Below are 57,671 nucleotides of genomic sequence, written 5' to 3'. Positions count from 1 at the left end.
GAACCCCAAAACGCGCAAGCTTATAATGAGCGGGGCTTGAGCCGAGCTTTTTTAAGTAACCTCGACGGTGCGGTACAAGACTTCACCACTGCCATCCGTTTTGCCCCAAGTTTTGTAGAAGCCTACCGACACTTGGCCTCTCTCTACGAAGGTGTTCAAGAAGCACAAAAAGCTGTAGACGTGCTTGAGAAGTTGAAAAAGAGCGTCCCCCAATACGAAGAAGTTTACCCCGAACTGGCCGATTTGCATATGCGCCAAGGCGACACCCTGTCTGCTATCAAACAATATGAGGCCTGGGCCAATCTCAACCCCCAAGAAGCGCTCAGCGCCTTGGCTTGGCTATATATGATTCAACAAAAAACAGCAAAAAGCTACGCAGAGATTGAAAAACTCAAAGCCAAAGACCCGCTTTTTGCCTTTATACAAATGGCCTATCTCAAAGCTTTTCAACAGGATACAGCGGGCTATGAAGCAGCTTTTGCAGAAGCCATCAAACTAGACCCAGCCAACGCCTACCGCGAAAAAGCGTATTTTCACTCCCGCAGACAGGAATCACGCCAAACTTTTGCGGCGCTGGACGCGCTTTTGGCCAATGAGCCCAAAAATGCAGAAAACTATTACCTCCGTGCTACGTATTTTATAAATGTTGAAAACTATGACCGCGCCCTCCAAGATCTGACCCAAGCCATCAAATTAGACCCCAAGAATGAAAACTATTACTACCGCCGTGGGAATGTTTTTAAAGATAAAGGGTCGATGAAAGATGCTTGTGATGACTGGAAAAAGGCGCAGAGTCTAGGCTTCAAAGAAGTCGAATATGTCATCAGCCTTTTTTGCAAATGAAAAGACTAGGGGTACTGATTGTTCAGGGTTTGCTGTTGGGCTATTGGAGCGGCTCGGCGCTGCTTCAGGCGCAACCCGAAGCCCAACTACTAGCCGAAGCACGCGCAGCGCGCCAAAACGGCGAGTTTCAGCAAGCTATCGCGCTATATAGCCAAGTTCTGAACAACAACCCCCGCCTTGGGGATGCTTATGCAGAGCGCGGCTTCAGCCAGGCGCGCCTGAAGCAATACCAAGATGCGCTTTATGACTATGCTGACGCGCTACAATACGGCGGTCTCACTCACGAAGACCTTGTATGGTATAACCAAGGCTGGGCTTTTTTTAATCTTGGCGATAAGCCTCGCGCCTGTGAAAGCTGGCAAAAGGCGCTGACACTCGGTTATCAGCCCGCCCAAGAGGCGCTACAAAAGCATTGCCAACCCTAACCTCCAAATTCAGTTCTGCCGCTTATGCGTTTCTCAGATATTGTCGGGCTCGATACCGTCAAAGAACAACTTTTGCAAGCCTATCACCGTGGGCAAATCGCACATGCACAGCTTTTCTATGGACAAGAAGGGGGTGCCGCCCTACCCATTGCTTGGGCCTATGCCTCGCTGTTGTTGTGCCAACAACCTGATGCTACTGGGGCTTGCGGGGTCTGTCCGTCATGTGTCAAATCTGGCAAGCTGATTCACCCTGACTTGCACTTTGTCTTCCCAACTGCCAACACGGCAAACGTCAGCAAGGCGACCTCCCTCGACTTTTTGGCTGAGTGGCGGAGCGCTCTGCTCGATACCCCTTATCTAGATCTCAGCCAATGGCTACACTTGATAGAAGCTGACAACAAACAGGCCTCTATCGCAGTAGAAGAAAGCAGGAGGCTGGTCAACTCCCTAGCACTCAAACCTTTTGAGGCCAACTACAAAGTACTGCTGATGTGGCTGCCCGAGTGGATGAACCTCAACGCGGCCAATGCCATACTCAAGATTTTAGAAGAGCCCCCTTCTCGTACAATCTTCTTGTTGGTCAGTTACCAACCCGATAAGCTGCTGGCTACCATCCGCTCGCGGGTACAGGCACTGCAAATTCCGGCCTTCAGCGATGAAGAATTACGCCAAAACCTGCTTGCCCATTATCCCATAGACGAAGCCCGTGCGCAAGCCATCGGCTACTTAGCCGACGGCAGTATGAGTGAAGCCCACCGCCTGCTACAATCAGAAGCCATGGAGCACCTGCCTTTTTTTAGAGATTGGATGCGCGCCTGTTATAAGTCAGACGTATTGGAGATGCTTTCTTTTATGGAAGTGTTTGGGAAAATGGGGAAAGAAACACAAAAAAACCTGATTCGTTATGGTATGGGAGCCTGCCGCGACGCACTGCTCTCAGGGCAAGCCCTAGGCAGCTTGGTACGGCTCGAAGGTGAGGCTGTACAGTTTATCCAAGGACTGGGAAAGGTGATGCATCTCGAAAACACCCCCGGTATTTATGAAGCCCTCAATACCGCATACGGCCACCTAGAGCGCAATGCGAATGGCAAAATATTGTTCTTAAACCTATCGATACAGCTGGCGCGATTGCTCAAACAAACCGGCAGCTACGCCCAATAACTTGGCTGCGCTTCGGCAAAGCCTACCGTGCAAAGCCTTAACAATACTTAAAGATTGACAAAAGGCTTGCATTTTTTTGAAAAAATTTTGTTTTTGTAAAAATTCCACCAAAGTACTATTTGTGCCCATGACCATACGTATCGGTACGAGAGGAAGCAAACTTGCCCTTTGGCAAGCCAAACATATTGCAGCATTGCTTAAAAAGGGCGGTATCGCTTCTGAAATCATTACCATTGAAACCAAAGGAGATAAAATTCTCGATAAATCTTTGTCCAAAATCGGCAGCAAAGGGCTGTTTACGGCAGAGCTAGAAGAGCAACTTTTAGAAAAAAAGATTGATATCGCCGTACATAGTGCCAAAGACGTGCAGTCGAGCTTGGGCAAGGGCTTGGCCTTGATTGCCTTTGACGAACGCGAAAAACCACACGATGTGGTCATTAGCTATAATACGGACACCCGTATGGCTGATTTTGACCGTTCGTTTGTGGTAGGTACGTCTTCTACCCGCCGCTCGGCGATGCTCAAACACTACTACCCCAATGTGCGCTCAGCCGAAGCTCGTGGCAACCTCCAAACCCGCATGAAAAAGCTTGAAGAGGGCTACTATGATGCGCTTATCTTGGCCTATGCAGGCGTACACCGAATGAATTATGGAGAGTATATCGTCGAAGAGCTTCCCTTGAATATTTTTACCCCTGCTGTGGGGCAAGGCGCCATTGCGATAGAAGCCTCTACCAAGCTAGATAGCAAAAAATACGAGCAAATCAGACAGTTGGTCAATCACCCTCAAACAGAGGCCTGCCTCAAGGCCGAACGCAGCCTGTTGCGCAAACTAGAAGGCGGCTGTAGTGTGCCGATTTTTGGCTATGCCACGCTCCAAAAAGACCAAGTAACGTTAGAGGCCGGTATCATCAGCCTTGATGGTACGCAAATCTTGCGCCGAAGCCTCAGCGGAGCCGCTGCCGATGCCGAAAAAATAGGCCAAACACTCGCAGAAGAACTCTTGGCTGATGGCGGCAAGAAGATGTTGGAGGAAATCAGGAAAGCGTTATAAAAACTAAAAATGATGCCGCCCTACAATCGTCTGTGAGGACGCAGGCGGAATCAAGAACGCATGATGGGGACTAGCTGCATCAATTTTTCCTCTAAAAGAACACTTTTAGCCGCCTATGAAAGCACAGGCGGCTAAAAGCTGCGCTGACAGTATCCCTTACACTGATGAAATTTCCTGCTCCAACAAACGCTCTTGCAGTGCCACCACTACGCGCAGTTCTCGGAGTTCTTTCTGAACATTTTTCCTGATAAGGAGCGTTGTAACAATACCCTGTACAAAGTAAGCACTTACAAACATCCCCATCCAGAAAGCAGAAATATACTTGGCAAACTCCGGCAACAGTAGCAAAAAGCCCATCGTGTAGGCGCAATTGGAGGTATTTTTTCTCTTTGGCCATCGTTTCCGTGGCTGAGGCAGCCATACTTTTTTGGGCGGCCTTGCTGCAGGCTGTATGCTTCCAATACAACTATCAGTCAAATAATTGTGGCAAATAGGGAGAGGCTATGGTTAGTGGGCACAGCAAGCACTACGGTTGTTGGTTGTTCCTTATTCTATGGCTGTATCGGCTTTGGGCAGACTGCGGAAACGCAATGAGGGAAATATCATCCAACCCAGCAAGAAGACCAACAATACAATCCAGAAGGGGTGGTATGCCTCTACTGTGCCAATCAGTGTGCGGTGAATAAACCAGACTCTGATGACCATTGTCAACAGCCATAGGTTGGCAAATATGCCTAGCGCGGCCAACCATCCTACCCATATTGATCGTGTTTCAATCAGATTTTCTTCGTTGGCGTGCCAAAAGTCGGCCTTTGCTACCGGCAAGGCCTGAATAGGATAACGGCGCAACAATTGGATAGCTGTAGCAATCAGCGCATTAAAGAGTACTACAAAAAGACTCAGGCCATAAAAGAACCAAGAACGGTCTATTTTTGCGCCGGGCAGCCCCTGATTGTCCAAAAACAGAATGATCATAGAGCTGATGCCCTCGCCCATATCATAATAGGCAAAGCTCAGGACAACTAGGAAAATGGCAACAGTGATATTTTTGAGAACAATAAGTACTTTATCCATAGTGGTGGGCTTCGGTGTGGGTTATAGTGTTTGCATGTGTTTGAACTTACGGTAGACCCCATCCTGATTACGCAGGAGCGACTCGTGCGTTCCGCGCTCAATGATTTCGCCTTGGCGCAATACCAAGATTTCGTCTGCGTTTTGGATGGTGCTGAGGCGGTGTGCGATGACCAAGGAGGTGCGGTTTTGCATCAGGTTATCGAGCGCCTCTTGTACGAGTTTTTCGGAGCCTGCATCGAGCGCCGAGGTTGCTTCATCCAGAATCAGTATAGGCGGGTTTTTCAAGATTGCCCGTGCGATGGTGATGCGTTGTCGTTGGCCTCCGGAGAGCTTTACGCCTCGGTCGCCGATGACCGTTTGGTAGCCTTGCTCAGCATGGAGAATAAACTCGTGGGCATTGGCTATTTGTGCGGCGCGTTCTACCTCTTCGCGGGTGGCGTGGGGGCTGCCAAAGGCAATGTTGTTGTAGATGGTATCGTGAAAGAGGATTGCGTCTTGGGTAACAATGCCTAGGTTTTGCATAATTGTTTCCCACTGCAAGTCGCGGATATCGTGCCCATCGATACGAATCGCGCCAGACTGTACGTCGTAGAAGCGCGGGATAAGGTCGGCGATTGTAGACTTGCCGCTGCCTGTTTCGCCTACAAGGGCTACTGTTTTGCCCTTAGGGATACTAAAGCTGATATCTTTGAGCACCCAATTGTCTTCGTAGCGGAAAGAGACGTTTTCAAACGTGATTCCCTCTTCAAAGGCCTTGAGCGGGGTGGCCTCGGGCTTGTCGGTGATGGCCAGAGGCGTATCTAATACAGCAAAGATACGGTCGCCGGCGGCAATACCTTTCTGCACCACACTGAAGGCGCTGGTCAAGCTTTTGGCAGGCTGCATAATCTGCCAGAAGAGAGTGATGTATGCTACAAACTGGCTGGCTTTCAGCTCCGACTGGTCGCTGAGTACCAAGCTGCCACCATAGAGCAAGATACCGGCCACGATAGTAGTGCCGAGCACTTCTGACAAAGGTGAGGCCGCCTCACGTGTGCGGGCAAGGGAGCGCATTGTGCGGGAGTAGGCTTGGTTTTGGGCTTCAAACACCCCTCGGATATAAGGCCCTGCATTAAAGGCTTTGATGACGCGCAGCCCACCAATGGTTTCATCCAAGATACTGCCCATATTGCCCAAAATCTGCTGGGTATAGTCGGCCTTGCGCTTGAGCTTGTTGATGACATAGGCCACCAATAAGCTCGACAAAGGGATAAATACCAAGGTAAATAAGGTCAGCTTTACAGAAATGACAAACAAGCCGATGAAAAACAAGATGATTTTGAGTGGATCTTTGAAAATCATCCGGAGGGTGTTCATCGCCATTGCTTCCACCTCTACGGCATCTGTAGTCATACGAGCCATGATGTCTCCTTTTCGCTGATCGGAAAAGTAGCCCAAGTGTAGTTGGGTAATTTTGGTAAAAAAATCGCGGCGCAAGTTCTCCACCACCTGCACCCGCATATACTCCATCACCCGAATAGAGAAATAGAGGCAAATATTAGACAAAATCATTGCCAGAATGAATATACCACAAACGAACTGTAAGGTGCTGAAAGCACCGTAGGTACGGATGTAATGATAAAAGTAGTAGTAAAATACGTCGATGACATAGCGTGGCGAAAACGAAGCCTCTGGAAAGGGCGCTGCTGTTTGGGCTGCCACGGAGGTATCACTAAACAAGACATCTAGCAAGGGTACCAATAGACCGAAGTTGGCCAAAGAAAATACGGAATATAGGAGCGAAAACAAAAAATACGGGATAATGTATCGATTGAGCGGCTTGCCGTAAGAGAGTATACGAAAGAATGTTTTCATTGGAGGCTTGTCCTAGTATAGTCAAAAACAGGTACAAAGGTAGCTGTTTTTTGGGAATGGCTATATGAGCACAGGGCAAAAATGTTGAGGTATTTCACGCAGCCGTGGCGGCGCAAAAGGTAGCCTGCAATTGTTTGCATAGGGTATAATTGCTACCTTTGTACTTTTTAGGCTGTAAGCCTTCGTATTATAGCTATTTTTGATAACCAAATATACCATCATTTGTTATGGCAGGACATAGTAAATGGGCCAATATCAAACACCGCAAAGGAGCCGCTGATGCCAAACGCGGTAAGTTGTTTACCAAGCTCATCAAAGAAATCAGCGTGGCTGCACGCACCGGCGGCGGCGACCCAGAGTCGAACCCGCGCCTGCGATTGGCCATCCAAAACGCCAAAGGAGCCAACGTACCCAAGGACAACATCGAACGCGCCATCAACAAAGCTACCGGCAACGACTCTACCGACTATACCGAGGTAAGCTACGAAGGATATGGCTCTAACGGAGTGGCTGTTTTTGTAGAAGCCATGACAGACAACCCGACCCGTACTGTACAGAACGTACGCTCTACTTTCCGCAAATACAACGGCAGCCTCGGCACTAACGGCTCCCTCGAATTTATATTTCAACGCAAGGGAGTGTTTACCATTCAGGCTCCTGAAGGTATAGATACCGATGAGTTTACCCTTACACTCATCGATGTGGGAGCTGAAGACGTAGAGTTTCAAGACAATACCTTCTTGGTAACCTGCGCGATGGAAGACTTTGGGCGCGTACAAAAAGGGCTTGAAGAGCAAAAAATAGAAGCCGAAAACGCCGAGTTGCAACGCATTCCGGTCTCTATGGTCAGCCTTGATGATGAAGCCATCAAAGAGGTACTCAAGCTTATCAGCGTACTCGAAGACGACGACGACGTGCAGAAGGTCTATCACAATCTCGACATCCAAGAGCATCAATACGAGTGGTTGTAGCTCCGCCCAACCACCGCACCTTTTTCACTGTCTAGCGCCCTTACACTGTATATGATTCAAATCAAAGCCCAACAATTTGTCGATGAGCACGACCGGAGCTTGTTTTTTCGCGGCATTTCGGTAGGCGGCAACGCCTTGCTTCCTCACACCCCGAGGGTTCGCTCCGAAATACCTGACAACTTCTACGACCGCAAGCGTGTCAGCTACCTCAATACCCCTTTCCCGCTGGAAGAGGCCGACCAACACTTCAAACGACTCTCGCAGTGGGGTTTTAATTTGGTACGCTTGCTGGTGCCTTGGGAGGCCATAGAGCCTATTGCTCCAGAGCAATACGATGAAGCCTACCTCGATCATATCCGCAGCTTGGCCGGTAAAGCCATCCAACACGGACTTTGGGTTTTGATTTGTCCTTATCAAGAGGCTTGGAGCCGCTTTTCGGGTGGCGCAGGCGCACCCGCTTGGACTTTTGAGCTGGCCGGCCTGGACGTACAGCAGTTTGCCAAGGCCGGCGCAGCCACCCTACACCACGAGTCGCCCAACGACTATCAACAAGCCTACACGTTGAGCAACTACCCTAAGTTGGCTGCCGCTACGATGTTTACGCTCTTTTTTGCGGGAAATGATTTTGCGCCCCAGACACTCGTCCACAACCAAATACCTATCCAAGAATACTTACAACAGCGCTATATCGCTGCTTATAGTGCCTTGGCGCAGCGTTTGGTTACTTGTGCCAATGTGATTGGCTATGAAGTCATGCACAACCCCAGCGCAGGATGGATAGGCTGGGAAAACCTCCACAGCAATCAGTTTTTGCTGCGCAAAGGCCCTTCGCCCACCCCCTTTCAGTCGATGATGTTGGGCTTGGGTAACCCTTGCGAGGTCGAAAACTGGGAGTTTGGGCGCTTTGGCCCTGCCCAAAAAGGCAAGGTACAGCTCAACCCTACGGGGGTAAAGGCTTGGCTCAATGGCTTCCGCTGTATTTGGAAAACCCACGATGTATGGGAGTCTGACGGTATCGGTACTTCGCGCCTGCTCAAGCCTCACTACTTTACCGAAATCAACGAGCGCCGCGTGAACTTTGCAGAAGACTACCTGCTGCCATTCATCAACCGCTTTGCCGAGGGCATCCGCCAACAACACTCCGAGGCGCTGATTTTCAGCGCTCCTCCCCTCGACGAAGAACACCCACAGTTCAACTCCGAAGACGCACAGCAGATTGTCAATAGTGTGGTTTGGCGCGAAGCAATGCCTCATTTTGCCGGAATGCATAGCGCCTGGCTCGACTATGACCTGCGCCGCCACCGTACGGTATGGGGCAAACAAAAGATTGAGCGCACAAAGGAAGAACACCTGCAAGCCCTCAAACAACAAAGCATCGACCTACTCGGTGGAGTGCCTACGTTCATCAGCCAAGTGGGTATCCCCTTTAATCTCAACGACGGAAGGGCACTCAAAACACAAAACTACCAAACACATACCAAGGCTACTGACCAGATACTCAGCAGGCTGGAGAAAAACCTATTGCTCCATTACTGCTATTGGAACTACACCCCCACCAATACCCACGAACAGGGCGACGGCCTCAATACCGAAGACTGCTCCATCTTTAGCCGTACCGAATACCAAGACGATGAAGACCCCTACAGCGGCGGACGCTCGCTCAAAGCGATTTTGCGACCCTACCCTATGGCCGTTTCGGGCATTGCCGACAGGCTTTTCTTCGACTACCGAAAGCACATCTTCGAGTTTGAGTTTACACACTACCCCGAAATGGGCAATGGCTGTACGGAGCTGTTTATCCCTCGTTATCAATTCCCCCAAGGCTACAAAGTAGAAGTCTCGGACGGGTATTTTGAGATGGATGAGGCCAATCAATGCCTCCGCTATTATCACAGCCGAGACCGTGAGCAACACCTTATCCGTATTAGTAAGGTCTCATAGATGCTAACACTACTACTTTAATGTTTGATATTTTACTACCCTAGACACTGCCAAAAATAGCCCGAAGCCATCGCTTCGGGGCAACACGAGGTCTTATTTTGGTATAAAATGAATGCTTTGACCTCCGTTTTAGCCCTGCTTTCTGAAGAGGATTTACAGGATTTGATTTTCTTGATTCTCCAGGACTCTCAGCGCGCACATTTCCCCAACCAGTTTGGGTTGAGTATATCTCATAAGCTGTTGATATCTCAAGCGCTACCCGATGGGCTCACCCCCATTGCTAAAGTATTCAAAAACTTATAGGCTTCTATATTGCCCATCTTTTTATTTCCACCCACACAGACGGTCATGAAACTCCCTTTCCAAGTCATTTACGAAGACAATCACCTTCTCATCGTCAGCAAGCCATCTGGTCTTTTGGTTCAGGGCGACCATACCAAAGACCGTACCCTGCTCGACCACGCCAAAGTATACATCAAGGAAAAATATGACAAACCCGGCGAGGTTTTTATGGGCTTGGTACACCGTCTCGACCGGCCTGTCAGTGGACTGGTAGTGTTGGCGCGTACCTCCAAAGGACTAGAACGGATGACAGAGCTTTTCCGCAAACGCGAAATCCAAAAAACTTACTGGGCGATTGTCAAGCGTAAGCCTCCCAAAAAACAAGACAAGCTGACACACTGGCTGCTCAAAGACGAAAGCCGCAACTACGTAACGGCCTATGATTATCCACACCCCGAGGCACAAAAGGCTGAGCTGACCTACCGCACGCTGGGCTACCTAAACGACCACTACCTCTTGGAGATAAGCCCCCTCACAGGCCGCCCACACCAAATTCGGGTGCAGTTGGCCAGTATGGGCTGCCCTATCAAAGGTGATACAAAGTATGGCTTCCCTCGTGCTAACGAAGACCAGAGCATTCACCTACACGCCCGCCGCCTGTATTTTGTACATCCGGTACGCAAAGAGCCCATCATCTGTGTAGGACCATTACCCGAAACAGACTTTTGGGAGCAGTTTCTGACCCTCGATGATTTTGAGGTGAAAGACAAGTTTTTGGATAATTTGTACTAAAGCTTATGCTCCAATCCTATTTATCCTTATATTGAAGTGGGTTTGGATAGGCTGCAATAACAGCTCCGAACCCCTTCATTCAACAACTCCATCAAGGTTAGTAGCTTCTTCTTCCTATGTTTGAAAACCGCCTAGACCTATCTGAGCTGCACCAAGCACTCAACCGCGTCAAAGAAGATATAGGCCAAACCCTCGTTGGCCAACACACTATGGTCGACTTGCTACTTACGGCGCTTTTGGCCAATGGGCACGTCCTGATTGAAGGCCTGCCGGGCGTAGCCAAAACACTGACAGCAAAGCTTCTGTCTTCTGTTATCGCCGCTAAATTCTCGCGTATCCAGTTTACCCCTGACTTGATGCCTTCGGACGTATTGGGTACTTCGGTATTCAACCCCCAAACGACACAGTTTGAGTTTCGACAAGGGGCCATTTTTGCCAATATGGTCTTGATTGATGAAATCAACCGCGCTCCGGCCAAGACCCAATCGGCACTTTTTGAAGTAATGGAAGAGCGCCAAATTACGATGGACGGTAAGACCTACCCCATGGATACACCTTTTATGGTATTGGCCACCCAAAACCCTATCGAGCAAGAAGGGACTTACCGCCTACCAGAAGCCCAACTCGACCGCTTTTTGTTCAAAATCACGGTCGGCTACCCCTCTTTCAGCGAAGAAATCGAAATCCTAAACCGCCTACACCAACGCCCTCAGAACAGCCCTCCGGCGCTAAGCCCTGTGCTTGACCCTACATCCCTGACACGCTACCGGCAGTATATCCAACAAATTCACGTTCAGGAGGATTTTTTGCGCTATATCGCGCAGATTGTTCACCAAACACGCCACCATCCCGCGCTCTATCTGGGGGCATCGCCCCGCGCCTCTCTAGCGATTTTGGCCGGTGCCAAAGCCTATGCGGCTGTCCAAGGACGTGATTTTATCACCCCCGATGATGTCAAATTTATCAGCCCACATGTACTCGTCCACCGCCTAGTGCTTACCCCCGAAAAAGAAATGGAAGGGCTGGCCCTACAGCAGGTCATCAACCAAATTCTACAAAGTGTAGAAGTTCCTAGGTAAATCACTCCAACTCAAAAACTGCGCAAATCCTTATGCAAAACCCTGATACAGACTACATTCAAGACTTTATGGACGGCAACATCTGCTTTGGTTGTGGTAAGGACAACCCCCAAGGGCTGCAAATCAAAAGCCATTGGGAAGGGGATGCCTGTGTCTGCCTGTGGGATGCCCACGACCCTAAGTATCAAGGTTGGAAGGGCTTGATGAATGGGGGGATTTTGGCAACCCTTATCGACTGCCATACCATGGGGACAGCTATGGCACACGCCTACCGCAGCGAAGGCCGCCCCTACGACAGCGCCCCAGTGTATATGTATGCCACAGGAACTATGACGGTGAAGTACTTACAACCCACCCCCATTGATGTTCCCATCAGGTTGGAGGCTCGGGTGTTGGAAGTAAAAGGACGCAAAACGATCATCGCCTGCGAAGCTTGGGCTGAAGGCATTCAAACAGCCAGCGCCGAGGTAGTGGCTATTCGGGTAGTAGACAGCAGTCAAGCACACGGCAGCAAGCCCGGGTTTAGCACCTACCGCTCCTAAAGTTCTGTGGTGCTCGACACTAGGTTATGAAGTTGATTTTATCAATCTCTCTCATCAGTCTGTCGGTTTCGGTTAGTGCTACGATGATTTTTTGATAGTGCAAAATATCCTCAAACTCCAATTGGCGGTCTTTCCGGTCTTTGAGCCATTTTTGAGCCGGTTGGTAGCCCCCGATATAAAACTCCTAGGCTACTTGAGGCACATGGTCGAAGTATTGGGTATCGTTGATATAGACCCCACTTTCCGCACCCTGTTTTTCAAGATTAGGTACTATTAAGTAAATTAGCATTTTTCAGTGCTCAATTATAATAAAACCTGTTTTTTAAAAAACACTCATCTACAGGATTTTATTTGAAAAACACAATTAAAAATCAATTTAATCTATTTTTATCTTAATTCCGTAATCTGAAATTAAGGGGTGCGGAAAGTGGGTTGTAATATCAGTATCGGAATATAAAGCTATCAGAATGCAAGTAAATACACCTTAGATATTTTGGAGAAGTAAGCCTTAGACTGCTTTTCTGCCTACATCTAAAAACCCACAGCCTGTAACTGTGGGTTATGTTTGATAGCGATTATTCCAAGAAATTGATTTTCCTAAAAGTCATTGATAGCCACGGAAATCAGCACGTCTTGGATGTACTGAGAGGCTGCATTAGCCTTTGTAGGTAATGCGGTAAATAACATCAGCATAGTCATCAGACACGAGCATCGAGCCATCGGGCAGAAGCTGAACATCGACCGGTCGGCCCCATACCTCCTGAGAGTCATTGTCGAGCCACCCATCGATAAAAGGTTTGTAGCTCACCACTTTGTCGCCCTCCAGCTCAGCAATGCAGAGACGGTAGCCAATCTTCTTATTGCGGTTCCAAGAGCCGTGCTCGGCAAAAATCAACTGATTTTTGTAAGATTTGGGGAACATATTGCCGGTATAAAACCGGATACCCAGTGGAGCCACGTGAGGGCCTAGCTTTTGGGCGGGTGCGGTAAACTCCTCACACTTACGTTTGCTGCCAAACTCAGGGTCGGGCAGGTCGCCCCCGTGGCAGTAGGGGTAGCCAAAGTGCATTCCAGCCTTGGGGGCGTGGTTGAGTTCACAAGGCGGGATGTCGTCGCCCAGCATATCACGTCCATTATCCGTAAACCACATTTCTTTATTTTCGGGATGCCAAGTGAAGCCCACTGTATTGCGCACCCCCGAAGCAAACACTTCTACATTATTGCCATCAGGATCCATACGGGTAATGGAAGCATAAAAAGGGTTATCGAGGCGCTCGCAGATGTTGCAGGGCGCTCCCACAGGGACATAGAGCTTGCCATCGGGGCCAAAGGCGATAAATTTCCAGCCGTGGTGCTTGTCGGTGGGGTATTGGTCATACACTACTACCGGCGTAGGGGGGTTATCGAGGCGGTTTTCGATATCATCAAAACGCAAAATACGGTTTACTTCAGCCACATAGAGGCTGCCGTCTTTGAAGGCCACCCCATTGGGCATATTGAGGCCGGAGGCGATGACATAGACCTTGTCGGCACGGTAGTCTTGGTTGGTGTCTACAAGGGCATACACCTTGTCTTTGCGTCGGTTGCCGACAAAAAGCGTTCCCTTGGGGCTGAGCGCCATCGAGCGAGCCTCTTCGATGCCTTCGGCATAGATGCTGATTTCAAACCCTTCGGGCAGGCGTAGTTTGGAGAGCGGCAACTTTTCGGTATCAGCCTGAGCCATACCGGCGCTGGTAGTGTCTTGTGTGTTGCTGTTATTGTTGTTAGGCTGTGATCCACAGGCATTAAGCAAAAAAATACCTCCCAGCAACAGCAAGCAGCCGGCTAATTTTTTGTAAAACAATTGTAACATAGACAGAGGGGCTAGGGTAAAGAGAAAGAAGTACAGACCTTAAAACTGCCTAAAGCCTCCGTTTGTTAGAAGCCCGGGAGCCTAAAAAGAAGCGCTTTTGGGTCAATTACATCGAAAGTTAGCAAAAAACCTAGACATTTGTAGCCCCATCCTCCATCCCTTCTACGCTATACTCCCAAACACATTCACCCCTAAACAATCAATGCCGTGGAATACACCGCCGTTTATGTTACTGCTCCGGCAGATTTTGTAGAAATCTTGATGGCCGAATTGGCCGAACTAGGCTTCGAGACCTTTGTAGAAACCGAGCAAGGGCTAGAGGCATACATTGTGAGCGATTTGTTTGATGCTTCGGCCTTGGCACTGCTCCAAGAAACCTATACCGAGCAAGCCACTTGGCAATACCGGTATGAGACCATTGCCCAACAAAACTGGAACGAAGACTGGGAAAAACACTACGAACCCATCACTGTCGGCACACAGTGTCGTGTGAGGGCCTCTTTTCACGCTCCAGACCCTAGCTTTGCCTACGAACTGCTGATTAACCCAAAAATGTCGTTTGGGACGGGGCATCACGAAACCACTGCCTTGATGCTTGAGCACCAACTTGCGCTTGACCATTCGCAAAAATCTGTACTGGATGCGGGCAGTGGTACGGGTATTTTGGCAATTATGGCAATGAAATTGCGGGCTACTTGGGTAGAAGCCTATGATATAGAAGAATGGGCTGCCGAAAACGCACGCGAAAACGCACAACTCAATGATTGTGAGGCTATTCAGATTTACCAAGGCACCATAGAGACCCTCTCCCTGCGTGGTGGTTATGATATCTTGCTAGCCAATATCAACCGCAATGTACTCTTGGCAGAAATTCCGGCCTATGTGCGCCTATTACGCCCGGGCGCTACGGTATTGCTGAGCGGGTTTTATGTAGAAGACGAGGCGCTCATCAGCGAAGCGATGCAAGCCCAAGGTTGGAAGCCCGTCAGTATCAAAGAAAAAAACCGCTGGGTAGCCGTACGCTACGAACCCGCCACTCGTTAGCTTACAGGCTGCTTAGGCGTTTGAATACAAACTGTCCTGAACTTACACTACTCAACTGCTTAAAAAAATACTTATGGCTATGTTTTCAAAAACTCGTTTATGGATGCTTTTGTGGGGCATCTGCGGCAGCCTCCTGCTGACTGTAGCGCCGCTGCAAGCGCAACGCTATACGAAAACCGCTCCTGATAGCACCGAAAAATTCATTGCCCTTGTAGGTCAACTGATGGTCAAATACAATGCCACAGATGGTGCCGCCCTGTCGGAGCGGTTTGGGCAGGTATGGAGCGGTATGGGACAGCCCGCACAACAAAAAGTCATCCAGATTTCTAATGAGTTGTTGCAAAAACAGTGTGATTTCAACAGTGCATACAAACATTTTTATGCAGCCCTAATCGAAGGCACCGAGCAGTCTATTCTCAACAGCTCTCAGTTGGGTAATCTGCTCGATGCTTGTTTGTCGATGTTGCAGACCAATATCAATACCAAGACAACAGAGGAGTTTTTTGTACAACTCTACCACTTCTACGCCCACCAAGCGCTCTATTACAGCTCCTACAACAAGGTCTACCTTGCGCAAGGCTCTTACAATATTCGCTACGAAGATGAGCCCATACTGCAGGTAAGCCGGGTAGACCTAGCCTTGGTGTCGCCTTTCGACTCTAGCTTTGTCTCCAGTACTTCTGGCGATTACAAAATGCTCAGTCATAACTTTATCGGCAATGGAGGAAGCTTCGACTGGGCCAACCTCTATGTCAGTACCAAGCATAAAAACGAAGAGGGCAAAACACAAGTTGGCTTCAAACGCGAGTACCCCAACCTTTCGACAGGGCAGATTACCTGCTCCTTGGGAGATTTTGTGCTGGAAGCCGGAAAAGCCGCTATCCACAGCAAAGACGCACAACTCAGCAATGGAAGCTATTTTAGCGGGGGGATTACAGGCAGCTTTGACTTTATCTCCAAAGACCGCAAAAAAGAGTATGTATACCGAAATATCAAAGTAGACGGTAAAACCAAACGGGTGATTATAGATACCCTTACGGTGGCTGATTATCCCAAGTTTCAGTCAGACGAAGATGTCCGCATCACTGGCCTAGGAGAATATGTAAGCTACCAAGGGGGCTTTGCCCTACAGGGTATCAAAGGTGTGGGTGCACGTGAGCGCGGCCTCTCGACACTTTACGCAGAGCGTGGCGGCGAGCCACTCTTCAATGTGCGAGGGCGCGAGTTTATCTTCGAGCAAACACGCGTAACTGCCAAAAACACAAAGTTCTCCATCTACTTTTATGGTGGGGCAGACTCGGTGTTCCATACATCGGTAGACTTGGTATACCATATCGATAAGTCGCGCATAGAGCTGATACGCAACAAGAACAGTGTCTTTCAAGAAACTCCCTTTATCAATACCGACCATAAGTTTTTGATGGATGTAGACCTGCTCAGCTATGATATGACCAATGATAGCCTCAATTTTTTCTTGACTACCCTCACCGATAGCTTGCTGCCCGTAACTTTTGAGTCTTTTGATTTCTATGACCCAGATGTATACACCTATGCCTCTAGTATTTATGATTTCAACCCTTACAAGATTTTTCATAATTATGCCCGCAAACTCATCAGAGAGGGGATTTCCTATAGTATGTACGACCCCTTCTATCTGGAGGAGATGGCCGAAGACTACAAACAGGACCCCAATGTCCTTTTGGGTGTGGCAACAGACTTGCGCCTGAAAGGCGCACTAGAGATAGAAGAAGACGAATACCAGCGTTGGAATCCCAAAACCGAAACGGACGAATGGACCAAAAGGCACAAAATCACCCTCGGTTACAAACTGGTGCATTATGTAGATGCGGATAAGTTTTATTATACCGCCAAAGATGTCAATGCCCAAAATGTAGTAGGAGACATCAATGGTCGCCCTACTTACCAACCACAGCTGGGCTTCCAGACCCCGGGCGAACGCGATATTTATTATAACTATGACTATGACGACCTACGCATCCAGTCGCGGGTACGTGTGGGCAATCAGGCTGTTTATGACAGCCTCGGCAACGAGTCCGTAACCATCAATTGGATTCCCAATGCCAGTATGATTCTGGGCGGGAGCAACTTGTTGGTGCGGGGGGTCAAAGAATTCCCCATCAGCCACGAGCTGGGGGTTTATCTCGTGCCGGCCAACAACGAAGTACAGATATTCTCAAACCGAACCATTTTTATGGAGGCAGGCGAAGCCAAAATCGGCGATATGCGCTTCAGAGGAAGGATGTTTACCTTCAACTACGAGGAGTTTGTATTGGATATGCCCGAAATTGAAGACATCCTCTTCATTATGCGCGACAGCACCGGCAACATCATCCCGGCTACAGACGAAAACGGCAACATCGTATACAACCCCGTTACCAGACAGCCTGAGCCGCAGTACTTCGGTTCCGAAATAGTTTATGACGAAGCCGGAACGATGCAAATCAACCTGCCCACCAACAAATCGGGGCTGAAACAAGGGGAAAGCGACCAAATGCCCGGAGAGTTTTTTGCCACCTATCCCAAGCTCAACATCCCCGGAGGTGGCTTTATGAACTTTGCGCTAGAAACACGCCAAGATGGCGCTTATGACTCTACCCGGGTGAAATTCATTATGCCCGAAGTAAAACTAGACAGCCTCTACATCAAGGAACCACGCTTCCCCGGAATTATGAGCTGTAATATTTTTCCGCCCTTCAAAGAAACGTTGGTTGGCTTGCCCGGCACTGGCGGCCAAATGGGCTTTACACACCACCCACCCCCCGAGGGCTATGACCTCTACCCCGAGCGTGGTTACGTAAAAGAATGGATTGCCACCCACGACCTAGGCATTCCTCAAGATATGATTCAAAACTCGCCGGGAAGGGTCGAAGAACTACATCAAGACATTCTGAGCAAATACCCGGAAGAAAGCCGCGTCGAGGGCGCACATATTCGCTTCAACGAACCTATTGTGATGAACAAAGAAGGGATGTTCTCTTCCGGCCTGATTACTTTCCTCAGTACCAAGGTCGAGAATACCATCGGCAAACGATACCTCTTTTTGCCCAAATATGTATACGCTGATGAGGTAGAGTTTAAGGTAGACCGAGCCGAAAAAATAGGCTCCAAAAAGGCCTCTTTCCCGATGGCCATAGGCGAACGAGCCAAAATGGCTTGGGCTGTGCTCGATGACAGTCTGATGATTGACAATCGAGAATATATCGATGGTTTCTTGGGCGAAGACCGCTACGAAATCGAATACTCTAGCCGCTTGTTTGAAGTCTATGGCAATGATGGTGCCGACAACTTTGAGATGATGACACTCTATGGCACGCTGATTGTCAAATCTACCGGCTTGTATGGCTATGGTAGTGCCGTAAGAAGTGATTTTGAGATGATTGCGATGGGAATGGATCCTTATATGTTGGGAATAGATAGCCTAGTAGGAACACAACTCGAATTTAAGGTCAATTCTGCCAAACGAGACCCCCGTAGTACCGACCAATCGTTTTATGTCAATAATCCCGAACTACTCAAAGGCAACTTTGTAGACCTCAATATGAGTCTACGCCAAGGATTTGCTTACTCACAGCCTTCGGAAGAGGTTCGCAATATCAACTATCTGGCCTTTAGCTTCCCTTATGCCAAGTTCCAAACCAATATCCAAGAAGCCCGCTGGAATACAGCCACCAATATGATTGATATGCAGGGCGATAGCACCTCTATCTTTGCCTCTACCAAGTATGGCGGCGAATCGTATGACGGGCGTGATGTCCGATTCAATGGCTCCGAAGCACACTACAACACCCAAGAACGACGACTTATCATCGAAGGGGTTCCCTATATCACCTCTGCCGATGCGCGTATCCTCCCCGATTCGGGCAGGGTGGTCGTAAGAGGAGAGGCCGATATCGAAACCCTACGCAATGCCAAGCTCGTCATTGATACCCTTAACCAATACCACAACCTCTTTGATGGGCGTATCAAAATCAACTCCCGAATTGATTTCGAAGGCAATGCTACCTATGCCTTCAACAACAAGGTAGACAGTACTATCTACAACATCAAGTTCGATGACTTCCGACTCTTAGACGCAGCCCAGGTACAGGCCGAGAAAAAACAGTTTGAAAACGTACTCACCCTCAACGATACCGAAACCGATGACAAGAAAGGGAGAAAAAAACAGGCTTTCTTAGACGGAAAAGCCGCATTTGAACAAGAAAAAGAAGACAAGAAGTCGACCAAAGAGCGGGAAAAAGACAACAAGAAAAACCCCGACGGCTCGGATGATCCAGTAGATCCTGATGACCCTGATGCTGTTCCTGATGATGAAATCTCTGGAAACTATACCTCCTTTGCAGCCCTAGACGGCAAAAGACGCATCACCGTTTCGCAGGGTTATGTCAGCGAAGAAGCCCCCATCTATATCACTACCGGGATTCTCTATTATGGCAAGGTGTATATGTTTGCCAATGACAAAAACTTGGCGCTCGATGGGTACATCAAAATGGACTTGAAGAGTGGAGCCGGATTTAATAGCTGGATTCCTTACAAACGTAGCTCTGGCGACACCCAGCTGCCATTCCGTGAGAAAACCCCAGCCGCCGGCCAAATCTTAACTGCCGGCTTGCATTTCAATGCTGCCAATGAGCTATACAGTACCTTCATCTCGCCAATGGAATCTAACTCCGATAGGGATGTCTTCTTGGCTAGCGGAGAATTGACAGCCAACCCCAACACCGGTATTTTCCAGCTGGCTCCGGTGAGCTACCGCGCCCGACTGAGCTATGTAGGCAGTGAACTGCTCTTCAATGACATTACCGGTGAACTGATTATGGAAGGGCCATTCCGCCTCCTAGATTCTATTCACTCCCCGCACCTCCAGACTGTGGGCGTATGCAAATACAATCCCGAAAAGGAAACCTACCAATTCGATAGCTTCATCGCCCTAAAAGCCCCTGTTCCTCCTACTTCTGTGAGTAAGATGGTAGAAGAGGTATTGTTACAAAAGCCCGAAAACCCTTACAATATCGAAGAAGCCGGTACTATGACACATAACTTGGCCGAAATCGCCGGCGACCGAGAGATGAAGCGCTACTTTGCCGAGAAAAAACGCCGCCCAGTACAGCCAATGGAAATGTTGCCCAGCCTGATTTCACCTCTCAACATCAGCGGAGTACAGCTACACTGGAACGACGAGTTCCGTACTTTCTATAGCAAAGGAAACTTTATGCTCTTCAGTGTGGGCAACAAAATCGTCAACACCCCCGTAACGGGTGCAGTCGAAATCCGAAAAGGGTCTGGTAGCAGCGACGGCTTCTCGGTATATGTCGAAATATCTGCCAACTCTTGGTACTTCTTCGAGATGGACAACAACGTGCTCTTTGCGGTCTCTTCTAATGAGGCCTTCAACAAAGACATTGATGCGCGACAAACCAAGAAAGCCAAAGACGGGCAGTTTTCGCTACAGCCTGCCGGAAGCGACCGAAAAGATGCATTTATGAGCAAGTTCCGTGCGCTGTACTCAGGCGAAAGCGGAGATGACGGATTTTAAGTCCAAAGCAGTTTTGATTGGGTATACGCCCGCAAACTGGCATCCGCCCCCCACAAATTGCCCCAAGGTTGCAGCTTAGCAGCCTTGGGGCAATGTCTTTTCAGCAGCTATAGATAGTAGATGAGGGCACATTTTTGCGAAAGCCCTCCCATTGATGTGCAAATTCGACGAAAAATGACGTACTTGCTATTCTGATGAGCCAAACCTCTCTCACATATCGAGTCATTGATGAGTATTTCAAGCAGATTCTTGAAATCAAACTCGAACCCGGCCGCGCCCTTCAGGGCGATGCCCGAGCTTTATTGTACCTCGATGAAGAGGTGGCCATCCAAACACAAGCCATTAGGCTCTCAGATTATATGCCCAAACAAGCTCCGCCCCCACCGCCGCCAGAGGCGGTTTTTGAGGAGGAGGACGATGACGACGACTGGAGCGATGCCCCCGCACCCAAGGAAGAAGAAGACGATTATAATCCCCCATTGATTGAAAAAGCCTTCTGGGCGCTCAAAAGCTGGGTGCGTGGACGAAAGATAGAGTTTGAGTCAGAAGACACACTCCCACCAGACCTACCCCCTTGGGAGGATGAGGAAGACGACATATTGGAGGAAGAGGAGGATATCCCGCCGCCATCACAGCCCCCCCCACCTACAGAAAAGCCGTATTTTTATCTCACACGCTTTCAAAACAACAGCGAGTACCTGCGGACAGTGGCCTTTGTTGCTCCACGAATGGGTAGGATTGTCCGTATTGACCTCGAAGAGCTACACGAGCAAACCCTGCTTTTTCAGCGCGGAGCCTTTCTTTGCGCCTCGGCAGAGGCGGTCTTGAGTCATTATGATGACCTCGATGTCGCGCTCAACGCCTACGACAAACACGGGTTTGTGCTCGAAAAACTACAAGGCCAAGGCACTGCCTTTGTATATGGCAATGGCGTAATGGTCGAAAAGCTGCTCAACGATGATGTCATCGAAGTCAATTTGGCCAATGTGATTGCCTATGAGCCTTCTATCAGTATGGACTTGAGCCGTGCGCGCCGCCTGACGACTCTCTATGGCCAAGCTCAAACCATTTTAGTGCCTATGGCCGGAACGGGCAGCATTTGGCTGCAAACTTCGCATTTGCATCAGTTTGCCCAAGACCTTACCCCTTACTTCCCCGTAGCCCAAGACCTCATGGCTCCCATTATGGAGCGGGTAGAAGCTTCTCTGCAAGATTTAGGCGGCGTACAGACCGAAACCGTAGAGCGCAGCAGTGCAGCGCCCCCGCCTCCACCGCCAGTGTTCGCACAGATGCCACTCGAAGAAAAGAACGCCTATGCAGCGGATGACGATGACCTTAGCGATTACTTGGCCGATGAGCCCGTAGCAATGGCATCGCCTCCCAATAACCCCCCCGAATTTGACCCTAGCGCCTTCGGAAAAGATGATTTTGATTCTGATAGCTTTGATGAAGATGATTTTGGCGATGATGATGACGACGACGATTTTGAGGCCAACCTACGCGAGATGATGGGCGGCTAGGCTAAGACTCATACGCAAAGGTCTGCACAAAGGCCTCGTGGTCATAGTCAGTGATTATCCAAGTACGGGTAACATTTGCATCCATACTGTAGTAGTCTTCATTTTTAAGCAAGCAACCAAGTTTTGGCTTTGTCTAGACTGCTAAAAAAGTGTGTATCTCCGGCAGCGGCATTGGTGTCTTGGGTAAATTGCTCGATAGCCAAGCCGGCAATAAATTCTTCGGGCATCAAAAAAGCGTGTTTGCGATAATATCTGCTAGCAGCTAGCTCCTTGGTAATGTGCTCAATTGTCCACTCTTGCAGTTCAGGAGTCATTGGCAAGCGGAAATGACGCGTATCCGTCAGGGCAAACGCCACCTGATGTTCGAGCATCAAGCCTTTCCAAGTTAGGAGAATTTGTTTGAACGTCTCCGAGTCGAGCCTCTCGCTATCTCCCGACCAAGTGTCTACCAACAAGTTTTGAGACAAATCTTGTTGTATCAATACAAAACTATCCTCATATAAGGTTTCCATATACAATTATGTTAGGGTGTAATATTATGTTAGGGTGTAATATGCTAATCCTAACATATGCGTCAAAGTTAGGTATTGGTTATAGGTAAAGTAAGGTTTTTTTAAGAAAACACTTTGGCACAAATGCTTTGCAATAAGTTTACAAACCCTGCCCCTAAAGCAATTTTTCAGGATTTAAGCCCCTAATTCACCTCGGAGGGGAGAGAATCTCTATACCCAATCCTAGGTTATTAAATCTTTTCTCACGCCACTAGACCTTTTCTAAAAAGCCTAAAATATGGATGTTACTTTGCGTATGCGCTGTGCCCTTTGCGGTTGAATATGCATCAAGAAGAGGGAGTCAACATAACCACAACAAAGACCAAAAATGTCTAATGATGTGGAATAATCCCTGATTTATTTATTGAATAACCCCTAAATCAAACACAGTGCGTCCTCAAATCAAGTAAATATTAGTGAAAAGTTTCTATATTTGGGAATACCCATTACTTAAACCCATTCCTCTTATGAATAAGTCTCTTACTCCTTGGCGTATTGCGGGGTTGTTGGCTTGCTTGTGGCTATGCCTTACCAGCAGCTTATCAGCTCAAAATCAAACAGCAATCCCCCTAGATCCTCAACTGCGCATCGGCATCCTCCCCAATGGGATGAAATATTATCTACGCCAAAACAGCCGCCCTGAGAAGCGGGTCGAGCTACGTCTGGCCGTCAATGCAGGTTCTCTGCTCGAAGACGAAGATCAGCTCGGCTTGGCACACTTTGTAGAGCATATGTGTTTTAACGGTACTAAGAACTTCGCCAAAAACGAAATTGTCAGCTACTTACAGTCGGTAGGGGTAGCCTTTGGGGCAGACCTCAACGCCTACACCAGCTTCGACGAAACGGTCTATATTCTCCCCATTCCCACAGACAAGCCTGAGATTGTGCAACAAGGTCTGCAAATATTGGAAGACTGGGCGCATCTTGTCAGCTTTGAAGGCGAAGAAATAGACAAAGAGCGTGGCGTGATTGTAGAAGAATGGCGTTCGCGCCTTGGTGGCGAAGAGCGGATGATGCGCCAGTACTTGCCTGTGTTATATTACGGTTCGCGCTATCCTGAAAGACTGCCCATCGGGGATGTAGAACTAATCAAAAACTTCAAACACGAGGCCATCCGCAGATATTATAACGATTGGTATCGCCCCGATTTGATGGCCATTATGGCCGTAGGTGATATTGACCTCGACCAGATGGAGGCGCAAATAAAGGCGCAATTTGGCGCTATTCCTACAAAACAAAATCCACGCGAACGTACCGTATTTGAAGTACCCGGCCATGCCGAAACACTAGTAAAAGTAGCCAAAGACAAGGAGGCTAACTTTACGACAGTGCGCCTGTACTACAAACACCCGCTCAAACCAACACAAACCTTGGACGACCTACGCAATGACTTGGCCGTGGAGTTGGTCTCACAAATGCTCAACGCCCGCCTCAGCGAATGGATGCAGAAAGAAGGTACACCACTAGTATCTGCCTCTGCCGGAGATGGTAGCCTAGGGCGCGAAAGCAGTGTTTTTCAGTTGTTTTCGGCTACCAATGAAAGTAAAGTACGCGAAGCGCTCAAGATTTTACTCGAAGAGGCCAAACGCGCCCGTATCCACGGCTTCACGGAGGGAGAGCTTGTCCGTGCTCAGAAAGTGGTGCTTCAACGCTACGAAAAAGCCTACAAAGACCGCAACACCACCGAATCAGCGCGATTGGTCAATCAGTATATACAACATTTCTTAACTCAGCAACCTATCCCGGGCGCAGAGTTTATGTATGCTTTCGTCCAAGAACAGCTGCCAAACCTCGAATTATCTATGCTCAATAGTTTGGCTCAAAGCCTGATTAGCAAAGAAAACCGTGTGATTATCGTTACAGCTCCCGAAAAAGAAGAACTTGAGATTCCTACCGAAGAGGATATACAAAAAATTATCAAACAGGTAGATATCAACCGTGTGGAGCCTTATCAGGATAAAGTACTGGCAGACAAGCTAATGACGGCGCTACCCAAGCCCGGAAGCATTAAGAAAACCAAGAATCTATCAGAGTTGCCAGGTGTACAACATTGGGTGCTTTCTAACGGTGTAGAAGTCATTGTAAAGCCTACCAAGTTCAAAGATGACGAAATATTGGTATATGCCTACACCCCCGGCGGCTACTCTGTATTGACCGAAGAGCAACAACGCCACGCTTTTTTTGCTACAAGTATTGTCGCCGAAGGTGGCATAGCAGAATTTGATAATACAGACCTACAAAAAATGCTCAGTGGTAAAAATGCCCGTGTAACCCCTTTTATCACCACCACCAATCAAGGGATTAATGTCAGCACCAATCCTACTGACCTCGAAACGGCCTTACAACTCCTGCATCTATACATTACCAACCCGCGCTATAGCGAACAAGCATTCAATACTTGGCGTGACAAAACAGCGGGGATAGTTCAAAATCTAGGCGCAAATACGCAATTCTACTTCCTAGTAGAGCTGAACAAGCTCTTTTACCAAGACCATCCCCGTGCGCCTATCGTGTTGCCTTCGGTCGAAATACTCAACAGTCTTCAGGCACAAACAGCCTTTGAAGTCTACAAAAACCGCCTCTGCGATGCTTCAAAGATGACGGTAGTGGTAGCTGGTAATGTAGATGAAACCCAACTGCGGGAATTGAGCGTACAGTACCTAGCCTCTCTGCCCGTAAGCAACCGCAAAGAAGCTCCCAAAGACCTAGGGCTGCGCTTTACTACCCAACCGCTAAGCCAAACCCTCCAAAAAGGAAGTGATCCCAAAAGCTATGTCGGTATCGCCTATGGTGGGAGTATGCCCTATTCCACGCAAAATATCTTGAAACTGAGCGCACTAGGCTCGCTACTCACCAACAAACTTATCGAGCAACTCCGCGAAGAGATTGGCGGTGTGTATGGTACAGGAGCCAATGCCAGCCTAACAGCCTCACCCAACCCATCGTATACGGTAGTGGTCAGCTTCCCTTGTGCGCCCGAGAACGTCAATACCTTACGAGAGGCTGTTTTTGCCGAAATCGCTAAGATTCAACAAGGCCAAATCAGCGAGAAAGATATGACTAAGGTTACCGAAACCCTAAAACGCGATTGGGAAACCAACCAACAACGCAACCAGTTTTGGGTAAATGCATTGAGCGATATGTTCCAACACAAACTCCCTCTGAGCGACCTAAAGGCATACCCGAGCTATATCGACGAACTGAAAAAAGAGGACTTACAAGCCTTGGCAAAACAAGTATTTCAAGATAACCGAATAGAGCTGGTCGTAAACCCTGAGTAAATTCAGTTTGAGTTGAACAACCCCAGCTAATCAACTCCGTAAAGAGCGCACTTTCAACGCACTGATGCTCTATAAACACTCCATCCTTTTGGAGCGCAGAATGGATAGCGCAACTCTATTGAAAAATATCCCTGCCGATAGGTTTACAAGTCTGTCGGTAGGGATTTATGCCAAAGCTTCGAAAAGACCTGATTTTTTATACGAAACGCTCTAAAGATTTAGAACCTTTAGAGCGTTTGAAGATTTTATTTCAATACAGGCAGCTCGATGAGAGAGCTATGTACTTTGTTGTGAAACACGCTGTGGGTAGCTTTGATAAAGTCCTCTTCTTTGGCTTTGAAGATGTTGTCGACATACTTCTGTGGGTTGCGGTCGATGAGGGGAAACCAAGTACTTTGCACCTGAATCATCAGTCGATGGCCTTTTTTGAAGGTGTGTAACACATCTTGCAGTGGAAGGTTGATGTCGGTTACTTGGTTGGGCGTAAAGGGTTCGGGCTTTTCGTAGCTGTTGCGATAGCGCCCACGGATTACCTCGCTGCGCACCATTTGTTGGTAACCGCTGAGCTGCTTGTGTTTTGGGGTAAACTCATCGTTAGGCGTGTCGTCAGGGTATACATCGATAAGTTTTACGACCCAGTCGGCATCCGTACCCGTGATGGCTACCTTAAGCTTGGCCATAATCTCCCCGGCAATGGTGAGGTCCTCTGTCAAGGGCTCGGTTTGGAACACCAGCACATCAGGGCGGCGGGCAGCAAAGCGTTGGTCGCCGGTCATATACTGTCGTGGGGTAAACACAATCTTGATGTCCTCGGTATAAGGAACGGGCTTGTCGGGGTCGCTTACGAAGGTCGATACACCCTCGGCATTGTTAGGGGCTTGGGTGCTGAGTTTTCCCTTGGGGTGGAAGTAAAAGGCTGTTTTTTGTGCTTGTGGCAGCGGCCATTGATCAAACTTAGCCCATTCTTTGCGTCCGGTATCGAAAAGGTAGGCTTCGGGTAGCTTGGGGGTATCGCCGCCTTTGAGGTGGTAGCGGAAAAACGGCGCTTCGATTTCTTCTTGGTAAAACTTCGAGATGTTTTTGCCAAAAGAAATGTGGTTGATGACTTGGTCTCCGCTGTTGCGCGCCCAATCGCCGTGGCTCCAAGGGCCCATTACGATAGTATTGTTGATGCCCGGGTTGTTGCGCTCTAGGGTTTTGTAGATGTTGAGCGGACCGTAGAGGTCTTCGGCATCAAACCATCCGCCGACGGTCATCACGGCGTGCTTTACGTTTTTGAGGTGTGGAAGCAGGTTACGCTTCTGCCAAAACCCGTCATAATCGGGATGTTCGGAGAGTTGCTTCCAGAAGATGTTGTCCTCTCCATAATATTTGCTCGCATTGCTGAGCGGCCCCATATCGAGGTAAAACTGATAGCCGTCGCGGGTTTCAGGGCGTACCATTTGGTACCAAGGCTTGTCAGTAGGGGCTGTTTTCTGATAGCCAAACACGGGGGTAGCCAAAAAATAACTCAAGAAATAAGCGCCGTGGTGGTGGAAATCGTCAAAATAAAAATCGGCAATGGGTGCCTGTGGCGACGAAGCCTTGAGGGCGGGGTGGTTAGCCAAAGTACCTACAGCACTATAAAATCCTGGGTATGAGATGCCCCACTGGCCTACGTTGCCGTTGTTGTGGGGTACATTTTTGACCAGCCAGTCGATGGTATCGTGGGTATCGGTGCTCTCATCAATGGCGTTCTTGGGGTGTTTTACGCCTTGTTCCAGTTGTGGGCGCATATTGTCAAACTCGCCTTCAGACATAAACCTGCCACGCACATCCTGATAGACGAAGATATACTTTTCGCGCATCAGCGTTTCAGAAGGCCCCAAACGCTTCGGAAAGTTTTCCACTCCATAAGGCCCTACACTGTAGCAAGTACGCTGCATCAGGATAGGGTATTTGTTGGTTTTGCTAATGTCTTTGGGCGTATAAATGGCGGTGAAGAGCTTCACCCCATCGCGCATGGTAATATAGACCTCCTGTTTGTTATAATGCTCTTGAGGCAAAAACTCTTCCGTTTGGGCATAGCCTACGAAGGCACTCAAGCCCAGCCATAGCCAGAGCAACAGATATAGCGGGTAGCGTTTTGTGTATTGCATAAAAGTGATATGGTTTGTAAAATCAATCAACCGAGGTGCTGTTGCTCAGCACCCCAACACACAAAACTATACAAAACAAGGATATAGTGGTATTTTTTGGCTCAATAACTATTCTTACCCTACCAACAGCCCTATTACAGGGCTAAATGGAAAGTATCTTGAAGCAAAAAACACAGCAATCGGAGTCTTGTCGAGGCGATGGCCTAGCTCAGTCCACACCCTGCCGGGCATTTTTGGAACAATATCTCGAAGCCGGAGCTCCGAGATAAGCCAAGGCCTCATTTTGGGGTAAAATAAGACTTAGCCCACAGTGGGATTTGAGAAGTGTCCAGTGGTGTGTTTAGTCCAGTATTTCGAGCAGTTCAACAAAAGTGATTTTGTGAGGCTGTTTGTTCAGCTTATCCGAAAAACGCGCATCTACCGTGATTCGCATCCGCTTGCCGGCCTTGTTGAGCACTACCCAACTACGCGATATTTCTCTCTGAGAGGCAATAAAATCCTCGTGTAAGTCATTGAGGTGCTCTTTGGATTCCTCAGGTACAACCATCAAAAAGTGTTGGCCTACTAACTCTTCCCGGCTATATCCATAAATCTCGGTGTATTTGTCATTGACATAGGCGAAGTTGCCTGATGCATTGGTAATGCAAATACCATATTCGGAAGCGTTTATAATCTCCTGAACTTCTTCGGGCTTAGCATTGATTGCATCCCTGATTTGGCGAGTTTTGAATAAATTGACCATAGGTTTATGTTTGTTTGAAAGGTATGTACACTGACTAGTATTTGCTTGATTACCATTAATTTTTGATGTATCAATTTCCCAAACTACTTTCCATCGGGTATATAAGATGTTCGTTGATTTTGGTGTTTACCCCTACTTTGGTGTATCTCCTTCAGAATAGGGCTTGCAAAACTATCCTGAAGGAACCCTTGACACGCGTCAGTGCCTACATCACTAGCGCGTTTTTTTATCCATAAAAAGCTGGGTAGGCTGTTGGAGCAAACCCTGCATATCAAAAAAAGCTTCGTGTAGATTGACCAACACCTCTCCCGCCGCTGGCACTTTGTGCACATAGCTGCCATCCTCCTGCATCACATAGCCATTGACATTATCCTTAAGGTTGATGTCTAAGATAGTAATGATTTGAGACAAGACAGACTCATCCGTAATCAGGAACAACGATTCTATCCGGCGGTCAAAGCTGCGTACCATCGCATCGGCACTCCCTCCATATACTTGCGGTTTGCCGTTGTTATGGAAGTAATAAATACGGCTATGTTCCAACAAATCTCCCACCAAAGAGATGACCTCGATGTTTTCGCTCAGCCCTTTTCGTTGTGGACGCAAGCAACATATTCCCCTAACAATCAACTTGATAGGCACCCCTGCCTGAGAGGCCAAATACAGCTCGTCGATAATGCGCTGGTCTTCAAGTGAGTTGATTTTAATCACCACGCCACAGGCCAGTCCTTTAGCTGCATTTTCGGCTTCGCGCCTCAAGAGCGCTATCAGCGCATCGCGCATCGTGTTGGGCGATGTAATGAGATTGCGGTAGCCCAAAGGCTGGGAATGCCCTGTGATGACATTGAAAAACTCCGAAATATCTTGCCCATAGCCCTCCCTCGCACTTAGCAGCCCAATATCAGTATACAGTCGGGCGGTAGATTCGTTGTAGTTGCCGCTAGACATATGTACATAACGCACCACTTGGTTGTCTTCCTTACGAACAATCAGCATCAGCTTGGTGTGTGTTTTATAGCGATTGAAGCCATAAATCACAAAGCAGCCGGCTTTTTGTAGGCGTTCGGCCTCGCGGATATTATTTTCTTCGTCAAACCTAGCCTTTAGCTCAAACAACACCGATACGTGTTTGCCATTTTCAGCGGCCTTGAGCAAGGCTGTAGACACGCGGGAGTTTTTGGAAAGGCGATAGATAGTGATTTTGATTGCCAATACATCCTCGTCTTCGGCGGCGGCTTCTAACAGCTCCAATACCGGCTCGAAGCTGTTGAAGGGGTGATGTAAGAGCAAGTCCTGTTTTTTGATAAGCTCAAAGATATCTACATCCGGCTCATTCATCCCCACCGGAGCCACACTAGGACTGATACTTGGGATGCGGTCTCTGAACTCATCGTGTAGGGCTATTTGGAACAGCCCTGTGTAGTCAAGCAGGCTATCCGTTACGAAGATATTATCTTCTTCCAACCCCCAGCGCTTGCGCAATGTGCGGATGGTGCGCTCGGAGAAGCCTCTCTCTACCTCTATCCGGACGGCACGTCCGGTTTTTCGGGTTTTGAGCTTAATCTTGATTTCATCTATGAAGTCCTGCTCTATGTCGTCGCTTTCTTCTAGGGTAATGTCGCCGTTGCGGGTGATGCGGAAGAGCGAGAGTTGTAAGATTTCGATGTTACGATAGAGCTTGTCGATGTGTGTACGGATGATTTCCTCTATCGGAACGAAGACAAGGGTGTCTTCCCTGTCGATTTCATAAAAACGCGGCAAATTTTGGGGAATTTGCACAAAGGAGAGGCGCTCCTCCTCTTTGTCTACGGAGCTGCCTTTGGTAACGACCCCAAAACACATCAGCTTGTTCATCAACAGCGGGAAGCTGCGATAATTGTCATATGCCATCGGGGTAAGCATCGGGAAGAGCGTATACATAAAATAATTGGCTACTTGGGCTTGCTCTTCGGGGCGTAGCTCACTGACTTTGGCTATTTGTAGGCCGTTTTTACTGAATTCGGGCAATAGCTCTTGTTGAAAACACTGATGTTGTGTTTTGGTAAAGGCTTGAATGGCTTCAAACAAGATTTTTTTGAATGGCCGCTCGCGCAACCCCGAATAATCGACCCGCTCCTTACTGTAGTCGATATAGTTGTAAAGGCTTCCTACACGAATCATAAAAAACTCGTCCAAGTTGGAGGCCGTAATGGCCAAAAACTTCAGCCTTTCAAAGATAGTACGGGAGGGTGTTCGGGCTTGGTCAAGCACCCGATCGTTGAACTGCAACCAGCTCAAATCGCGGCTGATGTAGTTACTCTTATTGATAAGTGTACTTGTTCGGCTGCGGCTGCTGGCGGGTTGGGTACGGGTCTTGCCGTTAGTTTCGACAGGTATATGGGTAGTTTTGGCGTTGGTCATATCTCAAAAAAATCAAAAATAGGAAAAGCAAAAAGGTGTCGGTATTTGTGGAGGTCTTGGTGTACTGCCCGACATTTTGGGCAAAATAAATCCGAAGCCCTAGCTTCAGAGTTATGAAAGACCTTGTTTGCTACAAAGCCAAGATTTTGTACTCATCAAATCCACAGTTTTGGTTGTGGATTTGTGGCAGGGTACAAGAGTATGGGGCTTGGCTCATTCAAGGCTTCCGAAATTAGTAAGTTTTGGTAGTATTTGCAAGCTAATAGCACAAAAAATCCCTTGCTACGCAGTGTAACAAGGGAATTGGCTAGTGTTGAGGGCTTATTGTTTGGGTTTGAGCCTCTCAATAATTTCGTCGGTAATGCCTGAACACGAGAAGCCTCCATCGTGGAAGAGGTTTTGCATCGTTACCTTACGGGTCAGATCAGAGAACAACGTGATGACATAATCGGCACATTCTTCGGCAGTCGCATTGCCCAAGGGCGACATTGCGTCAGCATAATCAAAAAACACGTCGAAGCCGTCGATGCCAGTGCCGGCAGTAGTTTGGGTAGGTGATTGAGAGACGGTATTTACACGTACTTTCTTGGTCTTGCCCAAGCGTGCCCCATAGCTGCGGGCGATAGACTCCAACACAGCCTTGGCCTGGGCCATATCCGAGTAGCTGTCGAAGGTACGTTGTGCAGCAATGTATGACAGCCCTACTACAGAGGCGTAGTCGTTGAGCGCATCGAGTTTTTCGGCAGTTTGGAGCATTTTGTGGAATGAAAGCGCCGAGATATCGATGCTTTTCAAAAACCAGTCATAGTTCAAATCTCCATAATCCCGTCCTTTGCGCACATTGGGGCTCATTCCGATAGCGTGTAACACAAAGTCGATTTTACCGCCCAGTACATCCATTGATTCTTGGTAGAGCTTGGTCAGGTCGTCTACGCTGGTTGCATCGGCAGCGATGATAGGCGCTTCACATTGCTCGCCCAAGGTCTGCAATGTTCCTAGGCGCAGAGCCACCGGGGCATTGGTTAGGGTAAAGCTTGCCCCTTCTTCTTTGGCGCGAAGGGCGATTTTCCAAGCGATAGAGTTTTGGTCGAGCGCACCAGAGATAATCCCGCGCTTGCCTTTCAAGAGGTTGTATGCCATAATCGTGGAGACTTAAAAGTGTAATGATAAGCTCTTGCAAAAGAGCTATTGTTGACCAAAGGTACAAACAATTCTTATTTTTTTTACCACCAAGCGTATCAGTCCTGAAAAGGTGATGCTGCGCCTGCTACCACGGTGTGCAACATCTTTGGGTCGAAGTATTGTTGCATTACCTGTTGTATTTCGTCCGGGCTGATAGTCGCGATGGCTTCAAAATAGCTTTTGAAAAATGAATAATCCAACCCAAAGAGGTATATTCCTTTGTACTTGTTCATCAGCTCAAAAGGGCTGTTGATACTGCCGGCAAAAGCACCACGCATATAGTTCCGCACAAGCTCTAGTTCGGCTGTTGCTACAGGTTCTTCTTGCAGTTTCCTGATTTCGCCGTTGATTTCGGCCAGTGTCTGCGCAGCAAACTCTGCCTTCACATCCGTGCCGATTATCCATAGGCTTTCCCCTTTGGGAATACTGCTAAATTGGGAAGAGATACCGTAGGTGTACCCTTTGTCTTCTCGAATGTTTTTCATCAATCGCGAGCCAAAGTACCCTCCAAACAACTCGTTGGTGATAAGTACTTTAAAGAAGTTGGGGTCGTTTTTGGGGAACATCACCCGCCCTACTCGGATGGAGCTTTGTAGCTTGGCTTCGTGTGGCAAAAATATTTGTTGGTCTGTTGTTGGTTGTGCCAATGGCAACTGCGTAACGGGCTTGGCTGCGCCGAAGTGTAAGGCTCCCAAGCAGTTGCGGAGGTACTGGAGATGCTCGGGGGCTAAAGCACCCGCTACAAATACCTCAAATACTTGTCCTCGGATATGGGTCTGATAAAACGCTTCGAGTTCGGCCATCCCTATTTGGTCTACCTCCTCCGGCGTGGCCGTCAGTGCTACTGGGTGGGTTGCCCCGAGAGTTGCTTCTCTAATCCCCTTAGAGGCTACATAGGCTGTTTTCTGCAAGCCATTCAAAATCCCTTGTTTGGTTACTTGTTTGAGGGTATGTAGGCTTTCTTCAGGAAAGCTGGGTTGCTCTACCAACTCCAAAAACAAGGTCAACACAGCGGCTAGGTGTTTGGTAGGGGCATACACTACCAAGCTACTATAAGTAGCTGTGTTGCGTACTTCCCAAAAAGCCCCCAGATTATCCATATATTCGCTAATTTGCCCCGCGCTGCGTTTTTGTGTGCCTTCGGCCAACATTTTGAAAGTCAACGACGGGATAATGGTGCTCTGTGCGTGGGTTGTGCCAGCTTCAAACATCAACTCCAGATAACACACCGGCTGCACACCAGCGCTCAGATGATGTAACTTCAGCCCATTGGGCAGGGTTTCGGCTACCGCCTCTTGGGGCGATATATTTTCTATTACCTGAAAATCAGGAGCTTTACTTCGGTCTAGCAACATAGAGACATTGATTTGGCATAAAAAAATAAGGGCAGTGCTTGGGAATATCCCAAACACCACCCGACTTTCCGGCAATCGCCAGTGTTTATGGAAGGCTTTGCGTTTAGTCGTTCTTGAAGTCAAACAACAGGGTAAAGCGCAAAGTTTCGGCCAAGGGGTTGTTTTGGTTTTGTGGCAGCAGATAGGCCACATCCAAACCAAAGAGGTTGTAGCGCATCCCTAGGCCGATAGTGAAGTAACGGCGGTTGCCTTTATTTTCGTTTTCATAAAAATAACCAATGCGCGCAGCTATCAGGTCGTTGTACCAATACTCTACCCCGGTAGCAATGCTGACTTCTTGCATCTTTTCGCGGAAGCCTCCAGGCGCTTGGAACAAGCCCGAAGCCATCCCCTGAATTACACCCACATCTCGCGGATTGCGGCCACTGATGATATTGCCTTGGCCATCTATCTGTGGCGGAGTAGGCACTAGTAGCTTGTTGAAGTCCATCCCGAAGGTAAACTTGTTGTAATCGTCGAGGTAGGTGGTAGAAGCAAAACCTACCCGCAAATTGGTTGGGATAAAATCAGCCTCATTGGCATTAGAATAAGACACCTTAGGGCCTAAGTTAGACAAATTGGCACCAAAGGCAAAAGAAGAGTTTAGCCCCATAAAGTCCAGTGCCTCTGATTGATAGAACATCGACAGGTCAAAAGAAGCCGAGTTGACCGCACGGGTTTCGGTTTGGTTCGACAGGATCAGGTCTGCCGTCAGGTTGGAGTGCAAGTAGCGTGCCGTTACCCCAACGCTAAGCCGCTCAGACAGCTTGCGGGCATAAGACACATCAAAGGCAAACTCGCGTGGAGTAAAATCACGGATGGGATTGCCTATGTCATCTGTGAAGCTGAAATTCCCCAAGTTGAAATAGCGTAGCGAAGAAGAAAGCCCTTGTAGCTCGTCGATTTTGTAATAGCCCGACAAATAAGAAAGCGACATATCCCCTACAAACCGCTGTAACCAAGGGCTGTAAGAGAACGCAAATCCAAATTTATTCTTTAGAAAAGCTACTTTAGATGCGTTCCAGTGGGTAGTATTGGCATCTGGCGACATCGCCACACCCATATCGCCCATACCGGCAGAGCGGGCATCAGGTGCTATGTTCAAAAAAGGAAGGGAGGTGTTGATAACCCTACGGGTAGTATCTTGTCCCAACAAAGCTGGATTTTGAGCAAATAAGCCGCCCGTACTACATATTAGTAAGGCTGCCAATAGCGAAATTTTTTTCAACATCATTGCAAGTGGATATTATCAAATAGGCTTCGCGCAAAGATAGACAGAATTATCACAAAATAGTACGCTTGTTTACTAATTTCAGTGAGGTGTTTTTACCAGTCCTTGCGTTCGTTTGACGAGGTCATCGGGCAACCAATATTTTGATACTTTGTCTGCCCTCAATCTGTCTGAGCTTAGAACGCAACCATACCCGGCAGATGTATGTGCCGTTGTGTATTTTCATTCCCTTGCTATCGCGCCCATCCCAAGGAAGCAGGATTGTTTCTGGAGCAGCGAGAAGCTCCAAGTCCCAAGTCTGTACCAAGCGCCCTTGGTTATCTACCAACTGTAGGGTTAGGCTGAGATCTTCGCCGGCTTGGTCGTGTCGGATGCGCAAGGTGGCATTTTCGCTCATTGGGTTGGGATAAATATCGGCCAAGGAGATGCCTATCCGCAAGATTGGATTGACCACAAAGCTCAGCTGCTCCTCCGTGCTATTGTTCCACACATCCCAAGCCTCAAGGCTGAGCTGATAGGTACCGGCTTCGAGTCGGGGGAGTGCAAAGCGGAGTCGCCCCGATTGGTAGGTGTCCAAATCGGCCACATATTCCTCGTTCAGTATCCATTCGCGAACCCGCCCATCGGGATAGCGAAGGCGTGCCCGGATGGCATTATTAAGCCCCGCAGTAGAGATATTGATGCCGCTCTCGTCGCTCAGGGCTGCGCCCAACACAGGGCGGTCACCCTCGATAGCCTGCCCAGACACAAAGCTTTCATCATTGATCCACATCCGAATTGTGGGCGGTGTACGGTCGGGGGTTCCTAAGGGAGCGCTACCTCCTACCACCAAGGTGTTGATTCCGTGAGCATCGGTAGCGGCAAGGCTGTCATAAGCATATACCCTCAAGTTGCCCTCGCCCAATTGATAATTGATATTTTGGGGGATAATGAAAGCTGCCTCATACTGTCCATTCACCACCCGTACTTGTCCTCGAAACAAAGGGTTGTCTACCTCCTGAAAATTCATCGCAGGAGCGCCCACTCCTAGGGTGCGGCGGGTGAGCGGTTTGTCGTGTAGGGTAACTAGGGCAAGCCCGTTGAAAGTACTGAGTCGTTGCCCTTGAGTGTCGCGTACTTCCCCTTGCAGCCTAATTTCTTGCAAAGCCCGTAGGGTATCTGCCGAAATCTGGGTCAATGTTGTTTGGTGTTTGGGATAGTTGAGGCGCATAGAAGGGTCTCCGAGTAGCGAGAAGTTCCGATTGACCGCCCCTCTGAGTGCGGCGTTCTTGGTCAGGCGCATTACTTCTCCCAATCTGGGCGGTTGACCGGCAGCATTGGCTTGGAAAATAACTTGGTAAAAAGCTTGATTAAGGGCAAAATTAGTGCTCGAAAACACTGGTCTTGTCGTCGTAATTAGCCCAATGGCACCTCCCAACGGGTTGAGTATGGCCAGTTGTGCGCCAGAGGTAAGGGTAGGGTTATCGTAGCGCCCAAACTCACAGGTTGCCGTTACGACCAAGGGCAGGCGTGTGTTGCGTAGATTTTGCCAGTGTCCGGCATTCATAATGTCTTCCTCTGCCCATCCAGTCTCGGCACCGTGGCCGGTATAGTTGACAATAAGGCTGCCTTTGTCGATACGCTCCAACAAGCTTTCTGTCAGCTTAGGGCTGGTTGCGCCTGCGCCACCCAACTCACGGGGAAACGCATCCAGAAATTTTTTCAATGGTTTGTATGCCGGAGCATTGTTGAGCACTTGTTGGCTGAGTTGTTCTGCATCTAGTTGATGGATATTAAAATCGCCATCATCGGCCACAAAAGTCAGCAGGCTGCGCCAATTCCCCCATTGTTGGGCATTACTCTGGCTGTAACGAATCAGCTTTTGAACCATCCCTGCGGCCTGTGTGGGCGTGCGGGCAGGTAGGCGGCCAATGCCCACCTCTAGGGTATGGTCTCCTCCGAAATTTTCTACCCATTCCCCCTCTTCCGGCTCCAGAAAGCCAAAATAGTCATCCGAAGCATAGCTGAAAATAGGGTGTATCGACTCCCTCGACTCATAAATCGGCACCAGATTGCTGTTGTTAGGTAGTCGGTTTTTGTAGTCTACAGAGGCTGCGCCAAAGAGCAGCACATAGCGTAGTTGCTCGGGCTGTCGTGTATACAACATTCGAATAAAGTCACGCAGCGCTGTGAGGTCAGGTCTGCCGCCCGAAAATTCGTGATACACTTGCACCGTATTGACCACCAGCACATTAAGCCCGTCGTGATTGCGTCGGAAAGCCGCCAGTTGTTCGGCTTCTGCCTGCAAGCTAGGGTGTGTGATAATGAGCAAGTTGGGGGTAGGAGATGCGTGCAAGTTTTGGTTATTGATGCGTTGCGCTGCTATAGGGGGGGGGAAGTTCTCTCCCTGAAAGACCAAAAAGGAACGCAACAACCCTGCGGTAGCCACGGCAAAAACTGTCTGCCCATTCTCAAACCGCTTGTTTTGTAGTTTGGGCTGCAAGGGGTTGCTGATATCCCAGACCACTGCCCCGGCCTGTGTCTGTGCAATACGATAGGCTGCGGTAGGGTATTGCAACGACTCAAAAGTACGAAATACCGTTGGGCTATTATAATAAGCCAAGCGCCGCTGTATTTGTAGTGTCAGATAATCAAGATAGGCTAAATTATTGTTACCTTGGCGGTTATAGCGCACATCTAGCCGGATAGCGCCGGGATTGCCTACGGTATTGGCTGCAAAGTCAAAAGTTCGTAATACCTCCTGTACCTTGGGGTCATAACGTTGTTGGGGCAAGATCGGAAACCCCAGCTGCCCAATGTCGGTATTGTTGGCGCGGATGCTCAAGGTAGCGCTTTGGGTACCGCCGCCTACTGCCTGTATACGGAGCTTAAGCGGGCTATTGGGCAATAAGCCTTCTGTATTGATGTTGAAGGTGTGTAAGGTATTGTCGTTGAAAGTCTCGCCATACCACTGCCTGCCTGAAAGCAGCAAAGATACCCGCTCCTGCTCGTGATGCCAGTAGTCATCAAAGTGCTCAAATACCACGCTGGCAGCCCCCAAATCTGCTTGGGGTTGAAGCCGCGCCTGCAAGGACGAATGATCGTGAAGTGTTAGGAAATAATAATTGGTATCCGCATAGAGGTTGGTTTCGGGCAAGAAAAGCTGATTAGCCGTATCAATCCGCACTTGGTGTGCGCCTTGGGCATAAAACAAGAAAAAATCTTGCTCTTGAAAAGCAGGAGCTTGTGGATTGTTGAGCCAAATGGCTACCGGTTGAAGGTCGTCAATGCGGGGAGCACTATTGCGTTGGGGCAACATCCCGTTGCCGGCGCTATAGAGGTGTAGTTGTGAAGGGGAGATGCCTTGCGTCCAACCTTGTTGGCGCAGCCACTGACCGGAAATTTTGTACAGCCCTTCTTCTACAATAGCTATCTTGAGCCATTGCCCCTCAGATAAAACAGAATTGGGGGCAAAAGTTTGGGCAAGCACAGCATCAGTTTGTATCAATAGCCATACGCACAAAGCCACAAGGCGCAGCATTCCTCTCATAGCGGTAGCTTAGAAGCTACAACGGTGTAATATTGTAATCCTCACAAATACTACACCGTCGTAGGACTATTTCGTGTTGGTAAGCATTAAGTTGATTTGAGATTGAATCGTATTGACCAATTCCTCAGGGACACATTTGCCTTGGCAGGCATTCTTAATTTTGTCTTTCAAGCACTTTTCTACCTCGTAGCAGCGCTGGCAATGCTCACAGTTGACGACGTGCTCAAAGAACATTTCCATTACTTCGGCAGAGGCTTCTTGGTCAATGACCAACGGTAGCAAGTCGCTACAACAGGTTTGGCAGGTACAGGAATGTTGTTTTGAATTCATAATATCAAAGACGTTTGGTATGGCGCAAGCAAGTCATCATCTGGATTGAGTGTATAGTTTGGTAATGATTTGTCGGAATAAACCCCGTATAAAACACCCCGTAGGGCCTAAGCTGCTCAGTTGTGCTCAGGTTTGTCTGTCTTATACCCCATTTGTTGGGCGTAGGTTCTTAGTTTTTCTTTAAGAATATTGCGGGCGCGGTGTAGCCTAGAGCGCACCGTACCGATGGGGATATTGAGGATTTTGGACATCTCTTCGTATGTAAACCCTTCAATATCTGATAAAATAATCACTGTTCTGAAATCTACTGCTAAGGAGTTGAGCGCTGTTACGAGCTCGTCCCCTATCATCCCTTGGATAATCTCTACCCGCAAGTCGGTGGTAAGGTTGAGGTCTGTATCAGCGTTTTCAGAATTATAGAAATTCTCAACCTCTTGATAGTCCGTTTTATTTGGCTCTTTGACTTTCTTGCGAAAATCATTGATGAAGTTGTTTTTCAAAATCCTAAACAGCCACGCTTTGGCATTAGTTCCTTTCTGGAAGGATTCGATAAAGCGGAAAACCTTGAGGTATGTATCTTGCACAAGGTCTTTGGCATCGTCTTCGTCGAGTGTCAGACGGAAGGCAAAGTTATATGCCGAATCAATCAAGGGGATGAATTCTTGATTGAAAATCAGATGCTTTTCTTGTTCGCTGTATTTTTGAGGGCTTTTTTCCATGGATTGCGTCGCGTAGGTACAAAAACTTAAAGAGTAGCGGGGGGAAGGTTTAAACAAAAGTACGGATTGTTTGGCAAATTCGCCAACAGATTTGCGGGATAGCGTGATGGTATCGGGCAAATTAATTACTTTTGCAGTATTAGGATTGTATGCTATGTCCCAAATCAGTGCTGTTATCATTACTTTCAATGAAGCTCGCCATATCGAAGCTTGTATTGCTTCGCTGCTGCCGGTAGCCGACGAGATATTGGTGCTTGATTCTTTCTCAACTGATAATACCCCTGCGCTGGCCAAGGCCATGGGCGCTACTGTGGTTCAGCGTGCTTGGGAGGGCTATAGTGCTAGTAAAAACTACGCCAACCAACTGGCAACCCACGACTATGTACTGTCACTTGATGCTGACGAGCGCCTCTCAGAAGCCTTACAAGCCGAAATATTAGCCCTGAAGCCCCAGCTTGCCAACTATGATGCTTATCGAATGCGCCGCCTAAATAACTACTGCGGCCACTGGATTCGCTATGGCAACTGGTATCCTGAAATCAAACTACGTCTTTGGCACAAACAAAAAGGTGCTTGGCAAGGCCTTGTCCACGAGGCTGTCGTGATGGCATCGCCAGCCAAATCCCTGCTGCTCAAACAACACTTGTTGCATTATAATTATGCAACCATTACAGAGCACCTTTCCCAAATCAATAAGTTTACAGACCTATCGGCCCAAGATTATCATCAACGAGGCAAGAAAAAATATGTGCTTTTTTTTATATTGTTCAGCCCGCTGTTGGCTTTTTGGAAAAGTTTTTTGGTGAAACGAGGTTTTTGGGATGGCTACTATGGTTTTTTGGTGAGTATGATGGAAGCCTACGCTACTTTCCTCAAATATGTCAAACTGAAGGCGCTGCGCGAACAGGCCGCTGCCAATTCAACAGAGTCCTCAAAAGTATAAAGAAATGAAGATATTGGTGATTCGCTTTTCTGCCATTGGCGATATTGTTTGGACTAGCCCCACGCTGCGATGCCTCAAAACGCAACTACCCAGTGCCACCATTCACTTTGCTACCAAGGCGCAATACCGCATGATGGTGGCTCAAAATCCCTATATCGATAAAGTACACTACCTAGATCAAGACCTCAACACCTTAATAGACCAACTGAAAGCCGAAAAATTTGACTTTGTACTTGACCTACACAAAAACCTTCGCACAGCTTGGATAAAGCTGCGCCTAGGGGTGAAGAGCTATACTTACCATAAAATGAATTGGCGTAGGTGGCTGTTGGTTTATTGGAAACTGAAAAGGCTTCCTAACGTCCACATAGCCGATAGATACTTGGCAGCTGCTAAGCCCCTAGGCATTCGCCCCGACGGCAAAGGCCTTGATTATTTTTTGGCTACAGAAGAATACCTAGATACCAAGGCAGCACTCCCAAGTGATTTTCACGCTGGTTTTGTGGCTATTGTAACCGGAGCCAGTACTTTTACCAAAAAACTACCTCCGGCCAAACTCATAGAATTGTGCCAATATCTTAATCGCCCAGTAGTGTTGTTGGGCGGTAAGGAGGATAGGGCTACGGCAACTATCGTAACGGAGTACTTTGCCAAACACCCTTTCGGTCGTGTTCGTGTTTTTAATGCCTGTGGGCTCTGGTCGCTCAACCAAGCCGTCTCGATAGCCCAAAAATCACAGGCAGTTATTGGACACGATACCGGATTGACACACATTATGGCGGCCTTTGATGTGCCACTTTATGCCATCTATGGGGGTACTTCTACTCTGGGGTTTCACCCTTACAAAGAAGCCTACCAAATCGTCGAAAATACTCACCTTGCCTGTAGGCCTTGCTCCAAATCGGGTTTAGATAAATGCCCAAAAGGACATTTTAAGTGTATGCAAGATTTAGTATTTGACTTTAAAGTACCCGAATACCATCCTCAAAAAACTCCTAATGACGCATAATGTCTGTTTCTTATCACAATATTGTCATCAGCCGTACTGACAGTTTGGGAGATGTAGTACTGACCTTGCCTCTTTGTGGCTTGATTAAGCAATACTACCCTAATTGTAATATTCACTTTATTGGCCAACATTACACAAAAGAGCTAATCTCACAGTGTGCATACGTTGATTTTTTCTGGGATAAAGCCGAAATACTCCAACAACCAATACTTTGGCAACAAATACAAGCTGATGTGATTGTATTTGCGCTTCCTGATAAATCGATTGCTAGGGCAGCAGCCAAGGCCAAAATCCCTATGCGTATTGGCACAAGTCATCGTTGGTGGCACTGGTTGTATGCCAATAAAAGACCCAGCTTCAGCCGCAAACATTCTGATTTGCACGAAGCACAACTAAACTGCAAGCTCCTAGCACCTCTCGGCATTGAGCAAACTCCTACTCTCGAACAACTAACAGCTTGGATAGGCCTAAAGCCCCCAGAGGGGCTTGATGACATCATCGACCGACCTGTGGGATGGCTCTGTTTGGTCATGCATCCCAAATCAAAAGGAAGTGCCAAAGAGTGGCCTTTGGAATGCTACTTCGCGCTTGCCCAACAGCTACAAGGAGTACCAGTGCAGATTTGCATTACTGGGGTGGCTGCTGAAGGGGCGCATATCCGCCAACGATGCCCTGAACTATTCGCTTTGCCTAATGTAAAAGATCTTACAGGGCAACTCTCTCTGCAAGAGCTGATGCGTTTATTGGCCGATGCTGACTTGATGTTAGCTTGTAGTACTGGGCCATTACATATTGCCGCTGCACTGGGTACCGCCGTGATTGGCCTATATCCACAAGAGCGCCCTACACACCCCGGGCGTTGGCAGCCGCTCGGTCTCGAAGTAGATATTCTCAGTATTGCAGCTCAAAACCATTCAACCTTAGCGGGTATACAGGTGGCTGAGGTTTTGGAAAGAGTTCTTAGGCGGCTTTCATTAGAAAAAACAGCTTAAATCTCAGTTTATCATCCATGGTTTAATTGTTGGAGTGTGTCCCTTTTTTCTCTCGCTACCCAAACCCCTGCATTACACACACGCATAGCGCCTACACCTTCGGGCTGGCTACATGTGGGCAATGCCTTTGGCTTTGTGTTGGCTTGGTTGTGCGTGCGGCATGCGCCCAATGGGCGATTACATCTGCGCATTGATGATATTGACGCAGCGCGCACGCGGCAAGCGTTTGTAGAAGATATTTTCCAAACCCTCGATTGGCTTGGTATTGAGTGGGACAGCGGCCCTAGCTCCGTTGTTGATTTTTATACCAACCATTCACAGCAGCTGCGCCTCGCCCAGTACTACAATACACTCGAATCCCTTGCCGAAAAACAACTGTTATTTGCCTGCACTTGTAGCCGAAAACAGCTCCAAGAGCTGCACCCAAGAGGCTTGTATACAGGTACTTGTGTGGAGAGGTGCTTGCCGCTTCATACTGCTGAAGCAGCTTGGCGTTTGAACACCATGTCGGATGCTATTGTCAGCTACGCCGAATGTCATCCAATCCTCCAACAAGTCGAGGTTTCCATTGGCACACAAGCGCCCTACCCTGTGTTGAGGGGTAAAAATAGGCTGCCCGCATATCAGTTGGTATCTGTCTGGGAAGATGTAACACAGGGCATCGATTGGGTTGTTCGTGGAGAGGATTTGCGCGATTCTACCGCCCTACAAGTCTATCTGGCAGGGCTCTTGCCGGAGTTAGTTGATTTTCAGAAGTGTATGTTTTTGCACCACCCACTCGTAACCCTACATGGGCAGAAGCTATCCAAATCAGCAGGAGCCAAGGCCATTCAGTCGCTTAGGGGACAAGCCGACGGGCGCAGTCGTTTTTTTACGGCCGTGGCACAGGCCTTGGGGCTGCCTGTGGCTGTGCCCGATTTGGAACAATTGTACCAAGCCTGTCTGGCTTATCCCGTACAAGGCCTTGAGCCTTCGTCGCTGGCCATACTCTAGTGGTGGAGGGATTGGAGCAACTCTTGCGCCCGCTGGCGCACACGTGCCGCAGTCTGGGTATTTTGTGCCAATGCGTTAAGGTAAGGCGCAGCGCCTTGTGGTTGTGCTTGGGCTACCCAATCGAGGATAGTCCATAGAAGCGTCTCTGGCTGCCGGTCGATATTCAAGCAACCCAGTACTGCTGTTTGTACTTCGGAGCGCTGCTTTTGCGCTCCCAACTGCTCAAATGCGCCCAACTGTTGCTCTAAGCTATGCTGTTGTGGCGTTTGGAGTATTGCGATGAGGGGCTTCCATTGACTGTCTTGATAAGCTCGCCCAGGGCTATCAGCGATAGGTGCAGTATTGGGCGCAAGACCCTGCCTAGTCTTGACCATCTCCTCTTCCGCATCTTCGTATATGACAGCTTCATTGCGAGTGGCACGTTGTGTATCACGGCTACGGTCGCGCTCCTTTCTTTGCTTGTCTTCACGCACAAGTAGTTGCTGTTTTTTTTGGGTACTACTTCTCTGGTTGGGCGCTACTCCGGTAACGACTGCACTTTGTATTGTTTCTTCTTCCGATTTGTCTGCCCAAACCTCCTTCATCGCGTTTTCTTCTTTGGGTGCTTCTACACTTCTCAATACCTCTTGGTACATAAGCATTTTGACAGACTCATCTTCTGCACCTTCTACCACAATACGGTCTAATTGTGTACGTATTTTCTGTTTTGGCGTGTCTGCGAGCGCTTCTTCTTCGAAGTTTGCGGGTGTTTCTTCCTCTTGGGTAGACTCTGTTGTTGGGGTGGGGTGTTCGGGGGTCTGCTCTTTGGTAGCTGTGGTTTTTTCAGACTTGACAGCTAGGTTGTCCGTTTCGAGCAAGGGCACTATGCCCCAGATAACCGTCATGTACCCTATTCCCACCAACAATACCATCGCGGCGGCAGTAGCCACCCAGCGGGGCTGCTGGCTCCAAAGTTTGCGTAGTCGATGCCCGTTTTTCAGCTCACCACTTCGCTGTATTTGCATAGGTGCTACCGTTGGTGTATTGGCGATAGCACCTTCCAACATCGCATAAAATCGTTCTTTACTTTTAGCAGACGGTTTTTCTAGGGGCAATGCATCCAAGCCTCCCCAGAGCTGCTGGGTATCTTCCCAAGCTTCTTGGCAAGCGGGGTCGTGGGCTATCCAATAATCCACCTCTTGCTGCTGTTGTGTATCTAGCCGCCCTTTAAGATAATCTACCAAGTACAACTGCGCTTCTTCCGCACTCATCTGTGGCTTGCGTTCCATCTTAGTATTTTTTATGAAAAATTTCCTTCAAACTTTTGAGCGCCCGGTGTACTTTTACCCGGGCTGCGTTTTCTGTAATACCAAAAACCGCAGACAGTTCCTTGTATTCCATTTCTTCCAACTGACTTAGCACCAGTATTTCCCGCTTATCTTCAGGCAGCCTATTGATGGCCTCATACAAAGTTTGGATTTGTTCCTCGTGTTCAAGGCTTCGGTCTTCCGTCGAGAGCTGTAGGTTACGCTCCGTCTGGATTGGGTCTAGGGGGTCGGTGAGGTATTTTTGTTTTTTGAAATGGTCAGCTTTGACATTTCGCGCAATACTATAAAACCACGATTTAAAAGCCGCCTCGGGCTTGTAGGTATGCTTGTATTTCAGAATGCGCTCAAATACGGTCTGTACTAAGTCTTCACATAATTCCTCATCGTTGACGGTACGCCTATAAAAGTTGTACAGGCGTATATGATAACGCTCAAAAAGCAACCCAAGCTGTTGGGTTTGCCCTTGGCAAACTTGCTGCATCAAATGTTCGTCGGTTGGGGCTGTGTCCAATGCAATGACTGTCTAGTGGGGTATACTTCGCATGATACAAAAATATTACAAAAAACCCAGACTTTTATCCCGTATATGCGGCTTGTGTGGTAAAATACCCTGTGATACTCTCCAATACCTCTTGACATCGATGCCGGTTATTATACCAAGATTCACAAGATTTGATTTCCTTGATTATCAAGGATTCTCCATGCGTAGATTTCCCAATCCAATTTTGGGTAGGTATAAAAATTACCGGAGGCGTTTGAGTATGGCCATAATGGGTAGGTGATCGGAGGCGGTTTGCATTTCGTTTAATACCCGGTATTGGCGCAGCTCCCAAAATTTTGGGTTATAAAAAATATAGTCAATGTGTACATCCGGCTTATCGGCAGGGTATGTGCATTGTTCGCGCTGGCTGAAAAGCTCCGGCACACAGGCCGAGGCCAATGTAGGCTCTGCCAAGATAAGGTCTATTACTCTCTCATAGTCAGCGCTTTGTCGATAGGCTTCCGTGGGCGCGTTGCTATTGAAGTCTCCGATGAGCAACACCGGACGCTGCTCTGGGCGATAGCTGCGGTAGATGTTCAACAACTCTTCCGTCTGAGCTTCGCGAGCAGGGCCGTCAAACGCCTCTAGGTGTACATTAATCAACACCAGCGTATCTCGCCCATATTGAAGCTCTACTACCTGTGCCAAACGGTCAAGGTAGAAGGCATTGTAGTAAAAGGGTGCATTTTTGACCTTCTGCAAAGCAATGCGCTTGTGTGACAAAATCGGGTAACGACTGTGTACACTTTGCCCGGAAAGCACCCTGCCAAAATGCAAGGCCGGATTGACCGCATAGGGGAAGGGTACATAGTTTTTATCCCAATTGACTGCGTCGGCACGGTAGCCAAAGCCTAGCCGTGTGGCGATTACCTCTGATTGGTTGTTATCAAAAGCCCTCCGACCGCCATAATCTATCTCCTGATACCCCACCACATCAGGCTTTAAGTGCTTGAATATCGACTTTACGTGCAGCATATTGCTATCTACAAAAGCCTGAGTACGAGGAAGTGGCAAGTTGTTGGTCATCCCTGCAAGGTAGCCAATATTGAAAGAGACCAATACCAGACTGTCGCTTTGGGTGGGTGTTTGTGCATTGGGCAACACATAAGTCTGGGTCAATTCGGCCTCTGAAAGCTTGCCGGCGCTTCCCCAAAAATAAAAAGTAGTAACAGACAGCATCCCGACGAGCAGGAGGCTGAGTATAAACCGCACAAAGACTTTCATTGAGATTAAATTAGGTATTAGTGATGCGCTATTTTAGAGGCCTTTGGCCTTGGCTTCATTCCAAAAAACATCCATTTCGGCCAAGGTCATATCAGGGAGTTGTTTGCCCAAGGCCTGCGCCTGTGTTTCAAGATATTGGAAACGTCGGATAAATTTTTGGTTGGTACGTTCGAGCGCCGCTTCGGGGTCTATATTGGCAAAGCGGGCATAGTTGATGAGTGCAAAGAGCCAGTCGCCCATTTCGGCTTCGGCTTGGTCGGGGTCGTGTCGTACTTCGGCAAACTCTCGGGCCTCTTCTTCGACCTTGGCCCAGACTTGCTCCGGGGTATCCCAATCGAAACCTACTCCACGGGCTTTTTCTTGTAATCGGAAAGCTTTGACGAGGGCGGGTAGCGCTTCGGGCACTCCACTGAGCACCGAGCGGTTGCCTTCTTTGAGCTTGAGCGCTTCCCAGCGTTGACGTACTTGGCCTTCGTCGCCGGCTTCGACTTCCGCATAGATGTGTGGATGGCGGCGTACAAGTTTCTCACACAGTTGTGTGATGACTTCCTCAATCCCAAAGCCTTGGCTTTCGGAAGCTATTTTGGCATAAAAAACAATGTGTAACAGCAGGTCGCCCAATTCTTTTTTGACCTCCTCCCAGTCATCGGCCACAATAGCCGAAGACAACTCATACGCCTCCTCGATGGTCAAGCGGCGGAGACTCTCCTTGGTCTGGACTTTGTCCCAAGGGCAGTGTGTGCGCAGGTCGTTCATAATCGCCAGTAGGCGGTCAAAGGGCGCTAAAGATGCGTCGGGTGGCGTTGCTAAAGGGGGCATTGGTTATGGTGTTGTATCGAGAATATTAGGCGTTTGGTAGGGGGGAGTCGTTGAGTGTATCTGGGTCATCATCATCATCAAAAACATCTTCATCTTCCTCCAAATCAATTTCACTATCCGTGTCTACTGTAGAGACAAAGCGTACGTCTTCTTCCTCCTCATCGTCGTCAGGATAAAATTCATCCTCATTGAGGTTGTCGGGCAGATTCGTTACGACTAGCTCAAAAGGCAGCTTGGTCAAAGAGCTAAAATACTCACCCAGTTCATACATATCCTCATCTTCTTCCTCTGCGCGCCACTCTACCATGACGCTATGGCCGTTGAGGTAAAATTCTTCTAGCATTTTGAGCATATTCATCAAAATAGCCGAAGTATTGGTATTGAAATAATTAAACTCTAGTCGAAAGCGTGTATCTGCGTTTTCAGACTGAGCGATATACATTTCGAGTGCTTGTAGCAATGGGCGATAAAAATCATCGGCATCTTCGGGGATAGATACGCCTTTGATTTCAAAAAGCCCTTGGTTGAAGTCAAACAAGACTTCGGGGGTCTCGATGGTTTTTTTGATGCTAATGTTATCCATTATATGCTTGTTTAAATACCCTAGCAGTGGCGCTGATAATATCTGAAGCCAGCAAAGCAGCCTGTCCTAGTTGTTGTGCGGCGGCATCGCCTGCGGCTCCGTGAACATAAACCCCTAAGCAGGCGGCCCTCATCGGGGAATAACCCTGTGCCAAAAGCGCCGTAATGATACCTGTGAGCACATCTCCGCTTCCGGCGGTAGCCATTCCCGGGTTGCCGGTGTTGTTGAACCAAAGCTGCCCTTGGGGCGTAGCAATGGCAGTATGCCGGCCTTTGAGTAGTACAATCGCTTGGTATGTTTTTGCAAAATAGCACAAACGGTTGAGTCGTTCCAAACTATCCGTACTTTTTCCTGCGAGGCGCTCAAACTCCTTAGGGTGTGGGGTCAAAATACTGTAGGGTGGTAATTGGGTTAAGAGCGTTGGTTTTTGTGCCAATAAATTCAGCGCATCGGCATCGAGCACGAGCGGTGGCAAGTTCGGTTTTGACAGAAACGCCTCCAAGGCGTTTAAAGTTTCAGCAGCTTGGCCCAACCCTGGGCCTATGGCAATGGCCTTGTAGACTTGGGTATCGGGAGGGTGTTGCCAACAGTCTTCGGCCTCATCAGGGCTAATCATTACCTCTGGCAATTGTGTTTGTAGGGGTAACAAGCCACAAGCGGGCAGGTGTACTGTCAACAACCCAACTCCTGCGCGGAGGCAGGCCTCCGCTGCCAAGGCCGCTGCGCCTATCTTGCCTTTGCTGCCTGCTATCAACAGTGCATGGCCATAAGTACCCTTGTGCGAAAATAGTGCCCGTTTGTGCCACCACGGAGCAATATCCGCGTCGGTCAATACATGATATGGGCTTTCTGTTTGGCAACTATACTCAGGGTGCAACCCTATGTCGAGGCAGTGCCATTTGCCTACAAACAATTCATTATCAGGCAATAACATCGCCAATTTAGGTGTTTGCAGCGTCAATGTATGTTGTGGTCTTATGATAGCCTCAGCTGTTTTTCCCAGTCCTTCGGCCTGTAATCCTGAGGCGATATCGACCGAGATGATGGGCAGCCCGCTCTCGTTCATCCAGCGGATGGTATCAGCCAACAGCCCCTCGGCGGGGCGGTTCAGCCCGGAGCCTAGCAAGGCATCTACTAGCAAGGTGTGAGGCGGAGGTGTTGGTAAATCAGTTACTTGGTATACCCAGTGAAGCGCATCAAGCTCCTGCCAGCGCCGTGCATTGATTTGCCAGTCGGGGCTACCCTGCGCACTGTGTGCGACAATCCATACCGATACGGCATACCCTCGTTGGCGCAACATTCGGGCCACAGCCAGCCCGTCGCCGCCATTGTTGCCCATCCCCGCTACTACCAACACCGGGTTCGCCGTGTTGTAGTGTGTTACCCACCAACGCACCAAGGCCGCCGAAGCCCGCTCCATCAAGGCGATAGAAGCAATAGGCTCTTGTGTTATGGTATACGCATCCCAGGTGCGTATTTGGGCGGCAGTAAATAGTTTCATTCAATAATGGAGGGATATTCGGCCTTGTAAAAATACAGCAAAAAAGCAGATTTAACAATCAATGTCAGGGCTTCCGTACCGAAATACTGCGTAACAGTCAAAATCCGAGCTTTTGGGCTTGTGCGTGTCTCACTTCATTTTTGGGGCAAAAGCCCTGCCTTTTATCCCACCTTGTGTACCTTTGTTGCCTAGCTCATTTGCTTTATGGAGATGCTTCATTCACAAGGCCCCATTGGGGTGTTTGATTCAGGGTTGGGCGGGCTGTCGGTTTGGCGACATTTAGCCGCCCTATTGCCCCAAGAGTCTTTTATCTATATGGCCGATAGTGCCCACTGCCCCTATGGCACACGCCCGGCTGAAGAGATTGTACAACTCTCCCGGCAGCTGACCGAAACCCTACTCTCACAGGGAGCCAAGCTCATTGTAGTAGCTTGCAACACGGCTACGGCGGCGGCCATTACGGCCTTGCGGCAGCAATACCCACAGGTACAGTTTGTGGGGATGGAGCCGGCGGTCAAGCCTGCTGCCCTCCAAACCCGTAGCGGTCATATTGGGGTGTTGGCCACCGCCGGCACGCTGAAAGGGCGGCACTTCCACCAAACCCTGCAAGCTTATGCTCAGCATATCACCGTCCATACCCAAGTAGGCGAAGGCCTGGTCGAAATCGTAGAACAAGGCCACCTCCACACACCCGAGGCCGAAGCCTTGCTCCGCCGCTATGTCGAGCCGATGTTGGCCGCCGGCATCGATCAGTTGGTTTTGGGCTGTACACATTACCCCTTCCTGATGCCTCTCTTGGAGCGTATCATCGGCACTCAGCCCGTACAAATCATCGACCCCGCCGGGGCGGTCGCCAAGCGAACGCAACAATGCCTCCACACCCAAAATCTGGCCACCTCCTCAACAACACTCCCGCAATACCGGTTCTTGACTACAGGGAGCGCCCAGGGGCTTGCCCTTTTTTTGGAACAATGGCAATTATTGCCCCTAGGCCACGTTCCTAGCATACAGTCGGTAGACTTAGACCCCTTGGGTTATACCAAAATTCATAAGATTTGATTTTCTTGATTCCCAAGGATTTTCAACAGATATATCTCCCAAACCAATTTTGATTGGGTATAAAACACGCACCGCAACAAAGTACTGAAAGCAAAAAACCGATGACACACACCAGATTTTCTTTTTGGGACTTCCCCCTTCGGGGTCGGGTTGGACGGCCATACTCCTCGCACTTTGTGCTGTGGGGTACTGCTCGTGGGCTACACCCGCATACTTTGCGCTCTCGCGCTAAGATGTCCCTAAGCAGTGTACGCACGCATACCTCTTTCTGCAGCCTTAGCCTTTTGTGGTGGCTCAGCCTCCTTGTGTGGCCGCTCCACGCCCAGCAAAAGAACCCTGTTGCCGAAACCCTGGCCCAACAAGCCTTACGTCAACAAACAACTCGCTACACCTTTGCCCAAACGCCTCATCGTGCGCTGCAGATGTCCTTCGACAATCACCTCATCGTCAGTGCCGAAGACCTACAAACCCTCAAAAACAAACAAATAGATTCGGTACATCTCGTCTATACTGATTTCCCCAAGGGGCGCAACTTCGACGAGCTAAACCGCAGCCGCATTTACGAAGTAGCCAAATACCTACCCCAGTTGATTGACACCAACATTCCGTGGCGTTACATCGCCCAGACCTACGCCCAAACCTACCCCGATGCGCAGGCGATGTTTCACGGTATCGTGGTGTTTTTCACCGCCCTACCCGATACCCAAACCCCCACCGACCAAGGCCTGACCACCCAACAGCCCGACCGCCAACCCGACAACGACGGAGGGGGTGGGAACAATACCACCACTTATGACGATCCTATCCCCATCCCCGAGCGCCTACTACCCATAGAAGATGCGCCCAATATGGACTATCGCCAGCCTCAAAATATCTACCAAATCGTCGCCCAAGATTATGTAACGCCCGACTCTACCGTCTTCAAGGCTGTAGGCCGCAATTGGCAACAATGGCCCAAAAATGTAATTGTCGTCGATTGGACAGCCAGTATGTACCACTATGGCGCACAGCTCTTGGTATGGTTTCGGAAAAACGAGCCCTCGCGAGAATCCGTGCGGATGCTGCTATTTTTCAATGATGGCGACAGCAAGTCTGCTGCCGAAAAGGTCATTGGCCGAACAGGAGGGCTACACCGCAGCCCCTCGATGAGCAGCCAAGACATTGTGGAGACAATGGCACGCGCCGCCAAAGCCGGTAGCGGAGGAGACTTGCCCGAAAACGACCTCGAAGCCCTGCTCTATGCCGCCCGCAAACACCCCGAAGCGGCCAATATCATCTTCATTGCTGACAGCAAGTCTACCGCCCGCGATATACAGCTCCTGCCCGAGCTGATCCGTGTGTGTCGCACCCACAACCAGCAAGTACATGTCATCCTCTGCGACGCTGACCAAGGCATCCAACCCGACTATATCGCCATTGCCTACGGCACCAAGGGCTCGCTCCATACAATGGAAAACGACTGGTATGACCTCAACACACTCGAAACCAAACAGGGGCTAGTCATTGGAAAGGTGCGCTACCGCTTCTTAAATGACAAAATCATTACCAAAACCCTTAAAAAACAGCCCTGAATAGGCTCCTCAGGCGTGGCTTTCCCCAAACAAAACTATGTGATTAATGAGGTCTTAATTTGTCTCGGAGCTAGAACTCCGAGCTACTTTTCCAAAAATGTCCAGTGGTGTGAGCGGTAATCCACTTGGAGATTGCCAAGTGGATTCTTCGCCAAGCCGATACTAAAAGGAATCTGTTGTTTCTGTAGGATTGTTGGGGGCATCCTCCGGTTCATCAGTAGCCAGAATCACCTCTTTGTATTTTTGGTACAAGAAGGCCGTAACCAAGAACAAAACCGATAATATCAAGAAAGTAATGATGCGCGCCAGTGTCTCCATCCGGATAATATCGACCGTAAAGATTTTGAGCAGCACCAAGCCTACAAAGGCCATTCCAGTCAGGCGCAGGGTACGCTGGCGGCTCCAGATACCGAAGGTCATCAAGCCTACCGCATAAGCACCCCAAAGGATAGTATAACCTGTGCCATATACAAACTCAAGCTTGCTGTAGAGCATTTTGAGGCTATTGATAGGGCTTTGTATAATTTGGGCATAGGCCAAAGCCCGTACCTCACAGCTCAGGAAACACAACACCCATACGTGTGTGAGGAAGACTAGGGTATTGTGTGAGGATTTGAATAAAGGCCACTGCTTCTGAGTCAGGCGCAGCGCTGCCGCTATCAGCAGCAAGTAGGCCGCATAAAATCCTATCCGGGCGAAAAGCAGCCCGGGCAAAAGTTCCTTGTCTAGCACCATAGCTTCATAGTAGCTATTGAGCAGATTTTGGGTAGTAATCACGCCCAGCACTCCACCTATCGGCAACACTATGCTGCTCAATTGTATCGCCCACTGCGTAAAGTCTGCCTGTAGGTGGTTCATTCCTATCAAGAGCATCATTGTCAAGAACAGGGCTGTATATATTGTAGCGCCCAAGAGCCAATAATACGACCAAAATACGGCATTTTCATACCCTTGAACGCCATATTTAGCCACCCAATAGAGGCTGTTGTGCCATTCTAATAAGCCCAATACATAGACTGTAAGGAGGAGTGTCAACAGCAGTAGCGATCTAGAGATATGGCTGGTATTTTCTTCCATTTCGGGTCTATTAAGCCAATATACCCAAAAGCCCAAAACTGCCACAACAAAAACACTGCTCACAAAAACACTGTTGAAAACAGGGCGCAGCAAGGTATTGTCGGTATATTCTAACCAATTGAAGAGTGTAGACAACAAGGCAATCAGCAAGGCAAAGTTAGCCGCAATACGAAACAGTGGTGAAAGCCCCCTGCCCGCCAACACCAACAGGGCGCAAGACTCGATGGCCCAGAATATCGCCGTTATCCTCCCTTGGAAGAGCAAGGGAATAGCTACCGTAATGCCGCTGAAAGCCAGCAAGAAAATCGTTTTGTTCAGCTCACGATGAGTGCCGGTTTGGTCATTTTGATACTGACGAAACCACAGCACCGCGAGCACCGCCGTATGCATCAGCCCATTGGCAAGGGCAAAAAGTCCTCTGTAAACATCCGAAACATCCCATAACCAAGCCACCAAGACAATCAACCACTGGTCTGACCATACTGAGGTCGTATCTGCATAGTTTGTCGAGAATATCGTCAGGCCAAGGGCAAAATACAGCCCTGCATTGAGCAACACCCAGAAGCGTTGTGATTCCTCCTTGGGGGCTTGCCAGGCCTGAGACACCCAAACACCATAAAAAAGCAAGAAAAACACGGTCGAAAAGACCGCAGCCGTATACCAGTCGTTTTGGTTAGCAGTGGTATACCATATCAGAAATGCACCCCAAGTAAATAGAAAGGCAAAATAGCTCAATACTTGCCATCGTTTATACAGAGCCAACCACAGTACCGCCCCATTGAGCAAGGCCATATACCCGAAAAACAAATGCATTCCTTGGTTGGCCGAATTGCCCAACAAAATAGGCACTACATAAGCTCCAACAATCCCCAAAAGGGCTACCAACTCGTGATTCATCCGTATAGCTGCACCGGTAGCAAAGACCGAAACAAGTACCAGCATCGCAAAAATCACCCCTGGGGGCAGGGTCAATATTTCAAAACTATAGCCTAGATAGGTTGTGAAATACAACAACGAACATCCCCCCCCCAAGAGCAAAGCAGCATAATTGGAGTAGTTTTTTTCGAGCCTGTAGGCTACTCCTACCAACACCATACCGGCCACATAAGACAAGGCCACGCGCATCATCGGAGAGATGAGGTTGTTGGTAACGGCATAACTGATGAGCGTGCCCATCCCAATGAGGAGTAAAAACATCCCGATTTTGCCCAAAATATTACCTCCAAGATAATTCTCCCAATCTTGGGTCGTTGGAGAGGGGGCGAAGTCTTGGGGCGGCGGTGCTTGTGTGTCTTCTTTGGGGGGGGCTATTGGAGTCTCAACCCTTTCCTCGGTTTGCTTTAATGCCTCTACTCGCTTCGAGGCCATCTCAAAAGCCGTCGGTTGGGCATCAAGCTCGGAAGCAAAGGCTTGAGGCTTACTAGGCTCAAGGGGCGCTTGACGATTTATAATATCGCGCCGCAATAGCGTCATATCATTCTGTAGCAAGACCACTTGTTGTTGGATGCGCCCCAAAGTAGCTTGTAGGTTATTAATACGGGCTTGTAATATTTCAAGCTGACGAGCCTGTTCAGGAGTCATAGGTGAATGCGTTTAGTCATCAGAGCTAGTGGCTAATTTACAAGAAAGCTTTGGAGTTGAGGAATGTTCTGCTGTTTTTTTGTTGCTTATCTGAATTTTCTGCTGTTGATGTCAGCCAAAGCACGTGAGGCTTGGTATTGGCAATAAAAAATCAGCCGGCATTCGTCAAAATCCTAGTTGGCTGCGTAATTTTGTAGGACTAGTCAATTCATTCACCTAAAAAATGAGATTATGCCGGGTTCAGAATTATTCGGCGCTGAAGAGCGTAAAGAAGTAAACGATGTGCTCGAAACGGGCATTCTTTTCCGATACAACCACGACAACCTCCGCAACGGCCATTGGAAGGCCAAAGAATTTGAGGCTGAGCTGGCCAAATTTACGGGAGCCAAATACGCCCATACCTGCACCAGCGGCTCTACTGCCGTAGCCATTGCAATGGCTTGCTGTGGTATTGGTGCCGGCGACGAGGTTATTGTCCCGCCCTTCACTTACATCGCCACGGTAGAAGGCGCACTCCTCGGCGGGGCAGTCCCTGTGTTTGCCGAAATCGACGAGACCCTCTGCCTCAGCCCCGAAGGCATCCGTGCCGCCCTTACCCCACGCACCAAGGCCGTCGTGCTGGTGCATATGTGTGGCTCTATGGCACGCCTCGATGAGATTATGGCCATCTGTGAAGAGCACAACCTCCTGCTCATCGAAGATTCGGCTCAGGCTCTGGGCGCTACCTACAAGGGCAAACACGTAGGCTTGTTTGGCAAAATGGGCTGCTTCTCTTTTGATTTCTTCAAGATCATCACTGCCGGCGAAGGTGGAGCGGTCATCACCAACGACCCCGTCTTATACGATTATGCCCACCAATACTCTGACCACGGCCACGACCACATCGGCGACAACCGTGGCGCCGAGCAACACCCCATCGTAGGGTTCAACTACCGCATGGGCGAGCTCAACGCCGCCGTAGGCCTAGCCCAAGCCCGAAAGCTGCCCTACATCATCGAACAGCAACGCAAACACAAAAAAATACTGCACGACTGTCTGGCACAGTTCCCCCAAATCAGCTTCCGACACATCCCCGACCCTGCCGGTGATGCCGCTACCTTTATCGACTTCTTCTTGCCCGACGAAGCCACCACCCGCAAAGTACAACAAGCCTTCCAAAAGGCCAGTATCGGAGTGCAATATTGGTATGACAACAACTTCCACTACATCAAAAACTGGGAGCACCTCCGCGAGATGAAAACCATCGCCAAAGTACACGCCCAAACCCTCGATGAGCTGCCACAAGACTACCGCACCATCCACCTCAATCTCCCCAAAACAGATGAGGTCATGCGCCGTTTGCTCTCTATGGTCGTGCGCGTTACTTGGACCGAAGACGAGCTGAAAGCCTTTACCCAACAGCTCACCGCTGTCTTGCGCGAAGCCTTGGCCTAAGCACTTGTTTAAAACCTCACTGCCGGAGGGAGACCCTAGGTTTGGGGCTTCCCCCTTCGGGGTCGTGCTGCGCCGCTGTACTCCTCGCTTCGCTGCGGGGTACTGCTGGCGCATCACTAAGCCGCTTACGCCTGTGTAGCCCCCCAACGTTTATACTCCTTACCACCCAAACGCTTCCACACACAATATGACAAATACTTGGAAAAATTTTAAAAGCGTTGATAAGACCGTCTTCGGAGCCGGTAGCTTCAACCAACTCGACGATATCTTGGCTGCCAAACGCCCTACACCCGAAGCCCCAATGATTTTCTTGGTAGACAACTACTTCAAAGACAAGCCTCTCGCGCAGCGCGTGCCCGCCCACGCCCACGACATGCTCCTGTTTGTGGATGTAGACGACCACGAGCCTACCACTGAGCAAGTAGACCAGCTCCGCGACCATATCCTACAGACCAAGGGCTTGCCCGCCGGCGTAATCGGAATTGGTGGCGGTAGCGTGATGGACATCGCCAAGGCTGTTGCCCTGATGCTCACCAACGAAGGCTCCTCTACCAAATACCAAGGGCTAAATCTTATCCAAAAACCAGGCGTATACCACGTAGGTGTACCCACTATCTCGGGTACTGGCGCAGAGGTATCGATGACTGCCGTACTGACTGGGCCTGAGAAAAAACTCGGCCTCAAATGCGACTGGACGGTGTTTGACCAAATCGTGCTTGACCCCGAGCTCATCGCCGATGTCCCCCGAAACCAATGGTTCTATACCGGAATGGATACCTATATCCACTGTGTAGAATCAATGAACGGACACTACAAAAACACCTTTAGCGAAGCCTACGGCTATAAGTCTATCGACCTCTGCCAAGATGTATATCTCCGCGATGGCTTTGGCCAAACACCAATCAACAACGAAAAACTGATGGTCGCCTCATATATGGGCGGACTTAGCCTGACCTACTCAGAGGTGGGTGTGTGCCACGCTCTTTCTTATGGGCTGTCTTTTGTATTCGGAACGCGCCACTGCATCGCCAACTGCATCATCTTCCCCCACCTTGGCGACTACTACCCTCAGGGAGTCGAAGAGTTTAACCAGATGGTGGCCAAAAATAATATCCACATCCCTCAAAATCTTGCCAAAGACTGGACAGATGCCCAAATCGAACAGATGATTGACGTAACCTGGGCACTCAAACATATGTGGAATCACGCCATCGGTCTCGATTGGGAACAGAAACTCAAAAGAGAAGATATTCGCGCCATTTACGAAAAAATGTAGCCTTTCCACACCACTGGGCATTTTTGGAAAAGCTGAGGTTTCATTTTGGGGTACAATGAGACTTAACCCACAGTTTTAACTGTGGGATTTGAAAATGTCCAGTGGTGTGTAGCTTTTCAATAAATATACCCGACTACAATTGGTTTGGGAAATCAGCTCCTGTAAATTTCCAAATCTTGTGAATCTTGGTATAACTTGCCCATTCCCGAAGCAGTACAATGGCGATATCCGCACAAAGACACCCCTCTTAGGCTACTTTGGGTAGTTTTTCTGAAT

At 48.8% G+C, this 57,671-nt stretch carries 45 protein-coding genes (1 of these 45 only partly in view); 23 read left to right on the top strand and 22 right to left on the bottom strand.

Annotation, left to right across the window (positions count from 1 at the left end; all coding sequences use genetic code 11):
• The 4 genes from G499_RS0109560 to hemC all read left to right on the top strand — a co-directional run.
• Window positions 1-843, top strand: partial view of a tetratricopeptide repeat protein gene (locus tag G499_RS0109560; protein ID WP_081413735.1) — the 3' portion only. It extends 282 nt beyond the left edge of the window; only the last 843 of its 1,125 coding nucleotides appear in the window; its start codon lies off the left edge, out of view; it ends in the stop codon at window positions 841-843.
• A complete protein-coding gene (locus tag G499_RS0109555) occupies window positions 840-1,268 on the top strand; it encodes a tetratricopeptide repeat protein (protein ID WP_026999756.1) in 429 nt (142 codons plus the stop codon). The genes G499_RS0109560 and G499_RS0109555 overlap by 4 nt, the downstream gene beginning before the upstream one ends.
• Before the next feature lie 24 nt (window positions 1,269-1,292).
• Window positions 1,293-2,429, top strand: a complete 1,137-nt coding sequence (locus G499_RS0109550; RefSeq protein ID WP_026999755.1) for a DNA polymerase III subunit — start codon at window positions 1,293-1,295, stop codon at window positions 2,427-2,429.
• A gap of 127 nt (window positions 2,430-2,556) precedes the next feature.
• Window positions 2,557-3,483, top strand: coding sequence for a hydroxymethylbilane synthase (hemC, locus tag G499_RS0109545; RefSeq protein ID WP_026999754.1), 927 nt, complete (start codon window positions 2,557-2,559; stop codon window positions 3,481-3,483).
• Between the two features lie 156 nt (window positions 3,484-3,639).
• Here the strand turns inward: hemC and G499_RS0109540 are convergent, their stop codons facing one another.
• From G499_RS0109540 to G499_RS0109530, 3 genes are all read right to left on the bottom strand, one after another.
• Complete coding sequence (locus G499_RS0109540) at window positions 3,640-3,840, bottom strand: hypothetical protein (protein ID WP_026999753.1); 201 nt, start codon at window positions 3,838-3,840, stop codon at window positions 3,640-3,642.
• 189 nt (window positions 3,841-4,029) lie between these two features.
• Entirely contained in the window at window positions 4,030-4,557 is a 528-nt protein-coding gene (locus G499_RS0109535; RefSeq protein WP_026999752.1) for a hypothetical protein, read from the bottom strand.
• A gap of 21 nt (window positions 4,558-4,578) precedes the next feature.
• A complete protein-coding gene (locus G499_RS0109530; protein ID WP_026999751.1) occupies window positions 4,579-6,411 on the bottom strand; it encodes an ABC transporter ATP-binding protein in 1,833 nt (610 codons plus the stop codon).
• A gap of 227 nt (window positions 6,412-6,638) precedes the next feature.
• Here G499_RS0109530 and G499_RS0109520 point away from each other — a divergent pair, with 227 nt between their 5' ends.
• The 5 genes from G499_RS0109520 to G499_RS0109495 all read left to right on the top strand — a co-directional run bounded on the left by G499_RS0109520 (window position 6,639) and on the right by G499_RS0109495 (window position 12,018).
• Entirely contained in the window at window positions 6,639-7,382 is a 744-nt protein-coding gene (locus tag G499_RS0109520; protein WP_026999750.1) for a YebC/PmpR family DNA-binding transcriptional regulator, read from the top strand.
• Window positions 7,383-7,433: 51 nt separating this feature from the next.
• Window positions 7,434-9,323 (top strand): glycoside hydrolase family 5 protein, encoded by a 1,890-nt coding sequence (locus tag G499_RS0109515; RefSeq protein WP_026999749.1) that lies wholly within the window; start codon window positions 7,434-7,436, stop codon window positions 9,321-9,323.
• Between the two features lie 348 nt (window positions 9,324-9,671).
• A complete protein-coding gene (locus tag G499_RS0109505; protein ID WP_026999747.1) occupies window positions 9,672-10,397 on the top strand; it encodes an RluA family pseudouridine synthase in 726 nt (241 codons plus the stop codon).
• A 116-nt stretch (window positions 10,398-10,513) separates the two neighbouring features.
• Entirely contained in the window at window positions 10,514-11,476 is a 963-nt protein-coding gene (locus tag G499_RS0109500) for an AAA family ATPase (RefSeq protein WP_026999746.1), read from the top strand.
• A 32-nt stretch (window positions 11,477-11,508) separates the two neighbouring features.
• A complete protein-coding gene (locus G499_RS0109495; protein ID WP_026999745.1) occupies window positions 11,509-12,018 on the top strand; it encodes a PaaI family thioesterase in 510 nt (169 codons plus the stop codon).
• A gap of 19 nt (window positions 12,019-12,037) precedes the next feature.
• Here G499_RS0109495 and G499_RS22315 read toward each other — a convergent pair whose 3' ends face one another.
• Window positions 12,038-12,193 carry a hypothetical protein gene (locus G499_RS22315; protein WP_342663930.1) on the bottom strand — a complete coding sequence of 52 codons (156 nt, stop codon included), beginning with the start codon at window positions 12,191-12,193 and terminating at the stop codon, window positions 12,038-12,040.
• Between G499_RS22315 and G499_RS22310 the strand changes: the two genes are divergently transcribed.
• On the top strand, window positions 12,116-12,295 hold the full coding sequence (locus G499_RS22310; RefSeq protein WP_245576725.1) for a hypothetical protein: 180 nt from the start codon (window positions 12,116-12,118) through the stop codon (window positions 12,293-12,295). The two genes, G499_RS22315 and G499_RS22310, sit on opposite strands and share 78 nt — an antisense overlap.
• A 378-nt stretch (window positions 12,296-12,673) precedes the next feature.
• On the opposite strand, the gene G499_RS0109480 is transcribed toward G499_RS22310, so the two are convergent.
• Window positions 12,674-13,870 carry a PQQ-dependent sugar dehydrogenase gene (locus tag G499_RS0109480; protein ID WP_035727100.1) on the bottom strand — a complete coding sequence of 399 codons (1,197 nt, stop codon included), beginning with the start codon at window positions 13,868-13,870 and terminating at the stop codon, window positions 12,674-12,676.
• A gap of 207 nt (window positions 13,871-14,077) precedes the next feature.
• Between G499_RS0109480 and prmA the strand changes: the two genes are divergently transcribed.
• From prmA to G499_RS0109465, 3 genes are all read left to right on the top strand, one after another.
• Window positions 14,078-14,914: a 50S ribosomal protein L11 methyltransferase gene (gene prmA, locus G499_RS0109475; RefSeq protein ID WP_026999743.1), complete on the top strand. Its 837-nt coding sequence runs from the start codon at window positions 14,078-14,080 to the stop codon at window positions 14,912-14,914.
• Between the two features lie 73 nt (window positions 14,915-14,987).
• Window positions 14,988-20,468 carry a hypothetical protein gene (locus G499_RS0109470; protein WP_161627726.1) on the top strand — a complete coding sequence of 1,827 codons (5,481 nt, stop codon included), beginning with the start codon at window positions 14,988-14,990 and terminating at the stop codon, window positions 20,466-20,468.
• 194 nt (window positions 20,469-20,662) lie between these two features.
• On the top strand, window positions 20,663-21,988 hold the full coding sequence (locus tag G499_RS0109465) for an AIM24 family protein (protein WP_026999741.1): 1,326 nt from the start codon (window positions 20,663-20,665) through the stop codon (window positions 21,986-21,988).
• A gap of 104 nt (window positions 21,989-22,092) precedes the next feature.
• Here G499_RS0109465 and G499_RS0109455 read toward each other — a convergent pair whose 3' ends face one another.
• A complete protein-coding gene (locus tag G499_RS0109455) occupies window positions 22,093-22,500 on the bottom strand; it encodes a hypothetical protein (RefSeq protein WP_026999740.1) in 408 nt (135 codons plus the stop codon).
• A gap of 506 nt (window positions 22,501-23,006) precedes the next feature.
• On the opposite strand from G499_RS0109455, the gene G499_RS0109450 reads away from it, so the two are divergent.
• Window positions 23,007-25,820, top strand: a complete 2,814-nt coding sequence (locus G499_RS0109450) for a M16 family metallopeptidase (protein WP_035727097.1) — start codon at window positions 23,007-23,009, stop codon at window positions 25,818-25,820.
• Between the two features lie 245 nt (window positions 25,821-26,065).
• Here the strand turns inward: G499_RS0109450 and G499_RS0109445 are convergent, their stop codons facing one another.
• The 9 genes from G499_RS0109445 to G499_RS0109400 all read right to left on the bottom strand — a co-directional run bounded on the left by G499_RS0109445 (window position 26,066) and on the right by G499_RS0109400 (window position 39,485).
• A complete protein-coding gene (locus tag G499_RS0109445) occupies window positions 26,066-27,958 on the bottom strand; it encodes a CocE/NonD family hydrolase (RefSeq protein ID WP_035727094.1) in 1,893 nt (630 codons plus the stop codon).
• A gap of 340 nt (window positions 27,959-28,298) precedes the next feature.
• Complete coding sequence (locus G499_RS0109440) at window positions 28,299-28,700, bottom strand: PAS domain-containing protein (protein WP_026999737.1); 402 nt, start codon at window positions 28,698-28,700, stop codon at window positions 28,299-28,301.
• A 213-nt stretch (window positions 28,701-28,913) separates the two neighbouring features.
• Complete coding sequence (gene ppk1 / locus G499_RS19430) at window positions 28,914-31,100, bottom strand: polyphosphate kinase 1 (RefSeq protein WP_081413734.1); 2,187 nt, start codon at window positions 31,098-31,100, stop codon at window positions 28,914-28,916.
• Between the two features lie 321 nt (window positions 31,101-31,421).
• The gene (locus G499_RS0109425; protein ID WP_026999736.1) at window positions 31,422-32,240 is read right to left on the bottom strand and encodes an enoyl-ACP reductase FabI; all 819 of its coding nucleotides are present in this window, start codon (window positions 32,238-32,240) and stop codon (window positions 31,422-31,424) included.
• A 98-nt stretch (window positions 32,241-32,338) separates the two neighbouring features.
• A complete protein-coding gene (locus G499_RS0109420; RefSeq protein ID WP_026999735.1) occupies window positions 32,339-33,637 on the bottom strand; it encodes a M16 family metallopeptidase in 1,299 nt (432 codons plus the stop codon).
• 103 nt (window positions 33,638-33,740) lie between these two features.
• Window positions 33,741-34,910, bottom strand: coding sequence for a type IX secretion system outer membrane channel protein PorV (gene porV, locus G499_RS0109415; protein ID WP_035727091.1), 1,170 nt, complete (start codon window positions 34,908-34,910; stop codon window positions 33,741-33,743).
• Window positions 34,911-35,031: 121 nt separating this feature from the next.
• Window positions 35,032-38,436 carry a type IX secretion system sortase PorU gene (porU, locus tag G499_RS19425; RefSeq protein WP_081413732.1) on the bottom strand — a complete coding sequence of 1,135 codons (3,405 nt, stop codon included), beginning with the start codon at window positions 38,434-38,436 and terminating at the stop codon, window positions 35,032-35,034.
• Between the two features lie 66 nt (window positions 38,437-38,502).
• Window positions 38,503-38,766 carry a hypothetical protein gene (locus G499_RS0109405; RefSeq protein ID WP_026999733.1) on the bottom strand — a complete coding sequence of 88 codons (264 nt, stop codon included), beginning with the start codon at window positions 38,764-38,766 and terminating at the stop codon, window positions 38,503-38,505.
• 116 nt (window positions 38,767-38,882) lie between these two features.
• Window positions 38,883-39,485: a sigma-70 family RNA polymerase sigma factor gene (locus G499_RS0109400; RefSeq protein ID WP_026999732.1), complete on the bottom strand. Its 603-nt coding sequence runs from the start codon at window positions 39,483-39,485 to the stop codon at window positions 38,883-38,885.
• Window positions 39,486-39,555: 70 nt separating this feature from the next.
• Between G499_RS0109400 and G499_RS0109395 the strand changes: the two genes are divergently transcribed.
• Genes G499_RS0109395 through G499_RS19415 form a run of 4 tightly spaced genes read left to right on the top strand, consistent with a single transcriptional unit; the run spans window position 39,556 to window position 43,422 of the window.
• Entirely contained in the window at window positions 39,556-40,428 is an 873-nt protein-coding gene (locus tag G499_RS0109395; RefSeq protein ID WP_245576722.1) for a glycosyltransferase family 2 protein, read from the top strand.
• A gap of 4 nt (window positions 40,429-40,432) precedes the next feature.
• Complete coding sequence (locus G499_RS0109390; protein WP_026999730.1) at window positions 40,433-41,437, top strand: glycosyltransferase family 9 protein; 1,005 nt, start codon at window positions 40,433-40,435, stop codon at window positions 41,435-41,437.
• Window positions 41,437-42,429, top strand: a complete 993-nt coding sequence (locus G499_RS19420) for a glycosyltransferase family 9 protein (RefSeq protein WP_051296127.1) — start codon at window positions 41,437-41,439, stop codon at window positions 42,427-42,429. Before G499_RS0109390 ends, G499_RS19420 begins: the two co-directional genes overlap by 1 nt.
• Before the next feature lie 36 nt (window positions 42,430-42,465).
• On the top strand, window positions 42,466-43,422 hold the full coding sequence (locus tag G499_RS19415; protein WP_161627725.1) for a glutamate--tRNA ligase family protein: 957 nt from the start codon (window positions 42,466-42,468) through the stop codon (window positions 43,420-43,422).
• Here the strand turns inward: G499_RS19415 and G499_RS0109375 are convergent.
• From G499_RS0109375 to G499_RS0109350, 6 genes are all read right to left on the bottom strand, one after another.
• Complete coding sequence (locus tag G499_RS0109375; protein WP_026999729.1) at window positions 43,419-44,690, bottom strand: anti-sigma factor; 1,272 nt, start codon at window positions 44,688-44,690, stop codon at window positions 43,419-43,421. The two genes, G499_RS19415 and G499_RS0109375, sit on opposite strands and share 4 nt — an antisense overlap.
• A 1-nt stretch (window position 44,691) precedes the next feature.
• Window positions 44,692-45,210: an RNA polymerase sigma factor gene (locus tag G499_RS0109370; protein WP_026999728.1), complete on the bottom strand. Its 519-nt coding sequence runs from the start codon at window positions 45,208-45,210 to the stop codon at window positions 44,692-44,694.
• A 261-nt stretch (window positions 45,211-45,471) separates the two neighbouring features.
• A complete protein-coding gene (locus tag G499_RS0109365) occupies window positions 45,472-46,494 on the bottom strand; it encodes an endonuclease/exonuclease/phosphatase family protein (protein WP_026999727.1) in 1,023 nt (340 codons plus the stop codon).
• 33 nt (window positions 46,495-46,527) lie between these two features.
• Window positions 46,528-47,313, bottom strand: coding sequence for a nucleoside triphosphate pyrophosphohydrolase (gene mazG, locus G499_RS0109360; protein ID WP_026999726.1), 786 nt, complete (start codon window positions 47,311-47,313; stop codon window positions 46,528-46,530).
• A 25-nt stretch (window positions 47,314-47,338) separates the two neighbouring features.
• The gene (locus G499_RS19410) at window positions 47,339-47,896 is read right to left on the bottom strand and encodes a DUF1987 domain-containing protein (protein WP_081413730.1); all 558 of its coding nucleotides are present in this window, start codon (window positions 47,894-47,896) and stop codon (window positions 47,339-47,341) included.
• A complete protein-coding gene (locus tag G499_RS0109350; RefSeq protein ID WP_026999725.1) occupies window positions 47,889-49,397 on the bottom strand; it encodes a bifunctional ADP-dependent NAD(P)H-hydrate dehydratase/NAD(P)H-hydrate epimerase in 1,509 nt (502 codons plus the stop codon). Before G499_RS0109350 ends, G499_RS19410 begins: the two co-directional genes overlap by 8 nt.
• A 210-nt stretch (window positions 49,398-49,607) precedes the next feature.
• On the opposite strand from G499_RS0109350, the gene murI reads away from it, so the two are divergent.
• Both murI and G499_RS0109330 read left to right on the top strand, forming a co-directional pair.
• The gene (gene murI, locus G499_RS0109335; protein WP_211231606.1) at window positions 49,608-50,456 is read left to right on the top strand and encodes a glutamate racemase; all 849 of its coding nucleotides are present in this window, start codon (window positions 49,608-49,610) and stop codon (window positions 50,454-50,456) included.
• Between the two features lie 101 nt (window positions 50,457-50,557).
• On the top strand, window positions 50,558-52,027 hold the full coding sequence (locus tag G499_RS0109330; RefSeq protein ID WP_154658390.1) for a hypothetical protein: 1,470 nt from the start codon (window positions 50,558-50,560) through the stop codon (window positions 52,025-52,027).
• Window positions 52,028-52,189: 162 nt separating this feature from the next.
• Here G499_RS0109330 and G499_RS0109325 read toward each other — a convergent pair whose 3' ends face one another.
• Entirely contained in the window at window positions 52,190-54,685 is a 2,496-nt protein-coding gene (locus tag G499_RS0109325) for a DUF2339 domain-containing protein (protein WP_026999722.1), read from the bottom strand.
• Between the two features lie 231 nt (window positions 54,686-54,916).
• Here G499_RS0109325 and G499_RS0109320 point away from each other — a divergent pair, with 231 nt between their 5' ends.
• Genes G499_RS0109320 through G499_RS0109315 form a run of 3 tightly spaced genes read left to right on the top strand, consistent with a single transcriptional unit; the run spans window position 54,917 to window position 57,395 of the window.
• A complete protein-coding gene (locus tag G499_RS0109320) occupies window positions 54,917-56,119 on the top strand; it encodes a DegT/DnrJ/EryC1/StrS family aminotransferase (RefSeq protein ID WP_026999721.1) in 1,203 nt (400 codons plus the stop codon).
• A gap of 4 nt (window positions 56,120-56,123) precedes the next feature.
• Window positions 56,124-56,258, top strand: a complete 135-nt coding sequence (locus G499_RS22415; RefSeq protein WP_281171868.1) for a hypothetical protein — start codon at window positions 56,124-56,126, stop codon at window positions 56,256-56,258.
• Window positions 56,259-56,306: 48 nt separating this feature from the next.
• Window positions 56,307-57,395: an iron-containing alcohol dehydrogenase family protein gene (locus G499_RS0109315; RefSeq protein WP_026999720.1), complete on the top strand. Its 1,089-nt coding sequence runs from the start codon at window positions 56,307-56,309 to the stop codon at window positions 57,393-57,395.
• Window positions 57,396-57,671 lie beyond the last annotated feature (276 nt).

It is taken from the genome of Eisenibacter elegans DSM 3317, from assembly GCF_000430505.1.
Lineage (GTDB): Bacteria > Bacteroidota > Bacteroidia > Cytophagales > Microscillaceae > Eisenibacter > Eisenibacter elegans.
Note: the sequence above shows the minus strand (reverse complement) of the source record. Positions and strands in the feature narration are given on the sequence as shown.

Excerpts from the sequence above, each read along its gene's own strand:
- G499_RS0109555 (WP_026999756.1), top strand. The coding sequence starts at position 840 with ATGAAAAGACTAGGGGTACTGATTGTTCAGGGTTTGCTGTTGGGCTAT.
- G499_RS0109550 (WP_026999755.1), top strand. The coding sequence starts at position 1,293 with ATGCGTTTCTCAGATATTGTCGGGCTCGATACCGTCAAAGAACAACTT.
- hemC (WP_026999754.1), top strand. The coding sequence starts at position 2,557 with ATGACCATACGTATCGGTACGAGAGGAAGCAAACTTGCCCTTTGGCAA.
- G499_RS0109540 (WP_026999753.1), bottom strand. The coding sequence starts at position 3,840 with ATGGGCTTTTTGCTACTGTTGCCGGAGTTTGCCAAGTATATTTCTGCT.
- G499_RS0109535 (WP_026999752.1), bottom strand. The coding sequence starts at position 4,557 with ATGGATAAAGTACTTATTGTTCTCAAAAATATCACTGTTGCCATTTTC.
- G499_RS0109530 (WP_026999751.1), bottom strand. The coding sequence starts at position 6,411 with ATGAAAACATTCTTTCGTATACTCTCTTACGGCAAGCCGCTCAATCGA.
- G499_RS0109520 (WP_026999750.1), top strand. The coding sequence starts at position 6,639 with ATGGCAGGACATAGTAAATGGGCCAATATCAAACACCGCAAAGGAGCC.
- G499_RS0109515 (WP_026999749.1), top strand. The coding sequence starts at position 7,434 with ATGATTCAAATCAAAGCCCAACAATTTGTCGATGAGCACGACCGGAGC.
- G499_RS0109505 (WP_026999747.1), top strand. The coding sequence starts at position 9,672 with ATGAAACTCCCTTTCCAAGTCATTTACGAAGACAATCACCTTCTCATC.
- G499_RS0109500 (WP_026999746.1), top strand. The coding sequence starts at position 10,514 with ATGTTTGAAAACCGCCTAGACCTATCTGAGCTGCACCAAGCACTCAAC.
- G499_RS0109495 (WP_026999745.1), top strand. The coding sequence starts at position 11,509 with ATGCAAAACCCTGATACAGACTACATTCAAGACTTTATGGACGGCAAC.
- G499_RS0109480 (WP_035727100.1), bottom strand. The coding sequence starts at position 13,870 with ATGTTACAATTGTTTTACAAAAAATTAGCCGGCTGCTTGCTGTTGCTG.
- G499_RS0109470 (WP_161627726.1), top strand. The coding sequence starts at position 14,988 with ATGGCTATGTTTTCAAAAACTCGTTTATGGATGCTTTTGTGGGGCATC.
- G499_RS0109465 (WP_026999741.1), top strand. The coding sequence starts at position 20,663 with ATGAGCCAAACCTCTCTCACATATCGAGTCATTGATGAGTATTTCAAG.
- G499_RS0109455 (WP_026999740.1), bottom strand. The coding sequence starts at position 22,500 with ATGGAAACCTTATATGAGGATAGTTTTGTATTGATACAACAAGATTTG.
- G499_RS0109450 (WP_035727097.1), top strand. The coding sequence starts at position 23,007 with ATGAATAAGTCTCTTACTCCTTGGCGTATTGCGGGGTTGTTGGCTTGC.
- G499_RS0109445 (WP_035727094.1), bottom strand. The coding sequence starts at position 27,958 with ATGCAATACACAAAACGCTACCCGCTATATCTGTTGCTCTGGCTATGG.
- G499_RS0109440 (WP_026999737.1), bottom strand. The coding sequence starts at position 28,700 with ATGGTCAATTTATTCAAAACTCGCCAAATCAGGGATGCAATCAATGCT.
- ppk1 (WP_081413734.1), bottom strand. The coding sequence starts at position 31,100 with ATGACCAACGCCAAAACTACCCATATACCTGTCGAAACTAACGGCAAG.
- G499_RS0109425 (WP_026999736.1), bottom strand. The coding sequence starts at position 32,240 with ATGGCATACAACCTCTTGAAAGGCAAGCGCGGGATTATCTCTGGTGCG.
- G499_RS0109420 (WP_026999735.1), bottom strand. The coding sequence starts at position 33,637 with ATGTTGCTAGACCGAAGTAAAGCTCCTGATTTTCAGGTAATAGAAAAT.
- porV (WP_035727091.1), bottom strand. The coding sequence starts at position 34,910 with ATGATGTTGAAAAAAATTTCGCTATTGGCAGCCTTACTAATATGTAGT.
- porU (WP_081413732.1), bottom strand. The coding sequence starts at position 38,436 with ATGAGAGGAATGCTGCGCCTTGTGGCTTTGTGCGTATGGCTATTGATA.
- G499_RS0109405 (WP_026999733.1), bottom strand. The coding sequence starts at position 38,766 with ATGAATTCAAAACAACATTCCTGTACCTGCCAAACCTGTTGTAGCGAC.
- G499_RS0109400 (WP_026999732.1), bottom strand. The coding sequence starts at position 39,485 with ATGGAAAAAAGCCCTCAAAAATACAGCGAACAAGAAAAGCATCTGATT.
- G499_RS0109390 (WP_026999730.1), top strand. The coding sequence starts at position 40,433 with ATGAAGATATTGGTGATTCGCTTTTCTGCCATTGGCGATATTGTTTGG.
- G499_RS19420 (WP_051296127.1), top strand. The coding sequence starts at position 41,437 with ATGTCTGTTTCTTATCACAATATTGTCATCAGCCGTACTGACAGTTTG.
- G499_RS0109375 (WP_026999729.1), bottom strand. The coding sequence starts at position 44,690 with ATGGAACGCAAGCCACAGATGAGTGCGGAAGAAGCGCAGTTGTACTTG.
- G499_RS0109370 (WP_026999728.1), bottom strand. The coding sequence starts at position 45,210 with ATGCAGCAAGTTTGCCAAGGGCAAACCCAACAGCTTGGGTTGCTTTTT.
- G499_RS0109365 (WP_026999727.1), bottom strand. The coding sequence starts at position 46,494 with ATGAAAGTCTTTGTGCGGTTTATACTCAGCCTCCTGCTCGTCGGGATG.
- mazG (WP_026999726.1), bottom strand. The coding sequence starts at position 47,313 with ATGCCCCCTTTAGCAACGCCACCCGACGCATCTTTAGCGCCCTTTGAC.
- G499_RS19410 (WP_081413730.1), bottom strand. The coding sequence starts at position 47,896 with ATGGATAACATTAGCATCAAAAAAACCATCGAGACCCCCGAAGTCTTG.
- G499_RS0109350 (WP_026999725.1), bottom strand. The coding sequence starts at position 49,397 with ATGAAACTATTTACTGCCGCCCAAATACGCACCTGGGATGCGTATACC.
- murI (WP_211231606.1), top strand. The coding sequence starts at position 49,608 with ATGCTTCATTCACAAGGCCCCATTGGGGTGTTTGATTCAGGGTTGGGC.
- G499_RS0109330 (WP_154658390.1), top strand. The coding sequence starts at position 50,558 with ATGACACACACCAGATTTTCTTTTTGGGACTTCCCCCTTCGGGGTCGG.
- G499_RS0109325 (WP_026999722.1), bottom strand. The coding sequence starts at position 54,685 with ATGACTCCTGAACAGGCTCGTCAGCTTGAAATATTACAAGCCCGTATT.
- G499_RS0109320 (WP_026999721.1), top strand. The coding sequence starts at position 54,917 with ATGCCGGGTTCAGAATTATTCGGCGCTGAAGAGCGTAAAGAAGTAAAC.
- G499_RS0109315 (WP_026999720.1), top strand. The coding sequence starts at position 56,307 with ATGACAAATACTTGGAAAAATTTTAAAAGCGTTGATAAGACCGTCTTC.